Here is a 57671-nt window from a genome sequence, read left to right as displayed (position 1 = left end):
CTGGGCGTTGCGCGTGTATTCGACTTGTCGGCCACGCCGTTTTTCCTGCGCGGCTCCGGCTACGCCGAGGGCACGCTGTTTCCCTGGACCATGAGCGACTTCTCCCTGATGGACGCCATCGAATGCGGCATTGTCAAACTGCCGCGCGTGCCGGTAGCAGACAACATTCCGGGTGCGGAAATGCCGATGTTCCGCAACCTGTGGGAACACATCAGGGCCAAGATGCCCAAGAAAGGCCGTGGCAAGGCAGAAGGTTTGAGCCCGCTTGACCTGCCGACGCAATTACAGACTGCGCTTGAGGCGCTGTATGGCCACTACGAAAAAACCTTCGAGTTGTGGGCGCAGGAAAAGATTTCTGTTCCCCCGTGCTTTATCGTCGTCTGCAACAACACATCGGCATCCAAGCTGGTGTACGACTACATCTCGGGTTTTCAGCAGCCGCACAAGGACGGCACCAGCAAGCTGATCGAGGGACGGCTGCCGCTGTTTCGCAACCACGATGAGCATGGCAACCTCCATGGCCGCCCGCGCACATTGTTGATTGACAGCGAGCAGCTTGAATCTGGCGAAGCGCTGGACGACAATTTCCGCGCCGTGGCAGCTGACGAGATCGAACGCTTCCGCAGCGAAATATTCGAGCGGGGTGGCAAGCTTGCCGACGATCTGCGTGCAGGAAAAGTGCTTGACGATGCAAGTCTGCTGCGAGAGGTTATGAACACCGTGGGCAAGCCTGGGCGTCTGGGGGATTCCATCCGCTGCGTTGTTTCAGTTTCCATGCTGACCGAAGGCTGGGATACCAACACGGTCACCCATGTGCTGGGCGTGCGCGCTTTTGGCACCCAGTTGCTGTGCGAACAGGTCATTGGCCGCGCGTTGCGCCGACAGTCTTATGAGTTGAACGAACAAGGCCTTTTCGACGTTGAATACGCCGACGTGCTGGGCATTCCCTTTGACTTCAACGCCGAGCCGGTGATCGCGCTACCGCTGAAACCGCGCCAGACCATTCAGGTCAAAGCCATGCGACCCGAGCGCGATGCCTTGGAGATCAGATTCCCGCGCGTGCAAGGCTACCGCGCCGAATTACCGCAAGAGCGGCTGACAGCCGAATTCAACAAGGACTCGGTTCTGGTCCTGACGCCTGATCTGGTCGGTGCGACCGAGACGCGGCAATCCGGCATCATTGGTGAAACGGTGGACTTGAACCTGGTTCACACCCGAGATGTGCGTCCATCCCAGGTGGTGTATGAACTCACCTCGCACTTGGTGCTGAGCAAATGGCGCGACGCCGATGGCGAACCCCGGTTGCTCTTGTTTGGCCAGCTCAAACGCATTGCCCGGCAGTGGCTTGATGGTTACCTGGACTGCAAAGGCGGCACTTACCCCGCACAGCTTAAATACAAGATGCTGGCTGACATGGCTTGCGAACACATCAACGCTGGCATCCTTCGCACCTTGGTCGGCACCCGCCCCATCAACGCAGTGCTGGACCCTTACAACCCGACCGGCAGTACGGCCCACGTTAACTTCAACACCTCAAAAACCGAGCGCTGGGAAACCAGCGCCCAGCACTGCCAGCTCAACTGGGTCATTCTGGACAGCGACTGGGAGGCCGAGTTCTGCCGCGTGGCCGAAGCGCATCCGCTGGTGAAAGCCTACGTCAAGAACCACAACCTGGGTTTGGAAGTGCCCTACCGCTACGGCTCTGAAATGCGTCAGTACCGGCCCGACTTCATCGTTCGCGTTGACGATGGCCACGGCGACGATGACCTGTTGAATCTGATCGTTGAGATCAAGGGCTTTCGCGGCGAGGACGCCAAGATCAAAAAAGAAACCATGGACATTTACTGGGTTCCGGGTGTGAACAACCTGGGCACGCATGGCCGCTGGGCGTTTGCCGAGTTCACCGAGGTGTTCCAGATGCAAGACGATTTTGCGAAAAAGGTGGAGGCTGCATTTGAACAATTGATGGGCAAGTGGCTTCCTCAAAACGCTGCGCAAAATCTGGTCAGCACCACGCCAGAGGCCTGAGAAGGAAAATCATGCAGATTGAATCCATCGAGATCAAGAACTTCCGGCTGTTCCGGAATACAAAAATTACCCATATTCCCCGCCTGTGCGTGCTAGTGGGGGCCAACGGAACAGGCAAATCCACGCTCTTTGACGTGTTCTCCTTCCTCAAGGATGCACTGGCCATGAACGTCGGCAAGGCGGTTGCCAAGCGCGGCGGTTACCGTGAACTCGCTTCGCGAGGGTTTGCCGACGAACCGATTGAACTGACGCTGCAGTTCCGGCTGGAAATCACCGGCCATGAGCGGCTGGTCACCTATGTATTGAAAATCGCACCAGGCAAAGATGGCCGGCCATTTGTTGAACGGGAGGTTCTGCGTTACAAGCGCGGTCGCTACGGCGCACCTTTTCGCTATCTCGATTTCACGCATGGCAAGGGTTATGCCATTACCAACGAGGAAGAGTTCTCCAAGCAGGACGAGGAACTGACGCGCGAAGAGCAAGAGCTTGATGCACCCGACATTCTCGCCATCAAGGGACTTGGCCAGTTCGAGCGCTTCAAGGCAGCCAGCGCATTCCGCTTGATGATTGAAAACTGGCACGTTTCGGATTTTCATGTGTCCGAAGCGCGTCCCAGCCAGGAAGAAGGCTTTGCCGAGCATTTGTCAACGCGTGGAGACAACCTGCCGCTGGTGGCCAGTTTTCTGTTTGAACACCACCCCGACCGCTTCGACCGCGTGCTGGACGCCATGAAACGGCGTGTTCCCGGCGTTTCCTTGATTGAACCCCGGCAGACCGAAGATGGCCGCCTGGTGCTGCGCTTTCAGGATGGCAGCTTCAAAGACCCCTTCATTGCCCGCTACGTCTCGGACGGCACGATCAAGATGTTCGCCTACCTGGTGCTGCTCAACGACCCCAAGCCTTACCCGCTGCTGGCGGTGGAGGAGCCTGAAAACCAGCTTTATCCGGAACTGTTGCCCGAGTTGGCCGAGGAATTTCGTGACTATGCCGAGCGCGGCGGTCAGGTGTTCATTTCCACGCATTCGCCAGACTTTCTGAACGCCTTGACGCTTGATGAAATATATTGCCTGCGCAAGGACAAAGGCTTTACCACCATCACCCGTGCCAGCGATTCCGAAAACCTGCGTGCCCTGTATGAAGCCGGCGATCTGCCCGGCTACTTATGGAAGCAAGGGTTGTTCGAGGGGCTGAATAGGGAAATTGCCTGATGCAGGGTCGCATCATCTTTTTGCTGGAAGAGCCTTCGATGAAAGCCTTGCTGGATGGCCTGTTGCCACGGTTGTTTCCAGGCTGGGCGGACGGACAGCATTTCCAGTGCGTGCCCCATGAAGGCAAGAGTGATCTGGACCGCAGCGTCCCGCGCAAGCTCAGTGCGTGGCGTTTTCCGGGCGACCGTTTTGTGGTGGTCCGGGATAACGACAGTGCAAATTGCATTGACGTGAAAGCCCACCTGAATGCGCTGTGCGCCAAAGCCGGCCGTCCGGAAACCTTGGTCCGGATGGTCTGCCAAGAGCTGGAGAGTTGGTATATCGGCGACCTGCAAGCCCTGGGCGCTGCCTTCGATTCGGCCAAGGTCAATACACCCGCGCAGCGCAAGCGCTTTCTCCATCCGGATCAATGGCAAAAACCTTCCGTTGAAGTCAAACGGCTGGTTCCTGCCTTTCAAAAAATCAGCGGCGCCCGAGTCATGGCCCAACACCTGAGTCCGCCTGCAAATCTCTCGCACAGCTTCCAGGTGTTTGTAGAGGGTTTGCGCCGCATGGCCGCCGAAATGGGCTACGAAGAATTACCAAACTGAACATGGTCACCAAAAAAACAAAAGCCCCGCTGACCGTCGAAACGTTCAAGCACGACGACGCCACCCGCAAAAACATTCCCACGGCTGAATACCAGTCGGTCATGGCCAAGGACGAGCAACAGCCGGTTCGCGTGAACTATGCGCGCCGCAATCGAGACCTGGACCCGCAGCTGGTGTGGCGCGGCAAGGACGAGCAGGATTGGTCCGACCTGGTGGTGCATGCGCCTCCGCTCTACATTCAGGAAAAAGTCCATCCCAAAGTGCTCATTGACGACCTGAAGCGCCAGACTGAAAAAGCTGCAGCGCCTGAGCCGCAGGTGGACTTGTTCAGCGACTTTAACGGCTTGCCCAACAGTGAAGCCAAGACCGAGTTTTACCAGCACGATGGGCACTGGCAAAACCGCATGATTCTGGGCGACAGCCTGGCGGTGATGGCGTCACTGGCTGAGCGCGAAGGCCTGCGCGGGAAGGTGCAGTGCATTTACTTTGACCCGCCCTACGGCATCAAATTCAACAGCAATTTTCAGTGGAGCACCACCAGCCGGGACGTGAAGGACGGCAACGCCGACCACATCACGCGCGAGCCCGAGCAAGTGAAGGCGTTTCGGGATACGTGGCGCGATGGCATTCATTCCTACCTGACGTATCTGCGGGACAGGCTGACGGTGGCGCGGGATTTGTTGACCGAGTCGGGGTCGATTTTTGTGCAGATTGGGGATGAGAATGTCCACCGGGTGCGCGCGGTGATGGACGAGGTTTTTGGGGATGAAAACTGCGTCAACCAAATCACTTTCCAAAAAACTTCGAGCAGTACATCAGACTATCTTGGCGGTGTTGCTGACCACATTCTCTGGTTTGCAAAAAGAAAAGAGACGCTTAAATTTCGCACTGCTTACTACACAAAGGAGTTGGGCAAAGGTGCTTTTGAGGCATACAACAAGATTCGCTTCCCAGACGGAACAATCAAATCTATCTCCGAAGCGGTAAAAGATGATGCTGAGCAAGGTGAAATTATTCGCATTGACAACATTACTTCTCAAAGCATGGGACGTGATAAGGGTGAAGGCGCAGCTTCATGGTTCCCGGTGAAGATTGAAGGTCGTGAAATTCTCCCAAGCATCAAGGTTCGCTGGAAAACAAATGAGCAGGGTATGCGACGCTTACAAAGCGCGGGTCGCTTGTATGCCTCCCGGAATAGTCTTGGATACATAAGAAGATTCAATGACTTTAGGGCTGTTGCTTTTCACCATATTTGGACTGATACCGTCATATCAGGGGCATCTCTGGAGAAAAGCTATGTTGTTGAAACTTTACCGCTGGTAATTCAACGTTGCATCCTCATGGCAACCGACCCCGGCGACCTTATCCTCGACCCCACTTGCGGATCAGGAACAACCGCCTACGTCGCCGAGCAATGGGGCCGCCGCTGGATCACCATCGACACCTCGCGCGTTGCGCTTGCTTTGGCTCGTGCCCGCATCATGGGCGCTCGCTACCCGTACTACCTGTTGGGCGACAGCCGCGAAGGCCAGGCCAAAGAAGCCGAAGTCACCCGCACCGCACCGTCCAGCCAGCCGACGCGCGGCAACATCCGGCAGGGTTTTGTCTATGAGCGCGTGCCGCACGTCACGCTCAAGTCCATCGCCAACAATGCCGAGATCGACGTCATCTGGGACAAGTTCCAGCTGGTGCTGGAGCCGTTGCGCGAACAGCTCAACACGCTGCTGGGAACCGCCTGGCCCGAGTGGGAAATTCCCCGCGAACTATCTGAAACCGGTGACGTTGTCTCACTCAAACGAATCAAAGTTGATAGCAGCTTGTGCACGGAGGACGTTCGCAAACAGGCTAAAACACTGCTAAAAATATGGTGGGAAGCCCGCATCAGCCGCCAGCGAGAGATAGACGCCTCGATTGCCGCCAAGGCAGATTCCGAATTTCTTTACGACCGTCCATATGAAGACAAGAAAAAGGTGCGCGTGGCCGGACCGTTCACGGTCGAAAGCCTGTCGCCGCACCGCGTGCTGGGCGTTGATGAGAACGATGAACTGATCGACCCCAACGACCCGAAAGTGGCGCAGCGGCAGGCCCAGTACGATGTTGAACGCAGCGCCGAGCGCAACTTCGTCCAGATCATTCTGGACAACCTCAAGACCGCAGGCGTGCAGCAGGCGCACAAGGAAGACAAGATTGATTTCACCTCGCTGGTGCCCTGGCCCGGTGATCTGGTGTGCGCGGAAGGGCGCTATGCCGATGGCACAGGCGACACCGCCAACGAAAAGCGCGCCGCCATCTTCATCGGCCCCGAGTTCGGCACCGTTTCGCGCCCCGACCTGGTGTCTGCCGCCCGCGAGGCCGGTGACGCGGGCTTCGATGTGCTGATTGCCTGCGCCTTCAACTACGACGCCCACTCGTCAGAGTTTGGCAAGCTGGGCCGAATCCCGGTGCTCAAGGCGCGCATGAACGCCGACCTACACATGGCCGAAGACCTGAAAAACACCGGCAAGGGCAACCTGTTCGTGATCTTCGGCGAGCCCGACATCGACATCCTGGATGCCGAAGACGGCCAGGTGCGCGTGAAGGTCAACGGCGTGGACGTGTTCCACCCCAACACCGGCGAAGTGCGGAGCGACGGCGCCGACGGCATCGCCTGTTGGTTCATCGACACCGATTACAACGAAGAAAGCTTCTTCGTCCGTCATGCTTACTTCCTGGGCGCCAACGACCCGTACAAGTCGCTGAAGACAACGTTGAAGGCAGAAATCAACGAGGAAGCCTGGGCCACGCTGAACAGCGACACATCCCGCCCATTTGACAAGCCGACTTCGGGGCGGATTGCGGTGAAGGTTATCAATCACCTTGGGGATGAGGTGATGAAGGTTTTTAAGGTTACATGATGCGTCTCGCCAAACTAAAAATTGAAAACTTCAAGAGGGTTTCCTCGGTCGAAATACCTTTGGCTGACGTAAATATTCTCGTTGGTGCGAATGGCTGTGGAAAGTCATCCATCATTCAGGCGGTTCATTTGGCTTGCTGCGTTATGCGTCAGGCAGATCGAGTGGATGCTGGCAGGACATCTACTGTTGGAGTTGATGAGTTGGACTATCTACCCACCGACGACTATAAGACCCTCGGGCATGGTGCGAATTGGGGTAACAAGGAGGGAACACCGTCATCAAAAGTGACTTTGTCTTTTCAAAAGCAAGATGGGGAGCTGATTGAGGCGACGTGCAAACTTCGATCGGCACGCAATGCAGGAATTTCCATCTCGGGGTCTGTGCCTGCCGACCTGACGTCTCTGTTAAGAACCAAGAAGTCGTTTTTTTCCGCATACATCCCAGGTATCTCGGGTATCCCGAATAAGGAAGATCGAAAGTCCAAAAAGGTTCTCCTCAAGGCTTGCTCGTTTGGAGATTCGAATGTAATTCTTCGAAATGCCCTTCTATTGCTAAAGGAGAGCAGTCCTGAAAATATTCTTTTTATTGAATCGTGGATCACCAAAATTATTGGACCGATATCAATCAAGGTTCTTCATGACAATGACAACGATCTGTATGTTAACTGTGAAATCACAATTGATGGTGCGACAAAGCCAATTGAATTGGCGGGTACGGGGTACTTGCAGCTTATTCAGATTTTTTGTTACGTCCTGCTGTTCGCGCCGGGCGTCCTTTTAATAGATGAACCTGACATACATTTGCACCCGCATGTCCAAGAACGACTTGTTAGAGTACTCTCAGAAGTTGCAAAAGAGCGGGGAATCAGGATTCTCCTTACAACACACTCACCGTTCATCGTGAGAGGCGCGCCGCCAGGAACAAATGTGTGCTGGCTCAAAGACGGTGGTATTGAGTCACAAAATCGGCAGCTTGTTGAGGTAGCACTTGGATGGGGAGCTTTCGGGAAAAGACTTATCCTCGTCTCAGAGGACTCCAATACAGCGCTTTTACGTAAGCTTGTGGCACAGTGGCCTGAAGTTGACAGAGCTGTCGCGTTCTATCCTGGCAATGGATACAAGAGCATCCCTACTGCGCATCAGGCTCAGGAGCTCGCCTCTACTTTAGGCGGAAAATTCAAGATTCTTGTGCATCGTGATCGCGACTCCTTGACCGACGATGAGGTGCAGATATTGAGGAAGCGATACGAAATTGCGGGTTCCAGTCTGTGGTTGCCAGTTGAGTCTGATGTCGAGTCCTACTTCTGTGCAAGTGGGTTTTTAGAAATATTCCTTTCCTGCTCACAAGAGCAGGCAGCATCTTACGTGACAGCCGTCCTCGAACAGCATGCTGACCCCATTGGTAATCAGTTCAATAGTCAACGTGCTGCGCACAACGAGGAGCTACACGCTGCCGGGGGGAGTCCAGCCAACAAAGACGTTTGGGATGCCTGTCAGCATAGACCGCTAAAGGGCGCAAAGGGAAAATTTGTGTTCAAGCAGCTAAAAAACAAAGTGCCCGGTAACGTCTTCAGTGAAGTAAATATTCTGAATTCCACTCTTGGCGGACAAGTTGCACTGGATTTGAAACACAGGATCGAACAAATGTTGATCGTGTGACACTGTGGATTTCGGAATTTTTGACGCTTTCAACAACAGCCCAGCCAAGCTCACTGGTAAGGGCGGATATCCCCGGAATTGACGAGAGCACATGCAAAGCAGGAGTTTGACAAGTTTCGCCGCCTGGATCACGCCCGCGGCGATTCCGATTTCGACCGCATGGTGAAAAGCCTGATATTCAATAAATCCGAAGAGGATGACCGATGGACTTCCGCATCTCCGACACCTTCACCGAAAGCCTAGCGCGCCTGACTGGCAATGAGCAAAAAGCCGCCAAGACAACCGCCTTCGACTTGCAACTGAATCCGTCACAGCCGGGCCTAAGTTTGCACAAACTCGACCAAAGCAAAGACAAGAATTTCTGGTCCGTGCGTGTCAGCAGCGGCATTCGGCTGATCGTGCATAAAACGGCGGCCAGCTTGTTGCTTTGCTACGTCGATCATCACGACAAGGCCTATCAATGGGCTGAGCGGCGCAAGTTGGAGACCCATCCGACAACCGGCGCAGCGCAGTTTGTCGAAATACGCGAGCGTGTTCAAGAGGTCTTTGTGTCCCGAGCCCTGCACGTCGCAGAGCCTTCGCCGCCATGGGCGGTAATTACCAAGCCCTTGCTGTTTGCACATCTGACGGACGCAGAATTACTCGGTTATGGCGTGCCAGCGGAATGGCTGGCCGATGCGCGCGCTGTCAATGAAGATTCGCTGCTGATGCTGGCAGATCATCTGCCTTCGGAAGCTGGCGAGGCCTTGCTGGAATTGGCAACTGGCGGCACACCGCAGGTTCGCAAGCCGGCTGCGGGCGCCAGCCCGTTCGAACACCCGGACGCGCAACGCCGTTTCAGGGTGGTGAACGATATTGAAGAGCTGGAACTTGCGCTCTCATCCCCTTGGGAAAAATGGACGACCTTTCTGCACCCGGCCCAGCGCGAGTGGGTGGAGCGTGATTACAGCGGCCCGGCGCGTGTGTCCGGCTCGGCCGGAACGGGAAAAACCATTGTCGCACTGCATCGCGCTGTGTTTCTGGCGCGCAAGTACCCCGACAGTCGCGTGCTGCTGGCCACATTTTCAGAGCCGCTGGCGAGCGCGCTGCACCAAAAACTTCGGTTGTTGATCTGTGGTACACCCAGGCTTGCCGAGCGCCTGGAAGTGCAGTCGCTGATCGGGATCGGCGAGCGGCTTTATGTCGCCAAGGTGGGGCGCCTGAAAGTGGCATCGCAACAGGTGGTTGCGCACCTGCTGGCGCAGGCTATTGCAGAGGCTGGCGCGTCTTTAACGCCTGCGTTGACTACGGCTTTTGTGCAATCAGAGTGGGATGAGTTGATTGACGAATGGCAGGTGGAAAACTGGGATGCTTACCGCGATCTCAATCGCCTTGGCCGCAAGACCCGATTACCCGAAGTGCGTCGAGCCGCCGTGTGGGCGGTGGTCGATAAGGCGCGGGCGCATTTGCGTGAGCAAGGCTTGGTTACCCATGCCCAAATGTTCACACAGTTGGCAAAACATTTTGAAGAAATGAAAAAACCGCCATTTGACTTCATCGTGGTGGACGAAGCCCAGGATATGTCGGTAGCGCAATTGAAGTTCCTTGGTGCGCTTGGCGCTCAAGCTGGAGTGCCGAAGCCGAACGGAATTTTCTTCGCAGGCGACCTTGGGCAACGCATCTTTCAACTGCCGTTTTCCTGGAAGTCACTGGGCGTGGATGTACGTGGCCGTTCCCGCACGCTGACGATCAACTATCGAACATCGCACCAGATTCGCGTTCAGGCCGACCGATTGCTGGGGCCTGATGTGTCGGATATTGATGGCAATGTGGAAATCCGAAAAGGCACGGTTTCTGTGTTCAACGGTCAGCCACCATCGGTTCAAGTATTTGCCAGCGAAGCTGCCGAGATTGCAGGTGTGGGTGCATGGCTGAAGGAATGTTGCAGCGAAAATGTGCAGCCTTCCGAGATTGCCGTCTTCGTGCGGTCTGCGGCACAGCTTGATCGTGCTCGTCAAGCAGTGAAGGCTTCAGGCATGAACTTCTGCGTGCTGGACAACAAAGTGCGGCCTGAGGAGTCAAGGGTTTCAATCTGCACCATGCACTTGGCCAAGGGACTGGAGTTCCGCGCGGTGGTCGTGATGGCCTGTGATGATGAAGTTGTGCCATTGCAGAGCCGGATTCAAAACATCGCTGATAACGCCGACCTGCAAGAGGTCTATAACACCGAGCGACACCTGCTCTATGTCGCCTGCACACGCGCTAGAGACCGTCTGCTGGTCACCGCTGCCGAGCCGGCATCCGAGTTCCTTGACGATCTTTTGGGAGCTTTCTGAAATGGACTGTTGGCGCCAATCGGAAATTGATCAGATCAATTTAGCGGTGGCGCAAACAGTTGCACTATTTGATGGTCATTTTGATAGTCGAAACATGTAGACGAAAAAAAGCCCATGATTTACATGGGCTTTTTTAAATTTATGGCGGAAGCGGTGAGATTCGAACTCACGGAGGACTCGCATCCTCGGCAGTTTTCAAGACTGCTGCATTCAACCGCTCTGCCACGCTTCCAAGCCCACTAGTTTAACCTCAGGCCCGGCAGGACTCGGGCTGTGACCCGAAAAATAACGTTCAGATAGCTCTAAGCATGCCTTTGCTTTCAATAAATGCCACCACTTCGGCCAGGCCGGTGTTGGTTTTCAGGTTGGTCATGACAAAAGGCTTCAAGCCCTTGGCCGTGGTGCGCATGCGGATGGTATCGGCTTCCATCACGCCCAGATCTGCGCCCACATAAGGCGCCAAGTCGGTCTTGTTGATGACGAACAGGTCGCTTTTGGTGATCCCCGGGCCGCCCTTGCGCGGAATTTTTTCGCCAGCGGCCACGTCGATCACGTAGATGGTGAGGTCGCTCAGTTCGGGGCTGAAGGTGGCGGCCAGGTTGTCGCCACCCGATTCGATGAACACCACGTCGGCATCGGGGAACTCCTCCAGCATGCGGTCGATGGCTTCCAGGTTGATCGACGCGTCTTCACGGATGGCGGTGTGAGGACAGCCGCCGGTTTCCACACCCATGATGCGTTCGGCGTCCAGCGCGCCGCTAACGGTCAGCAGGCGCTGGTCTTCCTTGGTATAGATGTCATTGGTGATGGCCACCAGGTCGTATTTGTGCTTCATGGCCTTGCACAGCATCTCCAGCAGGGTGGTCTTGCCCGAGCCGACGGGTCCGCCGATGCCCACGCGAAGCGGCGGAAGTTGCTTGGTGCGGTTGGCGATGTGGTGCAGGCGCATGGAAATACCTTGGAGGGTTGAAAAGGAACGCTTCGTCAAACGTAAATCAGGAGCGAAAGAGCCGCGAATACTGGGTTTCATGCTGGGCCGAAAGAATTGCCAGCATGGGTGAAAACGCCTGGCGTTCACTGTCTTGCAAGTGCAGGGCAGCTTCAACGGCGGCGGGAATGTCCCGGGCCAGGCGCGCCAGGATGCGCTGGCCGGCGCTCTGGCCCAGCGGCACGGACTTGAGCGCGGCCTGCATCATGTTCTCGGCCCAACCAAAGGCATACGCCAGCATGCAGTCGCGTACGCTGGCCGCCGTTTGCGACGCCGCAAGCGAAAAGGCCACCGGATAGGTTGGCTGCATGCGTGCACAGGCGTCGATGTGCGCCAAGTTGGCACCGTCATGGTTGCGCAGCCAGTCGAGCAGGGAGCGGCCCATTTGCTCGGCCTGCAGCCGCAACTCGCTGGTTTCGCGGGTTTGCAGTACCCAGTCGTTGAGCTGTTGAACGCGCGTCAGGTCTGATTTGCGCCAAGCCGTGATTGCCTCGGCCACCACGGCCAGGTCGCCGCGCGCCAGCGTCAGGTGCAGTTGGTCGTTCAGCCAGTCAGATGCTATGCTTTCCGTAGCTACTCCCGCCCTGTCAACGGCCGCTTCAAGCACTTCCGAGTAAGAAAATCCGCCCACAGGCAAGGCCGGGGAGGCCAGCCACATCAGCTGAAGCAGGCTGGCTGCTGACAGGGCCGGTGCCGTTTTCGTCGTCAACTGCGCACCTGTGTCAATGGCTGTGGGGCTTGCGCGGATGAATCTGGATGGCGACGGGCTTGATGGCCTCATGCGCATGGCCGTGATCGTGATGGCAGTCCGGTCCATGGACATGGACATGGGCTGCGGCGGGCGCGGCAATTACAGCCGGTGCGTCAGGCGAATGGCTGTGTGCGTGACTGTGGCCGCCCGTGCTGTAAGCGCCGCCTTCGGGTTCAAACGCTTCGGCTACTTCCTGCACCGTCAGGTGCATCGCCCGCAGCATGTCGGCCAGTACATGGTCGGGCTCGATTTTCAGGTGATCGGGCTGCAACTCAATCGGTACATGGCGGTTGCCCAGGTGGTAGGCGGCGCGCGTCAGGTCGAAGGGAGAGCCGTGCGCCGTACATGCCGTGATGCGCAGCACCGCCTGCGGCGCGGCAATCACCCGCACCATCGAGCCGTCTTCAACCAGCAGCACGTCGCCACCGCGCACCAGGGTGCCGCGTGGCAGGAACACGCCCAGCGTGCGGCCCAGTGAATCCAGCGCGTCAAAGCGGCTTTTCTGGCGTACATCCCAGTCAAGTTCAAGTGTGGACGCGCGCTTGAGCAGCACTGGCGCCAAGCCTGCGCCTAGCGGCAGCAGTTTGCTGGCTTTCAGCATGCGCTGGTCGGGCTTGGCAGGCTGTTCAGAAAAGGGGTTGGGTTCGGCGTGCGGGTCCATCACAGTTTGCGCAGTCTTTTGACATCGATTTCCACAGCATTCCATTTCTTTTCGACTTCTCCGAAGATTTCAACCTGGTCTTGAGGTGATACGGTCTGACCAACCCAACGGTCGCTGTCAATTTCCATGTCCACCGTGCCACTGGCATCACGAAAAACGTATTTTTCACCGCCTGTGTGCCGTTCAATTGTGCCCCGCAGGGTGACTTCAGTATCGTCTTTCAGGGTCTTGGCATGCTCTACCGTCACCACGGTCGCGGGGCCCGTGAAGCCGCCACGCGCTGGGGCGGCGTTACCCGTAAAGCCTCCGGCTGAAGATTGTGCGATGGCTGCACTTGCCAGCGCAACGCTTGCAGCAAGAATAGTTATTGGTTTCATCATCATCTGTGAGCCTTTAAAAGTTACATTCTCAGGCCTATTTCTTTCACCCATCGAAATGCTGCGTATTTTCTGCAGCTATTCCCCTTTATCGTCTTGCATTCATTGAGTTACGCAAGTTAAAACAAAAAGTAGCGCTGCGTCATCGGCAAGCTGGTCGCTGGCTCACAGGTCAGCAGTTGACCGTCGGCGCGCACCAGATAGGTCTGCGGGTCGATTTCCATTCTCGGCAGGTAGTCGTTATGCATCATGTGCTGCTTGCGAACGCCGCGAATATTTTTCACCGCGCTGAGCGTCTTGGCCAGGCCAAAGCGTTCCTTGATGCCGGCGGCCAGCCCGGCCTGCGACACAAAGGTCAGCGAGCCCTTGGCGAGGGCGCCGCCAAACGCGCCGAACATGGGTCGGTAATGCACCGGTTGCGGCGTCGGGATCGAGGCGTTCGGGTCGCCCATGGCGGCCATGGCAATGAAGCCGCCCTTGAGGATGATCGACGGCTTGATGCCGAAAAATGCCGGTTTCCAGACCACCAGGTCGGCGAACTTGCCGACATCAATCGAGCCGACCTCGTGCGAAATGCCGTGGGCGATCGCCGGGTTGATGGTGTATTTGGCGATGTAGCGCTTGACGCGGAAGTTGTCGTTGCGCTCGGTGTCCCCTGGCAGCTTGCCGCGCTGCTGCTTCATCTTGTGGGCGTTTTGCCAGGTGCGTATGATGACCTCGCCGACCCGGCCCATGGCCTGGCTGTCACTGGACATCATGCTGATGGCGCCCAGATCGTGCAGGATGTCTTCAGCGGCAATGGTTTCCTTGCGGATGCGGCTTTCGGCAAACGCCAGGTCTTCGGCAATCGAAGGGTTGAGGTGGTGGCAGACCATCAGCATGTCCACATGCTCGTCGAGCGTGTTGATGGTGTAGGGCATGGTCGGGTTGGTTGAAGACGGCAGGAAGTTCGCCTCGCCGACCACGCGCAAGATGTCCGGTGCATGGCCGCCGCCCGCGCCTTCGGTATGAAAGGCGCACAGCCCCCGGCCCTTGGTCGCGGCAATCGTGTTCTCTACAAAGCCCGATTCGTTCAGCGTGTCGCTGTGGATGGCGACCTGCACATCAAGCGCCTCGGCCACGTCCAGGCAGTTGCTGATGGCCGCTGGCGTCGTGCCCCAGTCTTCATGCAGCTTCAGACCAATCACGCCCGCGTTGACCTGTTCGTGCAGCGCAGCCGGCAGGCTGGCATTGCCCTTGCCCAGAAAGCCGATGTTCATCGGGAAGGCGTCGGCGGCCTGCAGCATGCGCTCGATGTTCCACGGGCCGGGCGTGCAGGTGGTGGCAAAGGTGCCGGTGGCCGGACCCGTGCCGCCGCCCAGCATGGTGGTGACGCCCGAGGTCAGCGCTTCCTCGATTTGCTGCGGGCAGATGAAGTGGATGTGCGAGTCAATGCCGCCAGCCGTCACCAGCATGCCTTCGCAGCTGATGATCTCGGTGCCGGGGCCGATGATGATGTCGATGCCGGGCTGAACGTCGGGATTTCCGGCCTTGCCGATGGCGGCAATGCGACCGCCTTTCAGGCCAATGTCGGCCTTGACGATGCCCCAATGGTCGAGGATGAGCGCGTTCGTCATCACTGTGTCCATCGCGCCTTCGGCATTGGTTCTTTGCGACTGCGCCATGCCGTCGCGAATGGTCTTGCCGCCGCCAAACTTGACTTCCTCGCCGTAGCTGCCGGCGCGCAAGGTGTAATCGGCTTCGACCTCGACCATCAGATCGGTGTCGGCCAGCCGCAGCCGGTCGCCCACCGTGGGACCAAATATTTCCGCGTAAGCGCGGCGTCCAATGCTTGCCATTAAAGCGCTCCCTGAATGAGGCCGCGAAAGCCGTAGATTTTTCGCTCGCCCGCAAAGTCCACCAGCTCGACGGTGCGCTGCTGGCCCGGCTCGAAGCGAACGGCCGTGCCGGAGGCGATATTGAGCCGCATGCCGCGCGCCGCATCGCGGTCAAAACCCAGCGCGCCGTTGGTTTCGGCAAAGTGGTAGTGCGAGCCGACCTGGATCGGCCGGTCGGCGGTGTTTTGCACGACCAAAGTGAGGGTGCGCCGGCCCTCGTTGAGCAGGTGGTCGGGGCCGTCGGTGAACAGTTCGCCTGGAATCATGGGGTGCTTTCTTCAGGCCAGTCGGACCAGCAGTGTCAGGCCCAGCGCCGCGACGCCGGTGCCCGCGAGGCGTGAGCCCCAGGTGCTGGGACGAAAGCTCAAGCCCAGGCCCAGACCGATGGCATGCAGCGCCAGCGTAGCCAGCAGCATGCCCGACAGCGGTGCCAAGATATTCGCAGCACCTGCCAGTTCAGTGCCATGCGCAACGCCATGAAAAATCGCAAACAGGCCGACCAGTGAAGCGGCCAGCGCAGCAGGCAGGCGTGTGCGCAGCGCCACCAGCAAACCCAGCACCAGCAGCGAAGCAGCAATCATCGGCTCGACCGCCGGAAGTGCCATGCCGGCCAGGCCCATCACTGCGCCTGCCAGCAGCATCGCCGCGAAAGCGAGCGGTCCGGACCACAACCGGCGGGCGCTCAAGGCGCTCCAGAAGCCCACGGCCAGCATCGCGGCCAAGTGGTCCAGGCCGGTGAACGGGTGCTGCAGTCCATCGGCGAAGCCAATTTCTGCGTGGGCAGCAGGATCGGTGCCCATATGGGCTGATGCGCCGGTCACCATTGCGCCAGCAGCTATTAATAAAATAGCGTGAGTCAGTTTGCGTGACATAAGGATAATTCCTGAAAAAAGTATCAAAACAGGCTATAGCGCAAGCGGGCAGGGCGCAAGCAGCTATTAAAAAAAGAGTGACTGTGCAAAGAAGCAGGCTGGGTGCGCAATCCTTTCAGACAATCGGCTGGTGCACAGTGACCAGCTTGGTACCGTCGGGAAAGGTGGCTTCGACCTGGATGTCGGGAATCAATTCGGCAATGCCGTCCATCACGTCGGCGCGGCTCAGGATGGTGCGCCCTTCGCTCATGAGTTGCGCCACGGTCTTGCCGTCGCGTGCACCTTCCATCACCGCGGCGCTGATCAGCGCCACGGCTTCGGGGTAGTTGAGCTTCAGGCCGCGCGCGCGGCGCCGCTCGGCCAGCAGGGAGGCGGTAAAAATCAGCAGTTTGTCTTTTTCGCGGGGCGTCAATTCCATGGGGCTCTTTCGGGTTCGGCTCTTCCAAAATTGCAAGATTGGTGCCACCGGCGTTCAGGACCTGCTGCCGGGGGGGGGGGGGCTGCGGCTGCGTGGCACAAAAGCTGCTGTAAGCATGGGATCTAAAATTTTTCTGCCTGTCACCCACGCCTTCATGGACACCACCACGCCCTTACCGTTGATTCAGCCGGGCACGCCCCTGGGTTTGCCGGATGAAGACCAGGGTGTCGGCCCCAAGGTGGCGGTGCAGAGCATCATCAAGGTCAGGCGCGACTACAACAGCTGGGTCGCCAGCGAAACCATGGAAGACTATGCACTGCGCTTTACACCGCAGCGCTTTCGCAAATGGTCGGAATGGCGGGTGGCCAACACCGCGTTTGGCGCCGCGTCATTTCTGATTCTGGAGGCCGTGGGAGCCACCTTGCTGGTGAAATACGGATTCACCAATGCCTTCTGGGCCATCGTGGCGACGGGGCTGATCATTTTCCTGGCGGGCCTGCCAATCAGTATTTATGCGGCGCGCTATGGCGTGGACATGGACTTGTTGACGCGTGGCGCAGGTTTCGGCTATATCGGCTCGACGCTGACATCGCTGATCTATGCCTCGTTCACCTTCATTTTCTTTGCGCTGGAAGCCGCTGTCATGGCCTATGCGCTGGAACTGGCTTTCGGGATTCCGCCCAAGTGGGGCTATCTGGTTTGTGCACTGGTGGTGATTCCGCTGGTCACGCATGGGGTTTCGACCATCAGCCGGCTGCAGGTCTGGACGCAGGGGCTGTGGCTTGTCATGCTGGTGGTGCCGTTTGCCTATGTTTTTGTGCACGCTCCCGGTGCGTTTTCTGGTGTTGTCAACTATGCAGGCGAAAAAAGTGCATCGGGCACTTTCAATCTGCATCTTTTTGGTGCGGCCTTGACCGTCGGCATTGCATTGATCACCCAGATGGGCGAGCAGGCTGACTACCTGCGCTTCATGCCGGTGCAGACGCCCGCCAACCGCTGGCGCTGGTGGGCCGGTGTGCTGATCGGCGGACCGGGCTGGGTGCTCCTGGGAGTAGTCAAGATGCTCGGCGGCGCGCTGCTGGCCTACCTGGCGATTTCCAACATGGTGCCGCTGGACCGGGCGGTGGACCCGAACCAGATGTACCTGGCGGCTTATGAATATGTGTTTCCCCACTACGGCTGGGCGGTCGGTGCGACGGCGCTGTTTGTCGTGGTGTCGCAGCTCAAGATCAATGTGACCAATGCCTACGCCGGCTCGCTGGCCTGGTCGAATTTTTTTTCGCGGCTGACGCACAGCCATCCCGGCCGGGTGGTCTGGCTGGTGTTCAACACCGCCATTGCCTTCATGCTGATGGAAATGAATGTGTTCCAGGCCCTTGGCGACGTGCTGGGGCTGTATTCAAACATTGCGATTGCCTGGGTGATGGCGGTGGTGGCCGACCTGGTCATCAACAAGCCGCTCGGCCTGTCCCCGCCAGGCATCGAGTTCAAGCGCGCCCACCTGTACGACATCAACCCGGTCGGCGTGGGCGCGATGGCGCTGGCGTCGCTGCTGTCCATCACCGCGCACCTGGGCTTGTATGGCGAACTGGCGCGCGCTTTTTCAGCCGTCATTGCCATGACCACGGCGTTTGTCGCGGCGCCGCTGATTGCCTGGGCAACGAGCGGGCGTTATTACATTGCGCGCCGTTCTGCGCCACTGGCTGCCGACGGGCCTTGCCAACGCCACGCCACCCAGCGCTGCGTGATTTGCGAGCGCAGCTACGAAGGCCCCGACATGGCGCATTGCCCGGCCTACCAGGGGCCGATCTGCTCGCTGTGCTGCACGCTGGACGCGCGTTGCGGCGACTTGTGCAAGCCCCATGCGCGCCTGTCGGTGCAGTGGTCTGCAGCCCTGCGCTGGTTGCTGCCGCGCCGCATCTGGCCGTACCTGGACACCGGCTTGAGCCACTTTTTGCTGCTGATGACGGTCATCGTGCCACTGCTCGCTGCTGTGTTTGGCTTGCTGTACCGCCAGGAAATCAGTTCGGTGGCCGAACTGGCGGCGTCCGATTCGGCCTTGCGATCAGGTTTTTTGAAGGCCTACATGGCGCTGCTGGTGATGGCCGGACTGGTTGCCTGGTGGCTGGTGCTGGCGCACAAGAGCCGGCAGGTGGCGCAGGAAGAGTCGAACCGCCAGACGCACCTCTTGATGCAGGAAATCGAGTCCCACCGGCAGACCGACGAAGCGCTGCAGCAGGCCAAGCGCGTGGCCGACCAGGCGAACCAGGCCAAGAGCCGCTACATCAGCGCCATCAGCCACGAGTTGCGCACGCCGCTGAACAGTATTCTGGGCTATGCGCAACTGATGGGCGAAGACGCCGGCATTCCGCCGCACCGCAAGCAGGCGGTCAACGTCATCAAGCGCGGCGGCGAGCATCTGCTGTCGCTGATCGAGGGCACGCTGGACATCGCCCGCATCGAGGCTGGCAAACTGACGCTCAATGTCAGGCCGATGCCATTCGCTGACTGTGTACACGAAATAGAGGGAATGTTCGAGTTGCAGGCGGCGGCCAAGGGCCTGCGCTTTGTGTTCGAAGCCGTCGGCAACCTGCCTGAACTGGTGCGCGCCGATGAGCAGCGGGTGCGGCAGGTGCTGATCAACCTGCTGGGCAATGCCATCAAGTTCACCGCCCAAGGCCAGGTCACTTTCCGGGTGCGCCATGCGCGCGAAATGGCCTACATCGACATCCAGGACACCGGCCCTGGCATGAGCGCGGCTGAACTTGACAATATTTTTGAGCCCTTTGCGCGCGGCAGCACCGCCGGCCAGAGTGTGGGCGGCGCATCGGGCGCGGGCCTGGGCCTGACGATCGCCAAAATGCTGACCGATTTGATGGGCGGCGAGATGACCGTGGTCAGCGCGCCGGGCAAGGGCTCGGTGTTTGGCATCCGGCTGTTTTTGCCGGAAGTGCACATGGCAGCGGGCAGTTTTCCGGCGACCAAAATCCGCAACGCCCGGCGTCGGCCTCAGGGCTATGAAGGCGTGCGGCGCAAGCTGCTGGTGGTCGACAACGAGGAGCCCGACCGCGAACTGCTGGTGCATCTGCTGGAGCCCATGGGCTTCGAGATGCGCACCGCTGCCAGCGGCCACGACTGCCTGGACCTGCTGGCGGCGGGCTACCGGCCCGACGTGATTTTCATGGATTTGGCCATGGCCGGCATTGATGGCTGGGAAACGCTGCGCCGCGTGCGCAAATCCGGGCATGCCGGCATTCACCTGGCAATCGTGTCGGCCAATGCTTTTGACAAGGGGCTGGACAACGATGTGGGCATACGCACGGAGGATTTCATCCTCAAGCCGGTGCGCCACACCGAACTGATCGACTGGCTGGAGAGAACCCTCGGCCTGGTCTGGTGCCATGCCGACCCGACACCAAACCCCGCCTCGATGCTTGTCATGCCCGCGCTGCGCATATTGCCGGATGCGCGCCAGCTTGCCAGCCTGCTTGAAGTGGTGCAGTTGGGCTTTTACAGGGGTATTCACAACAAGCTGGCGGACATTGAAACCCAGCAACCTGCCACCGCAGCCTTCGTCGAGGAGATGCGCGTGCTGGCGCGCCAGTTCAGGTTCGAAGCCATGGCCAGCCTGCTCACGCAAATAACAGACACACAAGGAGAAAGGCCATGAACAACATGCCTGACGCGCCGACAAGGGGAAGCTGCCTGAACGATACCCTGGACCGTGTCAACAGCGATGTGGTGCTGATCGTTGACGATGTGCCCGACAACCTGTCGGTGTTGCACGATGCGCTCGACGAGTCGGGCTACACCGTGCTGGTTGCTACCAGCGGCGAAGCCGCGCTGCAACGTGCCCGGCAGGCCCTGCCCGACATCGTGCTGCTCGACGCAATGATGCCGGGCATGGACGGGTTTGAAGTTGCCCGGCAACTCAAGGCCATGCCTGAAACGGCCCATATCCCGATCATCTTCATGACCGGCCTGACCGAAACCGAGCACCTGGTAGCGGCCCTGCAGGCCGGCGGCGTCGACTATGTCACCAAGCCAATCAAGCCCAAGGAAGTGATGGCGCGCATGGGTGTGCATCTGCAGGGCGCACGTCGGGCCCGGCAGGAAGTGCGGCAGGCCGGGCAGGCGCGCAACGCCCTGGATGCGTTCGGCTACGCCAGCATGACGGTACGGATGAATGCGAACGGGCAGGGTGACGGCAAGCTGATCTGGCAGACGCCGCTGGCGCGTGATCTGCTTATGCGCTACTACGGCACCACCGCGCCGCAAACGCCCGAGGCGGTCCTCGACTGGCTGCGCCGCCACCTGCCTGATGCCCAGCGCCAGATCGAGCCGCCGCGCCTGACGATCGAGCAGGGGCCGCGTCGCCTGACATTCCGGCTGCACCAGCAAACCGACGACAGTGACAGCGGCGGCGACTGGCTGATCGTGATGCGTGAAATTTCGGACGATGCGGTGTTGCAAGTCCTTGGCCTGAGCTTCAAGCTGACCGCCAGAGAAGCCGAGGTGCTGTATTGGGTGGTGAAAGGAAAGGTCAACCGTGACATCGGCGACATTCTGGGGTCCAGCCCTGCAACAGTGAAAAAACACCTGGAACGGGTGTACGCCAAGCTCGGCGTGGAAACCCGCACCGCCGCTGCCGGCCGCGCCATGAACCGCATCCGTCAACTGCATCCGCAATTTGAATGTTGAACGAACAAGAGCCGCTGACGGGTTGCCCGGTTATAATGGTGGGTTCGGTAACGCATCAGCGTTTTTCATCGAAGTCTTTATTACACCCGGCTTCTTTCTCAAATGCGGCGCTTCCCAGAGCCCGAATTCCCAGCGATCTGGCACTGCTTTCAAGGTTTTTCAGCTTTGATGCCCACAGCACTGTTTCATTTCCTGGCGAGCACTTCCACCAACAGTGCCCACTTATGGCTCAACCCCGCCCGGCTTCTCAATGAACTGGCGGCTAGATACCGAATACACGTTGGCTTGCTCGCAAGCTGGTTACCCTTTCCCAAAGAAGCCGGAAAAAATATCCGGCGAAGATTTTTATGAATATGAACGACACCCGAATAGAGGTAGGTAAATACCTTGTCTCGCCAGTTGCAAAAAAGCAGGGCGAAGGCCGCTTTGCGGCTTCAGTTTCCATCCGCTCCGGTCGCGGCAGCGGTACCCATGACAGGGTGCTGCGTTTCACCGGAATTTTTGACAGCGCTGCTGCTGCCGTACATTACGCTACCGAACACGCACTGGGCTGGATTCACGAAAGCTCGTCCCCTGTTTGCGCATAAAACACAGCCAGCCCGTGTGGGCTGGCGATACAAAATAATTTTTTGAAATATCAGGAGTTTTAGATGGCAAAAGAAGAATTAATCGAAATGCATGGTCTGGTTGACGAGGTGCTGCCCGACTCGCGTTTTCGCGTGACGCTGGACAACGGCCACAAGCTTGTGGCCTATACCTCGGGCAAGATGCGCAAAAACCACATTCGCATTCTGGCCGGCGACCAGGTGTCACTGGAACTGTCGCCTTACGACCTTAGCAAAGGCCGCATCACTTTCCGTCACATCGCAGGCCGTGGGCCCGGTCCTGCACCACGCCAGAATCGCTAAAGCGCAATAAAGTTTCCGCAAACTGGGGCAGCATCAATGCTGCCCCAGTTTGCCGTTGACAGACAGTGAATGTGCCCGGTCGGGCGCATTCACTGAAAATATCAAGACCCAACGGCCATGTGTTCCGTTTTTTTGTCCAGCACCATTTCAGGTTCCTGGGCTTCTTGCCATGTCTCGTTGTTCAACCCGGCTTGAAGCCGCACAACGTCAAGCTCATTGGTCCACTTCGCCACGACCAGCGTCGCCACGCCATTGCCGATCAGATTGGTGAGCGCACGCGCTTCCGACATGAAGCGGTCGATTCCCAGAATCAAGGCCAGGCCAGCCACCGGTACGGTGCCAACTGCCGACAGTGTCGCCGCCAGGACGATAAAGCCGCTTCCCGTCACACCCGCCGCGCCTTTTGAGGTCAGCAACAAGACGCCAAGCAACGTGATTTCCTGCATCAATGTCATGGGCGTGTTGGTGGCCTGCGCAATGAAAACAGCCGCCATCGTCAAATAAATCGAGGTGCCGTCCAGGTTGAACGAATAGCCGGTGGGAATCACCAAGCCCACGGTCGTCTTTTTCGCGCCCAGGTTTTCCATCTTTTCCATCATGCGCGGCAGCACTGTCTCAGACGATGAGGTGCCCAACACGATCAACAACTCTTCTTTGATGTATTTGATGAATTTCCAGATGCTGAAGCCATGCAGGCGGGCGATGGTGCCGAGAACGACAAAGATGAAAATCAGGCAGGTCAGGTAGAACGCGCCCATCAGTTTGCCCAGCGAAAACAGCGAACCGACGCCATACTTGCCAATCGTGAAGGCCATGGCACCGAAGGCACCGACAGGCGCGACCTTCATAATGAATCCCACGATGGCGAACAACACATGGGATGTTTTCTCGATCAAGTCAAACACCATCGTTCCCCGGCCGCCAAAGCGGTGCAAGGCAAAGCCAAAAAGCACAGCCAGCAGCAGCACTTGCAGGATTTCACCCTTGGCAAACGCATCGACAAATGCGGTTGGAATGACATTCATGATGAAGTCGGTCGTGCCCACCATCTTTCCGGGCGCGGTGTAAGCCGCAATGGACTTGGTATCCAGCGTCGTTGCGTCAATGTTCATGCCGACGCCCGGTTTCAAAACATTGACCAGCACCAACCCGATGATCAGCGCAAAGGTGCTGACAACCTCAAAGTACAGCAGTGCCAGTCCGCCGGTCTTGCCCACCTTCTTCATGTCTTCCATGCCGGCAATGCCCACCACCACGGTGCAAAAAATAATGGGCGCGATCATCATCTTGATCAACTTGATGAAGCCATCACCGAGCGGCTTCATGCTTTCGCCCACCGAGGGATAGAAAAAGCCCAAGGCAACGCCGGCAATGACGGCACAAATCACCTGGACGTAAAGGGAACGGTAGAGCGGCGGTTTCGAGGGGGGTGTTGAGATGGTCATACGGATAGTGCATCGGCTGATGCGGTGTTGAGAGAAAGTTCAATATAGCCAGGGTATCCTGATTGAATATTCGTGAAAACCACATACGGTGTTTTTTGACATTGAAATATGAGGCCAACGTATTTTTTCGATTTTATGACCGCCTATTTTTTGTGGATATCCGATCAAGGCTGAAAAATAAAAATACGTTGCCGTCCTACAGCGATGCGTCACCGCAAATGATTAGATGACTCACCTGTCAGTTGAGTCATCAGCGCTCACCGTGCTGTGACTCCCATACAACGAGTTTTTTCATGCCTTTAAACACGACCCCTCCTTTTCCCGGCAGCTACCTTCCCAATAAGGCGGTGACCACAGACTTGAAGACCGAATACGCCCATTTGCGCGATGAACTGGAACGTCTGCTAACCGAACCAGACAAGGACTTCCAGAGGATTGATGCTTTGGTTGACCAGCTTGAACTGGTTCAACTCGCTTTCAAGGAGCAGCACGGCATCAAGGGCAACAATCCCAATGAATGAAGTGCGACAAGAGGGAAGAATGTATGCAGATTGCGTTTAAAAAAACGCTGGATCAGGTTTTTCGGTTACGTAAAACGCTCTGCTTTTGCAAGCCTGAAAAGCTTGACGTTTGTGGGGGGAAAACCTTTTTCCATCTTTTCGGACTGGATGCATGAAGTGCCTGGTTTCAGAGGGGCTTGCAAAACTACAGAGTCTTCGGATATTTCTTACGGGTGTGTGTCTTGCATGCTGGCAAAAGTCGCAAGCGATTTCTTTTAACTTAGGGCTCTCAACCGCAAAAACCCATTTCCAAGGAGATCAACATGCCCATCATTGCCTGGTTACTCGGTGTTCCCATCACTGTCATCTTGTTGTTGATGCTCTTCGGGGTATTCTGAAAAGCTTGCTGAACATTTGTGCAGACGAAAACCCCGCTTCGGCGGGTTTTTTCATGGTGACGCGCTATCAACCGACACTTCCCTTGGCCAGATTTCGTCGATGGGATTCGCAGGGCGGATCCGCATTTGCCGAACCTCCCACCACGCAGGCAGCAGGCGTTTGACTTCCGGTCGCGCAAACCTGTCATCCATAAGAAAAATCACGCCTTGGTCTTGTGTGGTGCGTATCACCCGGCCCGCAGCTTGCACGACTTTTTGAATGCCCGGATAAAGATAGGTGTAGTCATACGCCTGACGAACGCCAAAATTTTCAGCCATCCGCAGCTTGATCTGCTCATTGACCGGATTGACCTGTGGCAGCCCCAGGGTGGCGATGAAGGCACCAATCAGCCGCTGGCCGGGCAGGTCGATGCCCTCGGCAAACGCGCCGCCCAGCACCGCAAAACCAATGCCTTTTCCCTCAGGCACAAAGCGCGCCAGGAACTCGTCGCGCGCCACTTCATCCATGCGCCGGGTCTGCATCCAGATCGGTATTTGCGAATGCAACTGCTGGAAGCGCCCCGCCAGTTTTTCCAGGTAGTCGTAACTGCTCACGAACACCAGGTAATTGCCCGGTTGTTGCTGGTATTGCCGCGCCATCAGCTGCGCGATGGGCGCCAGTGACAACTCGCGGTGCTGGTACCGGGTGGATATGTCGCCGACGACCTGCACCGCCAGTTGCTCGGCCAGGAATGGCGACGGTACATCCACCCATACCGTGTTGGCCGGCAGGCCGAGTGTGTCGGCATGGTAGTTTTGCGGGCTCAGCGTCGCAGAAAACAGTGCGGCCGACCGGGCAGCGGCAAAGCGCGGCGCCAGGAAAGGCGCGGGCACGACGTTGCGAATGGACAGCCGGCTGAATCTGGCCGCCGGGCGGTTGGCTGAAAAGGCATGCCGACCTTGTGCCGTATCCTGCGTGATGTCAAACAGGGAATGCGCACCAAAGCTTTCAGCCATGCGCGAGAAATGCAGCGCATCAAAGTAAAAGCGCTGCAGTGCGGTATCCACTCGCGTCGGATTTTCCTCCAGATCATCGCTGATGGAACTGGTGGCGTTTTGCAATGCCAAGAGGAACTTGTCCGGCAGACTGGCGCGAACCTGGTAAGCCTGATCGATCGGATGTTGCGGATCCCTGGCCAGGTCGCGCCAGACGCGGTGCAGGCGGTCAAGCGGCTTTTTCAGCGCGGGTCCGGCCGACTGCCGCACGCCGGCCAGATCGGTCTGGTCCAGCTCGGCTGAATACATCTTTCGTGCCCGATCCACCAAGTTGTGCGCCTCGTCAACCAGCACGCTGACGCACCAGCCGTTGGCCACCGTCAGGCCATGGAGCAGCGCGCTCACGTCGAAGAAATAGTTGTAGTCGCCGACCACCACATCAGACCAGCGCACCAGGTCCTGGCTCAGATAGTAGGGGCACACGCCATGCGCCAGCGCTACCGTGCGCAACGTTTCCTTGTCCAGCAGGCCGTCCGCACCGGGTTCGGCCAGCGCCGCGCTGCGTGCCGCCGGCAGGCGGTCGTAAAAACCCCGTGCCAGCGGGCATGACTCCCCATGGCAGGCCTTGTCCAAATGCTCGCAGGCCTTGTCACGCGCCACCAGCTCGATCACGCGCAAGGGCAGGGACGGTGCGCCGTGCTTGACCAGCGCCAGCGCATCGAGCGCCAGGCGGCGGCCCGGCGTCTTGGCCGCCAGAAAAAATATCTTGTCAATTTGTTGCTTGGGCGCGGCCTTGAGCAGCGGAAAAACGGTGCCGATGGTCTTGCCAATGCCTGTGGGCGCCTGCGCCATCAGGCAGCGGCTGCTGGTGGCAGAGCGGTACACCGCTTCGGCCAGTTCGCGCTGGCCGGTGCGAAATTCTGCATACGGAAAAGCCAGCGACGCCAGCGCGTCATCGCGCGCTGCTCGGTGCACCATTTCCCGCTGCGCCCAGTGCAGGAATTTTTCGCACTGCGCTTCAAAGTAAGCTTTCAGCGTCTCGGCGGTGAAGTGCTGGGTTAAAACGGTTTCCTGCTGGCTGTTGATGTCCAGATAAACCAGCGCCAGCCGCACCTCGGCCAGTTCGAGCTTCTGGCACAGCAGCCAGCCGTAAACCTTGACCTGCGCCCAATGCAGTTTGCGGTGGTTTTCAGGCATCGCGGCCAGGTCGCCGCGGAAGGTCTTGACCTCTTCCAGCTGATTTTTTTGCGCATCGTAGCCATCGGCGCGGCCCCGCACATGCAGTTCCCTGTAATCGCCCGAAAGACTCAACTCAGCCTGATAGCCTGCATGGCGGCGCGAAGCCACCAGCGCATGGCCGGCAATGCCTTCCTGGGCAGACGGTGAAGGCGTGAAACGCAAGTCCAGGTCGCCCTGCTTGGCAGTGAATTCGCACAGCGCCCGGACGGCTACGACGTAACTCAATTCACAGGCTCACTGGCAGCTTTTGCCGCCTCTTTCGGCTGCAAGCCGGTGCATGCAGGACGATCACTTGGGTTTGACGTAATTCATGGCCGCGTCAAATTCCTCGCGCGACAGGAAGCCGTCCTGGTTGGTGTCGGCCCGGTCGAAGTTTTTTGCCACGCCGCGAAAGCCCGAGGCTTCTTCCCGGCTGACCTTGCCGTCGCGGTTGCCGTCCATGAAACCGAAAGCCCTTTCCAGGTCGCTCGCCGAGTAGCGTGGTGCCGACATTTCCGCAGCCACCGCTTCGGCAGTCGCTGCAGCCGGAGCGTCGGCGTTTTGGGCCTGGACGTTCAAGGCCAGCAGTAAAGCCGCCATGCTCACGGCGAGCCTTGTGGCGCAGGCTTGCAAGGACGACCCGCTGGCACATACGGTGGGAACTGAGGAAATAGCCGGGTTTCGGTGAAACGGCAGGAGAAAAAGTACGGTGGAAAAATTCATGAGGGGTTTCGCTGACGCGAAGGAATCAAACATTGATGCCATTGGACGCCAGTTCGCCCGGCGAATCCAGCAAACTTGCAGCGTGTTTCGCAGCTTTACGCGGCGTGCATGCCAGCGCATACTACTTTGACCGGCTGGAAAGCCTGGCTGGTTTCAGACCGTCGCCATGCATGCGCCCGCGGCTGACAGCAGTGGCGTGGACTGTCCCACAGTGCGCGCTGGCCCGTCTTTCGACAATCAAGGCATCCCGACGGATTTCAAAAGCACAAGGAAACACCATGGCAACCAGCAGCATTCTGGGCGGCTCCGCCCCTGAGGAAATCATCGGAAAAGACGTTCATGCCCTTGGCCCCAGCGACAACTCCGACAGTGGAAGCGATGCGGTAGGCGCTTACGGTGACGACGAGTTGTCCAGCGACAGCGACGCTGCAGGCACTGGCGAACGCACTTCGGCAGGCAATGGTCTGGGCCTGGACCCGACTGATACGGATATCTTGCCCGACCATATCGAAGTGGCTCCTGGCGCTGCGATTGACGCTGACGGCGATGCGAATGAAGACCTCGACGACTTGAGTGAAGTCGACGAGTTGGCCGATGACAGCGCCGACCTGGACAGCGACATGGAATTTGACAAAAAAGACGCTGATGAAGATGCCAGCGACTCGCGGTGATGCGGTTGCACCCTGAAACCCCGCCTTTTCTCCGGGCAATGGTTTCAGCTTTGCGCCAAGGCCCTCTGAAGTGCACTGCTATTACGACCATATTTCCAATTGATGACCGGGCCGCACAAGCCTTTCGCTACCTGTTCTCGAGCAAGACTGTCGATGCAATCTTTTGAGCAGTCGCCTGTTTAATGCGATTTCGGCAACAGCACGGGCAATGGGTGCCGTTACCATGGGCGTTCCCGTTTTTACAACCCTTTGCGCAACCCTATGAAACTTTCAAAAATGGCCAATTCTTCCCGCCTGGAAGACCGGTCTTTCCTGCTGCTGCTGGCCGTGGTTTCGCTGGGCTTTTTCTGGGTGCTCTGGCCTTATTATGGCGCGGTGTTCTGGGGCGCAGTGCTGGCCATTTTGTTCAACACGCTGTTCATCAGCCTGCTCAGAAAGATGCCAAAAAAACGCACGCTGGCGGCCTTGCTGACGCTTTCCATCATTCTGGTTTTGGTCATACTGCCTGTCGGGTTGGTCAGCGCCATGCTGACGCAGGAAGCTGCCAGCATGTACCAGCGGGTTCAGTCCGGCGAGCTCAGTTTCAGCCGCTATTTTCAGCAAATCTACAGCGCGCTGCCTTCATGGGTGACCAGCATTCTCAACCGCTCAGGCCTTGACAATCTTGTGCTGATTCAGCAACGCGTGACCAGCAGCCTGACGCAGGGAAGCCAGTTCATCGCTACCCAGGCCGTGAGCATCGGTCAAAATGCCTTTGATTTTTTCGTCAGCTTTTTCATCATGCTGTACCTCCTGTTTTTCTTTCTGCGCGATGGCGGAGCCCTGTCGCGACGCATCAAGGAAGCGATACCGCTTGAGGCAGAGATCAAGCTGCAGTTGTTCAGTAAATTCACCACCGTCATCCGCGCTACCGTCAAGGGCAACATCGTGGTAGCCGTGGTGCAGGGCATATTGGGCGGGTTGATTCTTTGGTTCCTTGACATCCATGCACCGATTTTGTGGGGCACGCTGATGGCCTTCCTGTCGCTGCTGCCGGCAATTGGCGCGGCCATCGTCTGGATTCCGGTCGCCATCTACTTTTTGGCCACCGGTGCCATCTGGCAAGGTGTGCTCTTGATTGCATATGGTGTACTGGTAATCGGCTTGGTCGACAACATTTTGCGCCCGGTGTTGGTCGGCAAGGACACCAAGATGCCCGACTATGTGGTGCTGGTTTCAACCATTGGCGGCATGTCGTTGTTCGGACTCAACGGTTTTGTCATTGGCCCGGTGATCGGCGCCATGTTCATGGCGGCATGGGACATTTTTGTGAAGTCCCGGCATGAAAAACCTGTCGAATTGCCACCTGCCTGACCGGCTTGAAGCATTGGTTTTTTAAGCAAAAAGCCTGTTTCCGCAAGTGATGCGGAAACAGGCAGCTATCGATCAGATAGCAGGCTGAACGGGTGTCGCTTGCTGACCTGCGGACAGCGTTGCCATGTCCACTACAAAGCGGTACTTCACATCACCCTTGAGCATGCGCTCGTAGGCTGTCTCGATCTCGTCCATGCGGATCGCCTCGATGTCCGAAACCAGCCCGTGCTGCGCGCAAAAATCCAGCATTTCCTGCGTTTCCCGGATGCCGCCAATCAGCGAGCCTGCCAGGCGGCGGCGCTTCATGATCAGGTTGAACACGCCGGGCGATGGATGCGGACTGGCAGGCGCGCCGACCAGTGTCATGGTGCCGTCGAGCTTGAGCAGCACCAAAAAAGCGTCCAGGTCATGCGGCGCGGCCACCGTGTTCAAAATAAAGTCAAAACTGCCGGTATGCGCGGCCATTTCATCGGGGTTTTTCGATACCACCACCTCCTTGGCACCCAGGCGCAAGGCGTCCTCGCGCTTGTTCTCCGAGGTGGTGAACAGCACCACATGCGCGCCCATGGCAGCGGCAATCTTCACGCCCATGTGGCCCAACCCGCCCAGGCCGACAATGCCGACCTTGTGGCCCGGTCCAACCTTCCACTGACGCAGCGGTGAATAGGTGGTGATGCCGGCGCACAGCAGCGGCGCGACGGCGGCCAGGTCGGCTTCAGCGTGTGAAATGTGCAGCACGAAGGACTCGCGCACCACGATGTGGCTTGAATAGCCGCCGTAGGTGTTGGCGCCAGTGCCTTGCGCAGGGCCGTTGTAAGTGCCGGTGAAGCCGTTGTCGCAGTACTGCTCCAGGCCGTCTGCACAAGGCGTGCAATGCTGGCAGCTGTCTACCATGCATCCCACACCGACGATGTCGCCGACCTTGAACTTGCTCACCAGATCGCCAACGGCCGTGACGCGCCCGACAATTTCATGTCCGGGCACCGAGGGATAGACGGTGTTTTTCCATTCATTGCGCGCCGTGTGCAAATCGGAGTGACAGACGCCGCAGTGCAGGATGTCGAGCGCCACATCAAGCTGGCCGGGTGAGCGGCGGTCGAAGGAGAAAGGCGCAAGTGGGGTTTCGGCCGAAGTGGCAGAGTATGCGAGTGTTTGGGGCATGACGAAATCCATATCTTCAATGTTGGCAAGCCATTCATCCTAGCCTTTTAGGTGGTCTGACGCATGAGTTTTTCGCCTAAACCTGCGTAGGACCGGACTTTATTAAAACACGTCTTTTTAAGAAGCTTTTACATGTTTTTCGCTCATCAGACATGGCTTATTAGCTATTTATTTTATAGCAACTAGTCGGCAGATTTTTACAATTCTGGCCGGATTTGCCGCTGCAGTCTTTTTGAAATTCATCCTTGTTTGGGGGATATCCACCGACAGATAGTTTGGTCACGATACCTCGAGGGTGCGTAAAAGTGCAGTGAAAGAAAATTTACAAGGGGAGAAAAAAATGCTTATCTTCAGCGGTCATGAGATTGAAGGCAGAAGCGCCATGCCAGCTGACAAACAACTGTTTACAGCTGGTTCGGATCCGCTGGCACAGGCCCTCCGGAAGCTTGCGCCACAGACACAGCAAGCCGACTGGAAAGTGATGCAAATGGACTGCGACGTGGACAACACCGAAGCCATGAATGAATTGTTACAGCTGTTTCAGCAAGCGCGACCTTTACTGCTCTACCTGCATGGCTACAACAGCACGCCGGCTGCCTGTTTTGAACGTTGTGACCACCTGGAATCGCTCTACGGCCTGGAAGTGGTGCGATTTTCCTGGTCAGCTAAAAAGCACCTGCCAAACGATGGAATGCACCCTGGTTTCGATGCCCAAGCCGGGCTTGACCTGGAGCAGCAACTTGGCCGCTTGTTTGGCGCAGAAAAAAGTTTTTCATCCAGAAAACATCTCGCACTGCCTGATCCCGTCGCCTGGGATATGGACAACGTGAATTGCTCATGGTGGCTGCTGATGGCCTTGCCAGGCATGCGCCATTGAGCCTGCGCGGCGCTCCGAAACGAGCTGGGGATGTACCTGTTGCTGCGCTTGCCCAGATCAGATCAGGCGCGTTTCGCCCATCATCAGGTCTACGCCTGCACCGGCAAAATTGGCCAGATCAGCCGCTGTGGCCTGTCCTTGCGGTGACGCCATGGCGGCCTGAATGGCCGCCATGGAATCGAACTCCAGGCTGGCAACCAGATACGCGCCATGCTTGCCAGACGCGCCCATCACGTCGCCCTGCGTGACTTCATAGCTGCGCAGGCCCGGCAACAGCTTGGCCAGCACTACATGCTTGTTGAAGTAGTGTTCATCGAATGCGGCGGTGTCAATGGGTTGCTGGTAAACCGCGAAAAGCTTGGCCATGGGTTATTCCTGATTTTTTAAAAGTTGATCCGAGACCGCTTTGCGCTGCTCAGCCGTGTAATTTAGCAGCTGCGCGGGTGGGGTGGCGTGTCTATTTCAGACTGGCAGGGCTGCGGAGCGGCGCGCATGATGCGAAACTGCAGAGAAGATTTTCCAGAAAATTGTTGAAGTTTTTTTGGATCGCTCACTCTTTATCCTGTTCCCCAGGTAGCTATCTATTTTATAGCAAATGGTTGTTGCTTGATGCAGGGCATTCAAGCAGCTAACGCCTGTTGCACAATTCATTCAACATTTTTAAAAAAGTCCCGCTATGGGCCTTGACTTCACTGCCTTGCGCAGCGCCATCGGGCAGCTTGAAAAAAGCCTGGCCTATGCCTGTTCACCCGCCGCACTGGCCGATGCCGGTTTGCGTGAACAACTGCGCAACTCGGTGATCCAGTGCTTTGAATTCACCTACGAACTCAGCTGGAAAATGCTCAAGCGCTATCTGGAGTCCACTGAAGCCAGCCCGGCTGAACTGGATACTGCCAGCTTTCAAAATCTGATCCGGCTGGGAAACGAGCGCGGCTTGCTGCGTTCAGACTGGCGGCACTGGAAAACCTACCGGCAGGCGCGCACTGACAGCAGCCACACCTGCGATGCCGCCAAGGCCGAGGCCGTATTTGCAATGGCGCCCGATTTTCTGGCAGAAGCCCAGGCGCTGCTTCAAGAATTGACCCGCCGCAGCGCCCAGACGTGAAGCGTGTCATGACGACCGAAGTGCCTATCGACATTTCCCCCCGTGATTGGGTTGACGTATTGAACATCTTGCGTGAGCAAGTTCCCGGCCTGGAGGTATGGGCCTTTGGTTCTCGTGCCCGGCGCGCTGCCAAGCCGTATTCCGATCTTGACCTGGCATTGATGACCCCCCAGCCGCTGACGCTGGCGCAACTGGCCGCCATCACCGATGCCTTCGAAACCTCCAACCTGTCGATTCGCGTGGATGTGGTGGACTGGGCGGCCACCAGCGAGGCTTTTCGCCGCATCATTGAGCGAGACCGGGTGGTGGTGCAGACGGCTGCGTGAAACCGTACTGAAAGTTGCGTGGGTACATTTATAAAGCTTCATGTTTGCAGCGCTTGCAGGGCGTGCATCAACAGTCATCCCCGCCACGCCTCATACGCCACCCGGCGTATTTCCCAATGCCCCGCTTTTCCCTAAAGTCCATTCATCGCGACACAAAAGGCCCTGTTTCCCAGGCCCCGTCCCGCGAAATGCCAACTTGTCAAACCCACCGGAGAAGCACACATGCAACGTCGATTCACCCTCAAGGCGCTCACTGCCGCCGTCGCCCTGGCTACGCTGCCTGCGCTATCGGCTCATGCGGCGGAGGACACCATCAAGGTCGGCATCCTGCACAGCCTGTCGGGCACCATGGCGATTTCCGAGACCGTGCTGAAAGACACCGTCCTGATGGCGATTGACGAGATCAATGCCAAGGGCGGCGTGCTCGGCAAGAAGCTGGAACCCGTCGTTGTCGATCCGGCCTCCAACTGGCCGCTGTTTGCTGAAAAAACCAAGCAGCTGCTCGGCCAGGACAAGGTTGCCGTCATCTTCGGCTGCTGGACCAGCGTCAGCCGCAAGTCGGTGCTGCCGGTGGTCGAGGAAATGAACGGCCTGCTGTTCTACCCGGTGCAGTACGAAGGTGAAGAGTTGAGCAAGAACGTGTTCTACACGGGTGCAGCGCCTAACCAGCAGGCCATTCCTGCCGTTGACTATTTGATGAGCAAGGCCGGCGGCGGCGCCAAGCGCTGGGTGCTGCTGGGCACCGACTATGTGTACCCGCGCACCACCAACAAGATTTTGCGCGCCTACCTCAAGAGCAAGGGCGTGGCCGACAAGGACATCGACGAGAAATACACGCCCTTCGGCCATTCGGACTACCAGACCATCGTGGCTGACGTGAAGAAGTTCTCGCAGGGTGGCAAGACGGCGGTGGTCTCGACCATCAACGGCGACTCCAACGTGCCTTTCTACAAGGAACTGGGCAATGCCGGCCTGAAGGCCAAGGACGTGCCGGTCGTCGCTTTCTCGGTCGGTGAAGAGGAACTGCGCGGCGTGGACACCAAGCCGCTGGTCGGCCACCTGGCGGCCTGGAACTACTTCATGTCGATCAAGAGCCCGGCCAACACCGAGTTCATCAACAAATGGTCTGCCTACGCCAAGGCCAAGAAGCTACCCGGCGCCGACAAGCCTTTGACCAACGACCCGATGGAAGCCACCTACATCGGCATCAACATGTGGAAGCAGGCGGTTGAAAAAGCCAAGTCCACCGACACCGACAAGGTGATTGCCGCCATGGCCGGCCAGACCTTCAACGCACCATCGGGCATTGTGTCCAAGATGGACGAGAAGAACCACCACCTGCACAAGTCGGTGTTCATCGGCGAGATCAAGGCCGACGGCCAGTTCAACGTGGTCTGGAAAACGCCTGGTCCGGTCAAGGCCAAGCCATGGAGCCCGTACATCGAAGGCAACGACAAGAAGCCTGACGAGCCGGTCAAGGGCACAAGCGTCGCCAAGAAGTAAATCCGGATTCGGGAACGGCCCCCACCCCGTCCCATCCCCGGTGGGGGAGGGAGGGAGGGATGCAGAAGTTTCCGATGTACCCATGTCATGCCGGGCTGAGCCTGCCCCTGACCTGATCCGGGGACCCGGCATCCATGAATTCGGGGCCATGGATTGCGGGTGCTGAAACCCCGGACCTGATCCGGGGCCGCAATGACAGCCATTTGAAATCGGCGTGACCGCTTTTCAATGAAGTTGCAGTCTGGGCGTGCCGCCACGGGCCGTGCCCGCCCAACCTACAGGTTTTTTCATGCGACTTCGACACCTATTCCTCATTGCTACCCTTTTCATAGCTGGTGCCGCCCATGCCTTAAGCGCAGACGAGGTAAAAGGCATCGCATTTGGCGATGTTGAAGCGCGCGTGACGGCGCTGAACAAGGCCGCAGCCGACGCAGATGAGAAAACTGTCGCTTTCATCCAGGCGCTGTCTGATGATGCCGTCAAGACGCGCGGCGACAAGGTGTTCGTCATCCAGGGCGGCAAAGCGCTGGACCCGCTCAGCGGCGCCGAAGTACCTTTGCCGCCAGATGCCGAAGACGTGATCAACCCCAATTATTTGCGCAGCGAGATGGACAACGCGCTGGCCGCGCTCAAGCTGCTGTCCAAAGACGAGGCGACGCGCGCCGCCGCCATCAAGACATTGACCGGCGAGACCGACGAGGCACGCCTGCCGCTGATCGACAAAGCCTATGCCGCAGAGACTGTTCCACAGCTCAAGGACAAGCTGGAGATGATGCGCGCCGCCATCCTGCTGGGCAGCAGTGACAAGGCCCGGCGCCTGGACGCCGCGGCCCAGCTTGCAGGCAGCAAGAACCCCATCACCAAGACCGTGCTGATCGAGCGCTTGCCGCTGGAAACCGATGCCGATGTGAAAGTCGCGCTCAAGGCGGCGCTGGCCAGGGTCGAGGCGTCGCTGGCCTGGGGCGACAGGCTGGGCGCGATGTTCAGCGGCATCAGCCTGGGCAGCATTTTGCTGCTGGTGGCGCTGGGGCTGGCGATCACCTACGGCCTGATGGGCGTCATCAACATGGCGCATGGCGAGCTGATGATGATTGGCGCCTACGCCACCTACGTGGTGCAGGGCCTGTTCCAGAAATACCTGCCCGGCGCCTTCGACTGGTATTTGCTGGCCGCCGTGCCGGTGGCGTTCCTCGCCTCGGCGCTGATGGGTGCGCTGCTGGAACGCAGCGTGATCCGCTTCCTCTATGGCCGGCCGCTGGAGACGCTGCTGGCGACCTGGGGCATCAGCCTGATGCTGCAGCAACTGGTGCGCTCGATCTTTGGCGCGCAAAACGTCGGTGTTGAAAACCCGGTCTGGATGAGCGGCGGCGTGCAGGTGCTGGGCAATTTGTCGCTGCCTTACAACCGGCTGGTGATCATTGCTTTTGCGGTAGCCGTGCTGCTCGGCGTGGCCTGGCTGATCAGCAAGACGCGGCTTGGCCTGTTCGTGCGCGGCGTGACGCAAAACCGCCCGATAGCCGCCTGCATGGGCGTGAACACCGCGCGCATCGACACCTACGCCTTTGCGCTGGGTTCCGGCATTGCCGGTCTGGCCGGTTGCGCGCTGAGCCAGGTCGGCAACGTCGGCCCGGATTTGGGGCAGGGTTATATCGTCGATGCCTTCATGGTCGTCGTGCTGGGCGGCGTCGGTCAACTCGCCGGAACGGTGTATGCCGCCATGGGCCTGGGCATTCTGAACAAATTCCTCGAAGGCTGGACCGGTGCCGTGCTGGCCAAGATCGCCGTGCTGGTGTTCATCATCATCTTCATCCAGAAGCGGCCCCAGGGCATCTTCGCCATGAAAGGCCGTTCGGCAGAGGCATAAATCATGAGCACACCATTCCCCACCATCAACGAATCCTTGCTTGCGGAGCAGGGCACCGATCTGACGCCTGAAGCGCCAGTTCAGGCCCTCCCGCCAGCGCCATCCAGCCCCGGGCGCGCCCTGCTTCCTGGCAAAGGGCCGCTGCTCACCCGTACCGGCTGGAGCGCCTTCATGGCGGCGCTGATCGCGGTCTGCGCCGTGGCGCCGGTGCTCAACCTCTGGGTACCCGAAGGCCATGCGCTGCACCTGAGCACCTATGCGGTGGCGCTGCTCGGCAAAATCATGTGCTATGCCATCGCAGCCCTCGCCATGGACCTGATCTGGGGCTACACCGGCATCCTGTCGCTCGGCCACGGTGTGTTTTTTGCGCTCGGCGGCTATGTGATGGGCATGTACCTGATGCGCCAGATTGGCGCCGACGGCAACTACAAAAGCGACCTGCCGGACTTCATGGTGTTCCTCGACTGGAAGGAATTGCCCTGGCACTGGACCTTCAGCGACAGCTTTGCCGCCACGCTGATTTTGATCGTCGCGGTGCCGGGCGTCGTCGCCTTTGTGTTTGGCTACTTCGCGTTTCGTTCGCGCATCAAGGGCGTTTACTTTTCCATCATCACGCAGGCCATGACCTTTGCCGCGATGCTTCTGTTCTTTCGCAATGAAACCGGCTTTGGCGGCAACAACGGCTTCACCGACTTCAAGCGCATCCTGGACATCCCGATTGCGACGCCGACCATGCGCATGACGCTCTTCGTCATGACCGGCCTCACGCTGCTGGGTTTCTTTTTGTTTGCCAAGTGGCTGGTCGGCAGCAAGTTCGGCCGGGTGCTGCAAGCCATTCGCGATGCGGAAACGCGGGTCATGTTCTCGGGCTACAGCCCGCTGGGCTACAAGCTGACGATCTGGGTGATTTCGGCCATTATGTGCGGCGTGGCGGGGGCGTTGTACGTGCCGCAGGTCGGCATCATCAACCCCGGCGAAATGAGCCCAGCCAATTCAATTGAAATTGCGATTTGGGCAGCGGTCGGCGGCCGCGCCAGCCTGATCGGGCCGATCGTGGGAGCGTTCATCGTCAACGGCGCCAAGAGCTGGCTGACGGTGGCGTATCCCGAGTTCTGGCTGTATTTTCTGGGCGCCCTGTTCATTGGCGTGACGCTGTTCCTGCCCAATGGGGTTGTCGGGCTGGTGAAGAAACTTCGCAATAAAGGTGAGCAATGACCCCCGATCTTCTAGAAGCGGGCGCGCGCCGGTTGCAAGCCCATGGCGCATCGCCAGCGGGGCTGAACAACACCGAGTCCGGCGGGCGCAGCGCCAGCACCGGCCGCATTGCCACGCCGGGCGAAGTCGATGTGACCCATGGCCGCATCCTGTACCTGGAAAATGTCAGCGTCAGCTTCGACGGTTTCAAGGCCATCAACCAGCTGAGCCTGGACATTGCGCCGGGCGAATTGCGCTGCATCATCGGCCCGAATGGCGCGGGCAAGACGACGATGATGGACATCATCACCGGCAAAACCCGGCCCGATGAAGGCACGGTTTTTTTTGGCAGCACGATTGATTTGCTGCGTCACAAGGAAGCCGAAATTGCCCAGCTGGGCATTGGCCGCAAGTTTCAGAAGCCCACGGTGTTCGAGCAGCTCACGGTGTTTGAAAACCTGGAGCTGGCGCTCAAGACCCACAAGGGCCGAGACCGGGAGGTGTGGTCGTCGATGTTCTTCAAGCTCGATTCGCAGCAAAGCGACCGGCTGGCTGAAATGCTGGTGACGATTCACCTGGCGGGCAGCGTGAACCGCCTGGCCGGCAATCTGAGCCACGGACAAAAGCAGTGGCTGGAAATCGGCATGCTCTTGATGCAGGACCCGAAGCTGCTGCTGCTTGATGAACCTGTCGCTGGCATGACGGACGAGGAAACGGCGCGCACGGCCGAGCTGTTTTTGACGCTCAAAGGCAAGCATTCGCTGATGGTGGTCGAGCACGACATGGGCTTTATCCGCACGATTTCGGAGATCGTCACGGTGCTGTGCGACGGGTCTGTGTTGGCGCAGGGGACGCTGGACCAGGTGCAGGCGGATGAGCGGGTGATTGAGGTTTATCTTGGGCGGTGATCTGGGCTTTGGCGGCTTTGGTGTTTGCTCGTGGCTGGGTTACCGCTGCTTGCACTTGCTGGCCGGGGGTAGCCCGGCGGCTACTCACTTTCTTTTGCTTCGCCAAAAGAAAGTAAGCAAAGAAAAGGCGACCCGACTTTCCGGGTCCCTGCGCTGCGCTGCGGGCAACCTGCGCTGCCCCGGAAAAACGGGGGTCGGCGCAAACTCGCTTCACTGCGTTGCGCTCAAACAGCGCGCCGCCCTGATCCCGTTTTTCCGGGGCATCGCAGGCCCGGACAGACGGGACAGGCGGGGAAAAAAGCCAACAGCCACCGCGCCCAGGTGCGAATTATGAATGCTACTAATTCAATAGCTGCTTGTGCAGGCGTATCAAGCGGAAACAGCACTTTCGATGAAAAAGTGACCGCATGTGACCCCGAATCCGAATCCGCTCCCGCAAGCCCCGTTCTGGCTGAGCCTGTGATGATGGGCAAAAGCGGGATCAGGGCCGCGCGCTGTTTGAGCCGCAGGCGAGTTTGCGCGGACCCCCGCTTTTGCCCCTCATCACAGGTTGCCCGAAGCGCAGCGAAGGGACCCAGGCAGCCGGGTCGCCTTTTCTTTGCTTACTTTCTTTTGGCGAAGCAAAAGAAAGTGAGTAGCCGCCGGGCTACCCCCGGCCAGCAGGTGCAAGCAAAGCCACAGCCACACCAAAATCGCCAAAAGGACAAAGTCATGCTGAAAGTCAAAAATATCAACCAATACTACGGCGGCGGCTCCCACATCCTGCGCGATGTGAGCCTCGAAGCGCACCTCGGCAAGGTCACCGTCCTGCTCGGCCGCAACGGCGTCGGCAAGACCACGCTGCTCAAATCCCTCATGGGCCTGGTGCCCATCAAGACCGGCAGCATCGAATTCAACGGCAAAGCCATCCATAAAGACACGCCTTACGAGCGCGCCAGGGCCGGCATAGGCTTCGTCCCCCAGGGGCGCGAAATCTTTGCCAGGCTCACAGTCGAGGAAAACCTGCGCATGGGCCTGGCGTACAAAAGCGCCAGCACGCCGATTCCTGCCGAACTGTTCGGGTTGTTCCCGGTGCTCAAGCAGATGCTGCACCGCCGGGGCGGCGACCTGTCGGGCGGGCAGCAGCAGCAACTCGCCATTGCTAGAGCCCTGGCCGCCAAGCCCAGGCTGCTGATTCTGGACGAGCCGACCGAAGGCATCCAGCCCAGCATCATCAAGGACATCGGCCGCGTCATCCGCATGCTGGCCGACCGGGGTGACATGGCGATTTTGCTGGTCGAGCAGTACTACGACTTTGCCGAGGAACTGGCTGACGATTACATGGTCATGGAACGCGGCGAGTTCATTGCGCGCGGGCTGGGCAAGAACATGCCCGCCGACGGCGTGCGGCAACTGGTGGCTATCTGACCGCTGTCCAGGCGACACGGCAATTGCCTGTTCCTGATGGGCGCGCTGCGCTTTGCCTGAGCTGACAGCCACAAGCCGCACGGTTTTGCCTGTCTTGCGACAGGAAAAAACTCTGGACAGCTGGGGGATACTATCGGGCTATTTCCACAGGGCGCGTCAACCACGCGCTCGATTCGATGAACGTTTTTCACTCTTACCTGTCCACTGACGAAAACAGCTCCGACGCCAATACACGTATGACGCGTCTGACCACGGCACTGGTGCTGGTCGTCGGCTTGGGCATCACTGCGGCGGTCTTGGCTTGGCAGCATCAAGACCTTCAAACACGGGCCAGGAACCTCTTTAAGCAGCAGGTTGAACGCACCGAAGTGGACGTCAAACACCACCTCAACCTGCCTTTTACCGGACTGAAAGGGGCTGCGGGCGTTTATGCCGCCAGCGTTTCGGTGGAACGGGCCGAGTTTCGTGCCTTTGTCGAGTCGAGCAATGTCAGCCTGGAATACCCTGGAATTCGCGGCTTTGGCTTTATCGAACGGGTCAACTCCAGCGCTGTGGATGCTTTTGTGGCAGCGCAAAGGCGCGATGGCAGCCCCGCGTTTACGGTGAAAAACCGGGGCACTGCGTCAGAGCTGTACGTCATCAAGTTTATGGAGCCTGCCGTGCCCAACCAGGCCGCGCTGGGACTCAATCTTGCTGACGACCCGGTCCGGATGCAGGCGATCGAGCGCGCCATCACGACCGGCGAGGCAACGCTCAGCGGGCGCATGCAGCTGGCCCAGGATGAGCGTCAGCGACCTGCCTTTGTATTTCACCTGCCGATCTACCGGGCGGGATTGCAGCTCGCCACGGTGGAGCAGCGACGAGCCGAATTGCTGGGCATTCTGGTTGCGCCTGTGGTGGTGGACGAAATAATGGCCGAGGTCGCTGCCGGAATGGGGGGGCAGACCCGCCTGGCGATCTATGACAGCATGGATGATTTGGGCGCAACGCCAGACAAGCTGTTGTTTGAACTCGGCGGAATTCCCCGCCTAGCAAAGGACGCCAGGCCAATGTTCGAGACCTCGCGCGTCGTGCTGGTCGGAGGGCGGCCGCTGACGCTGCGCATGGGCACCACGACAGCTTTTGAAGCCCGGCAGGGCAGGCTGGCGCCTTGGCTGGTAGGCATGTCAGGCAGCTTGCTGAGCGGCCTTCTGGCCTTGATCATCTGGTTGCTGGGCAGCGGCCGCGCGCGCGCCTTGGCGCTGGCGCAGCGGATGACGGCCGATCTGGCGCTTGAACGCCAGCGCCTTCACAACATTGTGGAAGGAACCAATGTGGGAACATGGGTGTGGCATGTGCAGACCGGCAAGCTTCAGATTGATGAGCGCTGGGCAGCGATGATGGGGTATGACCTGGCGCAGCTGGGCCCTCAGTACATCAGAGACTGGATCAAGCGCGTCCATCCTGACGAGGTGAAAGCGTTGATAGCGGCGCTGAAACGGCATTTTCGGGGAGAGAGCCAGTATTTTGAATGTGAACACCGGATACGCCATCGCGACGGCCGCTGGATATGGGTGCTGGCCCGGGGAAAGGTGTCAACCCGGACCTTGGCAGGCAAGCCGGAGCAGATGTCCGGAATGCATATGGATATTTCAGACCGGCAAGCCGCCCAGCTGGCGCTTCGCACCAGCGAAGAAAACTTTCGCCAGTTGTTTGAAAGCAGCCTTCACGGCATTTTGCAGGCCATGCCGAACGGCTCGATCCAGTATGCCAATCCTGCGGCGTGCAAGCTTTTCCGGCTGACGCAGGATGAGATCCGGCAGCGCGGCCGGGCGGGCTTGGTGGACCGCCATGACTCGCGTTTTCATATCCTGGTTGCGCAGGCGATGCTGTCGGGTTATGCCAGGGGCGAGGTCAACATGCACCGGGGCGATGGCTCACAGTTTGAATGTGAACTGTCGTTGAGCAATTACCTGTCGCCCGGCGGCCAGCCTTGCAGCAACCTGTTTTTGCGTGACGTGACCAAGCGCAAACGGGCCGAGGCCGAGATCAACAACCTCAATACAAAACTTGAAGACAAGGTCAGGCAGCGCACTGCCGAACTGGAAGCTGCCAACAAGGAACTGGAGGCTTTCTCATACTCCGTGGCGCACGATTTGCGGGCACCGTTGCGCTCGATCGACGGCTTTAGCCATCTGCTTGAAAAGTCCATTGCCCTCGGGACAGCCGAACGAGCCAAGCATTACCTGCACCGCATTCGCGCCGGTGTGAGGCAAATGGACGAACTGACCGATGGCCTGTTGTCGCTGGCCCACGTGTCGCGAACCAGCCTGAAAAGCGAAACCGTCAACCTGGGCGCGATGGCGGCAGCGGTGCTGCAAGCCTGCAGTGAGCGGGACAATGGCCGTGTGGTGAAAGTCAATGTGCAGTCTGGTCTGATGGCGGTGGGCGACCGTGCGTTGCTGCGTCAGGTGATGGAAAACCTGATCGGAAATGCCTGGAAATTCACGGTCAACACGGCCGGGGCGGAAATCTGGATGGGCTATTTGCCCGAAGACGGTGCAGGCATGAAAACGTTCTATGTCCGTGACAACGGGGCCGGTTTTGACATGGCCTATGCCGAAAAGCTTTTCGGTACTTTCCAGCGCCTGCATTCGCCCGGAGAATTTTCAGGCACCGGTATAGGGCTGGCAACGACACACAGGATCGTTACCCGCCACGGTGGCCGCATCTGGGCACAGGGCGCGGTGGGCGAGGGCGCTGCGTTTTTCTTCAGTCTTCCGGTTGCCGTGGTTGCCGTGGCTACCATGGTTAAAGGCGTTTCCTAGCTTACTTCGGCACGGCAGGCACCACGGTCTCGCTCCGGCGCATCACGCCGCCGCTGGCCACACTGCCATCGACTTGCGCCTGCGCTTCGACACGCGCACGGCAGTCGGCCAAGTCCCGGCTTTCCTTGAAGACATCGCAGCGCTTCATGGCGTTGGCGCTGTAGTCGCCGCCATTGTGCAGCGTGCCCGCGCGTTTTTCTGCGCTTGCATTACGCACTTCCCGGAGGCAGGCGTCCCGGTCTTGCTGGGTCGTGCCACTGTTGCAAGTGGCCAGTTCACTTTTGGCCTTGCCCGAGGCATCCAGGCCGGTGGCGTCCAGCGGCGTCACCTGTGCGTTGGCTGCAGACATGACGATCAGGGTGGTGAGTCCGAAATAGCGAGCACCCCGGCCCATGCGTTTGACGTTCGAATTCGCCATAGTAGGTAACTTGAGGGATGTGAACATGATCGGAGCTCCTGACAAAAATGAATGTCACCAGTGTGAAACCACCTGGCGTTGCACTCTGACAGGAAATGCGGCGGGCCGGATGCGTGCTATGCCGGAATCAGTTGTAGGACCTGTCTTTCAAAAAAATACACCGGCTTCTCCTTGAGCTTTGTGCCCGGTACGTATTGTCTACATGGACCAGATGCGTGGGGTGGACGCCGGCTGCTGCCAGAAGTGGCCGCGCCAGGCCTGCCAGACCTGCTTGAGCAATCCCATCGCCGGCTCAACCAGCGGCGCCAGCACCCTGACGACGACGACTTGCCCATCGGGGCTTGTGGCGCCTGCCGTGGCGCACAAGGCATGCGCTTCGATGACTTCCCGCGCCACGTCCAGCGCGGCCTGCCGGCGGTTTCGCTCCAGCTTGCTGCCGGCCACGAAGAAAATCGACGCCAGGCAGCGGTGGCCCGCCAGGCCCAGCGGACTGTTCAGCAGCAGCGTGTCGCTGGCGTTGATACGCGCGCGTTCCAGCCACACACCGGGCATTTCGATGTGCTGGCAAAAATGACCTTGCGCAAACGGCAGGTTGGCTGCGGGCAGGCCGAATGCCGTCACGTCCCAGCCGATCAGTTCGGCGCCGGGTGCGAGTTCCATCGTCAGGCGGTTTTCTGCCAGGCAGCCGCTGTAGCAGATCGCCTCCAGCGGCAGCCATTCCATGCGTGCGCCGGCCTGCAGCGACAACCGGGTGTGCTGCAGCGCGGCTTCGCCGGTGGAGCGGTAAAAACGCGTGGCGCCGGGCGTGGTGACCAGGCCGTGCGCGCCCGGACCGGCGCTGAAGGCCAGGTCCAGCGTGTCGCCGCCGACCAGTCCGCCGGGCGGGTGGACGATGACGTTGTGACAGATGCCGTCGCCCTCGGGGTACAGGCTTTGCAGGATGCGCAGCGGGCCGCTGTGGCGAAAATGGGCGACGGTTTTTTCAGCCTGTCGGCTGTAGTCGAGTGCCAGCGTTGCGTTCCATGTCATCGCCGAAGTTTAACGCGGCAGTTGACTGAAAGATTTGTAGTTTGCTATTTAATAAATAGCTGCTAACGCCCGTGCATTGTGCGCAAACGACCTATTTGACTAAAAATTGGACCGGCGGCTTGTGGCGGCGCTGGCCGTGATTCGAGGGCCGGCTTGCACCTGCTGCTGCCGGCCCGGGCTTCAGGAACGCGCCAGCAATTTGTCTTTTGCCTCGCTGATGCGCAGCGCCAAGTGGTCCAGTGCTTCCTGCACCTGGTCGACCAGGATCAGGCACAGGTCGCCCGGCTGCAGGCGGGACAGCGCCTCGTCGATGGCTGCAAACTCGCCGCGCACTTCGTCAATGCGTGACGTGCGGCTGGCGCCCTGCAAGCCGCCCCGCAGCAGCGCCATCACCTCGCCGTCGGCCCGGCCGCGCTGGGCGGCGTCTTGGTAGAGGATCACGTCGTCGAATGCGGCGCCCAGAATGACCGTCTGATCGGTGATGTCGCTGTCGCGCCGGTCGCCTGCGCCGCTGATGACCACGCTGCGACGCTGCGCCGGCATGGCATTCACAGCGGCCACCAATGCATGCATGGCGTCGGGGTTGTGGCCATAGTCGGCGATCACGGTAGCACCGGCGTAGTCCATCACGTTGAAGCGGCCCGGCGCATTGTGCGTGTCGGTGACGAAGCTGGCCAGGCCGCTTTTGATCGTGTCCCAGCTCAGGTTGACCGCCCAGGCCGCCGCCACGGCCGCCATGGCGTTCTCGACCTGAAAGCCGATGGTGCCTCCGCGCGTCACAGGAATGCCTTGCAGCGCAATGCGCTCGACGCGCGAGCCTTCGGCGGCCACCAGCATCGGGCCGTCGACAAACACCGTGCGCTTGCCCTGCGCCCGGTGCGTCGCCATCAGCGGATGGTGGCGGTCGGTGGCAAAAAAGATCACCTTGCCGGGGCAGGCCCTGGCCATCCCGGTGACGATGGCGTCGGCCGCGTTGAGCACCGCGTAACCGGTGGGCGCGACGTTCTGCACGATCACGCGCTTGAGCACCGCCAGGTCTTCCACCGTGGTGATGTAGTTCAGCCCGAGGTGGTCGCCGCTGCCGATGTTGGTGACCACGGCGACTTCGCAGCGGTCAAAGCCCAGGCCTTCGCGCAGCACGCCGCCGCGCGCGACTTCAAACACGGCAGCGTCCACGTCCGGGTGCATCAAGACGTTGCGTGCGCTTTTCGGGCCGCTGCAGTCGCCGCTGTCGGTTTGCCGGCCGTTGATGTACACGCCGTCGGTGTTGGTCATGCCGGTGCGCAGGCCATGCGCGGCCAGCAGGTGGGCAATCAGGCGCGTGGTGGTGGTCTTGCCGTTGGTGCCGGTCACCGCAATCACCGGAATGCGGCCGTTGTCGCCGGCCGGAAACAGCTCGTCGATCATGGCGGCTCCCACCGCGCGGCCCTTGCCGTAAGACGGCGAGATGTGCATGCGCAGGCCGGGTGCGGCATTGACCTCGACCACACCGCCGTTTTGCGCTTCCAGCGGCAGCAGCATGCTCTCGCACACCACATCGACGCCGCAGATGTGCAGGCCGATCATCTGCGCGGCCGCCACGGCGCGGGCGGCAACCTCGGGGTGCACTTCGTCGGTCACATCGGTGGCGGTGCCGCCGGTGCTCAGGTTGGCGTTGTTGCGCAGGATCACACGCTGGCCCTTGGCTGGGATCGATTCAGGGCTCAGGCCCTGAACATCAAGCCGGGCCACAGCGATCTCGTCAAAGCGGATCTTGGTCAGCGAGGTGGCATGGCCTTCGCCGCGGCGGGGGTCCTGGTTGACGGTATCGACCAGCGCGCGCACGGTGTTCAGGCCGTCACCGACCACCTGTGGCGGTTCGCGCCGGGCGGCGGCGACCAGCCTGTCGCCAACGACCAGCAGGCGAAAGTCGCAGCCCGGCAAAAAGCGCTCGACCATGACCTCGCCATGCTCGGCGGCGGCGCGGTAGGCGATGCCCAGGTGCTCGCGGGTTGTGACGTTGACCGTTACACCCTTGCCCTGGTTGCCATCCTGCGGCTTGAGCACCACTGGCAGGCCGATTTCCAGGGCTGCTGCCCAGGCGTCGTCCGCGTCGCGGGCCGGCCGGCCCAACGGCACGGGAACGCCAGCGGCACGCAGCAGTTTTTTGGTCAGGTCCTTGTCCTGCGCAATCGACTCAGCCACGGCGCTGGTGCTGTCGAGTTCGGCGGCCTGGATGCGGCGCTGGCGCGAACCCCAGCCAAATTGCACCATGCTGCCCTTGGTCAGGCGGCGAAAGGGAATGTCGCGAGCCAGGGCCGCATCGACAATCGCGCCGGTGCTCGGGCCCATGCGCTCGTCTTCATCCAGATCGCGCAAGCGGTCGATGGCGGCCTGCACGTCAAAAGAGCCGTCGTGCAGGGCGGCATGTACCAGTGCCTGAGCCAGCTCGAAGGCCAGGCGGCCCACCGCTTCTTCGCTGTACTCAACCACGACCTGGTAAATACCGGCTTCCAGCGTGGCAGACGTGCGGCTGAAGGTGACCGGGCAGCGGGCATAGGCTTGCAACTCGAACGCCACCGCTTCCAGCACATGAGCCAGCGAAACCGGACCGGCCGGGCCGCTGTCGCGCAGAATGCCGATGTCCGGAAACAGTGCCCGAATGCGGGACTCGAAACCCGTCAGGTTGTCGATGGAACTCTCGTCGGGGCTGCAAGTGACGATGGCCTCGAGGGCGGTGCGCCGGCTCCAGAGGTTGGGGCCGCGCAGGGCCCGGATGCGGGAAACTTCCATCAGGCGGTCTTTCCGGCAGGTAGTGGGTTGGATTCAAAAGCCTCGATGCCCGCGCCAATCAGGTTGAGCGGAATATCGAGTGCCCAGGCAGTGGCGACAGCGGCAAGCAGCGACGGCTCGGCGATGCCGCTTTTTGCATGGCGCGCGCACCAGGCACTGAGTTTGTGCAAGCCGGGCAAAAAGGACTCGGCCCCGCCGGTGGCCAGCACCACCTGGTTTTGCCGTATGTACACCGCCCGGCCATTGCTGGCGCGGTGCGCAGCGAGGGCTGCTGCCTGCGGGTCGGTGCTGTAGAAAATCACTTCGCCATCGCACAGTGACTGCATCTCCACCACGCCGGCATCGGCGGCATTGAGCACCGCTGCGCCGTCCGGGAGCACCACATCGACCTGTGAGCGAATGACCTTGACCATCTGGGCGTCGTCAAAAATATCGAATTCTGCCAGTTCGGCAGTGCCGCCCAGGTCGGTGACCACGCCAACCTGGCAGCGGTCATAGGCCAGCCCGGTGCGCAAAATGGTGTCGGCGCCGTTTTCAAACACCGCCGCTTGAACCGCCCGGTTGATCAGCAGGCGTTGGCCCGCTTCCCAGTTCGTGCTGTCAGCGCTTTCCACGCGGCGCTGGTCCAGGAACAGGCCGTCCCGGCAGGCCAGGCCGGTGTAGCGGCCCGACAGGTGCAACAGCCACGCCACCAGCCGCGCAATGTGCTGCGTGCCTTGCTGCCCGGCAATGCCGACGATGGGAATGCGGCCGTTGCTTTCCTGGATGCGGTAGCCCGGCGTTTCAACATGGCGCGCAAACAGGTGGTCGCAGATGTCGCGGCCCACGGGTCGGGGCGCGCCCTGCGCAGGCTTGAGGTGCATCAGCAGGCCGGGGCCGGCATTGACCTCGACAATCGCGCCACCCTGGCTGTGCAGCGGACGCGAGATGTCCTGCGCCACCACGTCGATGCCGGCAATGTCCAGACCCACCACGCGGGCGGCCAGGGAGACGATGTAGTCCACGTCAGGGTGAACGTCGTCGGTGCAGTCGATGGACACATTGCCGTTGCGCTGGATCAGCACCTCGCGGCCGGCTGCGGGAACGGCTTTGGGCGTCAAGCCCTGGCGTTGCAGTTCGAGCACGATGGCGCCATCGATGTCGGTGTCAATGCGACTGAGCGGAAAATCTTCACCCAGGCCGCGCCGGGGGTCGGTGTTGATCTGTTCGTCGATCAGTTGCCTGACCGTCTGTTTGCCGTCGCCGGTGATCATCGCGACTTCTCCCCGCGCGGCGGCCACCACGCGCCCGCCCACGACCAGCAGGCGGTGTTCGTGGCCGCGTACATAGCGCTCGACCATCACATCGCTGCCTTCGGGTTCGGCGATGGCAAAGGCCGCCTCGACCTGTTCGCGGGTGTTCAGGTCCAGCGACACGCCCCGGCCGTGGTTGGCGTCCGACGGCTTGACGACCACCGGCAGGCCAATGTCCTGCGCCGCATCCCAGGCTTCTTCGGCGCTGTTGACGACGGCGCCTTCTGGCACCGGCACGCCGCAGCTGGCCAGCAGGCTTTTGGTCAGGTCCTTGTCATGGGCAATGCTTTCGCCAATGGCGCTGGTCAGATCGGTCTCGGCCGTCCAGATGCGCCGCTGGCTGGCGCCATAGCCCAGTTGCACCAGGTTGCCGTCGTTCAGGCGGATGTGCGGAATGCCCCGGTCAGTCGCCGCCGCCACGATGGCTGCGGTGCTGGGGCCGAGGTAGCTGTTTTCAATCTGGTCGCGAATGGCCTGCACGGCTTGCCCGACACCGGCTGCGCCATAAGGCTCGTCATTGATGGCGGCCATCAGCAGACGGTGGCCCTCTGCCAGTGCGGTGCGGGCAACCTGTTCATTGCGTGCCCGGAACACCATGCGGTACACGCCGTGCTTCGACGTGCTGCGCGTCTGGCCAAAGCCGGTCGGCATGTCGGCCAGATTGAGCAGCTCGATCACCACATGCTCCAGCACATGGCCGGTCCAAGTGCCTTCGTTCAGGCGCTGCAGAAAGCCGCCGCGCTCGCCAACGCCGCAGTGGTGCTCCATCAGCGCTGGCAGCAGGCCCAGCAAGCGGTCATTGAAGCCGGGCAGCAGGTTGCTCGGAAAATCTTCCAGAACGCCCAGGTCCAGCCACACTTCCAGCACTGGCCGATAGGTCCAGATGTTGGGTCCGCGCAGGTAGTGGATGCGCAGCAGTTTGATATCGTCCAGTTTGCTCATGGTTGACAAATTTATTAGGGTCAACCGGCTTGGCCGGTGCGACGTTTTGATTCCGGTCCGGCGACATGCCGGCCAGGGTTGGAAGAAAAAATTGTGATGAATGGGTCAAGCCCATTGTGCCGCTTTACGAATTGGGCACTGCAGGGTCGGGGGCTGCCACCGATTTCTGGAGGTTAACCTCACAGGCCAGCCAGCCGCTTGGGCGAAAATCCAGGTTTTGGCTACCCTTGGCACTCCGCCCGTACAACTGACGGGGTGTTGGAACCGCCGCCGGCAACACGGTCATGACCGGTAAATGAATTCGAGACAACATGCAAAATCAGCACCCTGTGGAAGATTCCAGCTCCGACGCCCCGGCACTTGCAGGGCTGGCATCACAGCTGGCAACCCAAGAGAACGTTTTGTGTACCCTGCTGGTTGACCTGGACCCGTCGCTGCATTTTGCTGCCGGCGCGCTGGTCCTGACAGATCGCCGCCTGCTGTCGCGCAATGCAGCCGGCAAATGGTCCAGCCTGTTTATGCAGAACCATGACGACGAGCCCATTCAAAAGCTCGATTTGCGACACTTCGACCATGCCGGTGTTGCAACGCTGGAACTGCACAACGTCCAGGGCGAGCCTTCGCGGCGCCTGGCCATCTGGCGCTTCACCCTGGGCGCGAATCCACAAGCGCTGCGCATGGTGCGTCTGTTTGGACAGCAGCAGGCCCAGCGACAGGCCAGCGCAGCCCGGCTCAAGGCGATTGAGGCGGACCGTCCTGCGCAGGAGATTCCTCTGTGCCCCGAATGCGATACGCCGTTGCCGCCTGACACCGACGAGTGCCCGGCGTGCGCCCGCGAAGTCCACACGCCGCCCTCGACCTGGGTGTTGCTGCGGCTGTGGCGTTTTGCCCGGCCCTACCGCTGGCAGCTGCTGTCGGGTTTTTTGCTGACGCTGGCGTCGACCGCCGCCACGCTGGTGCCGCCGTATCTCACGATTCCGCTGATGGACGACATCCTGATCCCGTACCAGAACGGCCAGCAGATCGAACCCGGCAAGGTCGGGTTGATCCTGGGGGCGCTGCTGGCCGCCGCACTGCTGGGCTGGGCGCTGAACTGGGCGCGCACCTACCTGCTGGCGCTGGTGTCCGAGCGCATCGGCGCCGACCTCCGAACCGCTACGTTCGACCACTTGCTGGAGCTGTCGCTGGACTATTTTGGCGCCAAGCGCACCGGCGACCTGATGTCGCGCATCGGCTCTGAAACCGACCGCATCTGCGTGTTTTTGTCGCTGCACGCGCTGGACTTTGCCACCGACGTGCTGATGATCGGCATGACCGCCGCCATCCTTTTTTCCATCAACCCTTGGCTGGCGCTGGCGACCTTGCTGCCGCTGCCCTTTATCGGCTGGATGATCCATGTGGTGCGCGACAAGCTGCGCACCGGTTTTGAAAAGATCGACCGCGTCTGGTCGGATGTGACCAATGTACTGTCCGACACCATTCCCGGCATCCGGGTGGTCAAGGCGTTTGCCCAGGAAAAGCGCGAGGCCGAGCGCTTTCGGGTCGTCAACCAGCAGAACCTGGCGGTCAATGACCGGCTGAACAAGGTCTGGTCGCTGTTCACCCCCACGGTGTCGTTGTTGACCGAAATCGGCCTGCTGGTGGTTTGGGCCTTTGGCATCTGGCTGATGTCGAAGCAGCAGATCACCGTCGGCGTGCTGACCGCCTTCATCGCCTACATTGGCCGTTTCTATGGCCGGCTCGACTCGATGAGCCGCATCGTCTCGGTGACGCAAAAGGCGGCGGCCGGCGCCAAGCGCATCTTCGACATCCTGGACCATGTGTCCAACGTGCCGGAGCCCGCGCAGCCAGTGAAGATTGACAAACTGCAGGGCCGCATCGACATGAAGGGACTGGGCTTTCGCTACGGTAACCGGTCGGTGATTCGCGGGCTCGACCTGGAAATAAAGCCCGGCGAGATGATCGGCCTGGTCGGCCACAGCGGCTCGGGCAAAAGCACGCTGGTCAACCTGCTGTGCCGCTTTTATGACGTGACCGACGGCGGCATTCAGGTCGATGGCATTGACATCCGGCGCTTTGCCGTGGCCGACTACCGGCGCCACATCGGGCTGGTGCTGCAGGAACCTTTTCTGTTCTTCGGCACGATTGCCGAGAACATCGCCTACGGCAAGCCTGGCGCCAGCCGTGTCGAAATCGTCGCTGCCGCGCGCGCCGCGCATGCGCATGAATTCATCCTGCGGCTGCCGCAGGCCTACGACTCGCTGGTCGGCGAGCGCGGCCAGGGCTTGTCGGGCGGCGAACGCCAGCGCATCTCGATTGCGCGTGCGCTGCTGATCGACCCGCGCATCCTGATCCTCGACGAGGCCACCTCGTCGGTCGATACCGAGACCGAAAAGGAAATCCAGAAGGCGCTCGACAACCTGGTGCAGGGCCGCACGACGATTGCGATTGCGCACCGCCTTTCGACGCTGCGCAAAGCCGATCGGCTGGTGGTGATGGACCGGGGGCAGGTGGTTGAAGTTGGCCCGCACGACGAACTGATGGCCAGGCAAGGCCACTACTGGCGGCTGTACGAAGCGCAGTCGCGCCAGGTGGATGACAAGGGCGATGACAGCAGCGCGGCTGAAAGCCGCCGTGCCAGCAGTGTAGCCATTGCAATTTCCCAGCTGGAGCATACCGCCCAGCGTGCCGGCAACACCCCTTCATGAGCCAGGGACCGACCATGACCAATTTCACGTTCACCCCGCAATTCCAGCTCCACCGCGAAGCGTCAGGGCGGCTGTATTTTGTCGATGCCCAGGGCCAGACGCACACCGGCGTGGTGCCGGTGCGTGCCTTTCCGCTGGCTGCGCCTGAGGAAGGCATTTCACTGGTCAGCACGGAAGGCCATGAACTGGTCTGGATCGAGCAGCTGTCAGAGCTGCCAATCGCCGTGCGGCAGTTGCTGCACGAAGAACTCACGCTGCGCGATTTCGTGCCCGAGATCAAGCGGCTGGTGAGCGTGTCGTCGTTCGGCACCCCCAGCACCTGGACGGTGGAAACCGACCGGGGCAACACGGCCTTTGTGCTCAAGGGAGAAGAAGACATCCGCCGGCTGAAAAGTGGCGAACTGCTGATCGCCGCCAGCGAAGGCGTGCAGTACCGCATTGCCGACATGTCGGTGCTCGACAAGGCATCGCGCCGATTGCTGGAGCGGTTTTTATGATGGAATATGGCTTTTGCGCACACTGCATATATGCAATCAGCTATTGAATACGTAGCAAACCCGATGGTTTCGATGGGCTGCCTGCCAGGCCTTTACTGACGCGCGTTGTCCGGCGTGCGGATTCGGCTTTTAGGATCCCGGGCCAACTGTTCGCCAGTGACTGAAGAACTTTTTGGCCGGATTTTTTTCTTTTTTGCCGGTGACTTGCGAACCAACCGTTGTTTCGTGGACGGTTTTACCGCCATGGATGTTTCAGAAGGCGCCGCATTGGGCGAGGGCCTGACCGCGACAGACAGGCGATCCGGGTCGCTGCGCTGCGTCGTAACTTCTGGCTCGACATTGGTGTTGGGAAGGTAGGTCAGGTTGATTTGAGACCTGGCAGCCCGTCGCTCGACGTCGGTGAGCATGACTTCAAAAACCGCTATCTTTTGCTTGCGTTCGGTGATCTTGCTGCGAATTTCGCGAGACTGCGCCACCAGTGCGGCTTTGCCGGCCAAGGGGGCTGGCGTGGCAGTCTCTGCAGTTCTGGGTGACAAAGTCGGCGCGGCGCATCCGGACAAAAACAGGGCCCCCAGGATCACTGTCGTCTTCAGCATCTTCATGTCTTCCTTTGGTTGCCTTCTGCAGGCAACTATCGCTTGCCAGGCAGCAGATGGCAAGTAGTCTGCCGCTAGAGTCAACAGTAGGACGAGCTACAACAATGGATGAGATAACTTCCCGAACCGTGAAGCTTGGCCTGGGCGGTGCCTGCAAGCCGGGACGAACCGTCACCAATGTGGCGACGGCACAAAAAAAGCCCCGAACTTCGGGGCTTTTTAATTGTCTCAGGCGACTGTCAGTGGCTGACGGCACCGTCGGCGCCAAAGCCGGTCTGGGCGCGAACCCACTGGTCCGCATAGGCCAGACGCTCCTTGGCGGCGCGCGGGCTCTTGTCGGTGATGGAGAACATGTAACCCAGCAGGAAAGCCAAAGGCATGGCGAACAGGGCCGGCTGGTCGTACGGAAAAATGGCTGTTTCGTAGCCAAGCACAGTCACCCAGACGGACTTGGACAGCACCACCAGCACCACCGCAGCAATCAAGCCACCGTACCCGGCTGCCAGTGCGCCGCGCGTCGTCAGGTCTTTCCAGTACATCGACAAGAACAGCACCGGGAAATTGCCTGCCGCTGCAATGCCAAAGGCCAGCGCCGCCATGAAGGCTACGTTCTGCTTTTCAAAGGCAATGCCCAGCACCACGGCAATCAGGCCGATGCCGAAAGACGCCATTTTGGAAACCTTGATTTCCTGCGCTTCGGACACATTGCCTTTCTTGATCACGCGGGCATACAGGTCGTGCGAGATGGCCGACGCGCCGGCCAGTGCCAGGCCCGACACCACGGCCAGAATCGTCGCAAAAGCCACGGCCGCCAGGAAGCCGAGCAGCAAGTCGCCGCCCACGGCCTTGGCCAGGTGCATGGCCACCATGTTGCCGCCGCCGATGATCTTGCCGCCCACCGTGCCGCCTTCAAAGAAGTCAGGGTTGGTGCCGACGATGACGATGGAGCACAGGCCCATCAGCAAGATGACGTTGAAGAAGAAGCCGACGAATCCGGCGGCGTACAGCACCGACTTGCGCGCTTCCTTGGCGTTGTTCACGGTGAAAAAGCGCATCAGGATGTGCGGCAGTCCCGCCAGGCCGAACATCAGGCCGAGCGCCAGGGAAATGGCGTTGACCGGGTCCTGCAGCAGCTTGCCGGGGGCAAACAGCATGTCTTTCAGCTTGTGGACTTCAATGGTTTTCGCGGCCAGGGTGTTGAAGCTGAAGCCGAACTGCGAAAACGCCAGCACCGTGATGACCGTGCCGCCGAACAGCAGCAGGCAAGCCTTGATGATCTGCACCCAGGTGGTGGCGACCATGCCGCCGAAGGTCACGTACACGACCATCAGCGCGCCGACGACGATCACGGCGATGTGGTAGTCCAGGCCAAACAGCAGCTTGATCAGCTGGCCGGCGCCGACCATCTGCACGATCAGGTAAAAGCACACCACGGTGAGCGAGCCGATGGCCGCCATCGTGCGGACCTTGCCCTGGTCCAGCCGGTAGGACGTGATGTCGGCAAAGGTGAACTTGCCCAGGTTGCGCAGGCGTTCGGCCATCAGGAACAAGATGACGGGCCAGCCGACAAAAAACGCAATCATGAACAGGTAGCCGTCGTAGCCGTTGGTGAACACCAGGGCGGTCAGGCCCAGCAAGGTGGCTGCCGACATGTAGTCGCCGGCCATGGCCAGGCCATTTTGAAAGCCGGTGATGCCGCCGCCAGCGGTGTAGAAGTCCGATGCGGTCTTGGTGCGGCTGGCCGCCCAGTAGGTGATGCCCAGCGTCATGCCGACAAAGACGGCGAACATGATGATCGCCGGGACGTTGAGCGGCTGCTTTTGCGTGATTTCCACGGCACCGGCGGCTATTCCCGCACCACTGGCGCCCAGGGCCAGCAGGCCGGCGGCCAGTTTCAGAAAGATTTTTTGCATCATTTTTTTGCTTTCATGGATTCTTGCAACAGCGCTTCGGTCAGCGCGTCAAATTCCGAATTGGCACGGATCACGTAGTACGCCGTCAATGCCCAAAACAGGACGAATTCGAAAAGGCCAATCAATAGCCCGGTGGTCACAAAGCTGTCGCCCAGCCGGATCGCCAGCACCGACGGGTTGAAGGCCACCGTCAGGAACAACCCGAAAAACAGCACCAGGACGATGCCGGTGAGTGTCCAGGCCAGGCGCTCGCGCTTGCTGACCAGTTCCTTGAATTTCGGATTCGTTCGAATCCGGGCATACATTTCAGAGCTCATGCTTCATCCTCCATTTAAAAAAACAAACTTGTTAGGCTGCAGTCGCCTGCCGGGCATTCAGAACATGTCAACCGGCATGCGGTTTGTGGTCGGGCCGGACAGGCAGATGCTTTGGGCCAGGCCGGGCGCCTGTGTCAGCACCGATTCGGCGTAAAAGCGGGCGGTGACCAGCTTGGCGGTGAAAAACGCCGGGTCGCTGTCCATCTTGTCCTGGGCCACCATCAGTGCGCGCGCCATCTGCCAGCCGCACAGCACCACGCCGGCCAGTTTGAGGTAGTTCACCGCGCCGGCATACACCGTTTTCGGCTCGCTCCTGCCGTTGGCGACCATGAAGTCGATGGTCTTTTCAAGTGCCAGCCGGCCCTGGCGCAAGGCGTCAAGCATGGCGTTGCAGTCGTCGTTGTCGTGCGCGGCAAGGTCTTGTTCGGTGCTGGCGATCTGGTCGCACAGGGCCTTGGCCACGGCGCCCTTGTCGCGCAGCGTCTTGCGGCCGACGAGGTCGTTGGCCTGGATGGCGGTGGTGCCTTCGTAGATCGTCAGGATGCGGGCGTCGCGCAGGTATTGGGCGGCACCCGTTTCCTCGATGTAGCCCATGCCGCCATGCACCTGCACGCCCAGGCTGGCCATGTCGATGGACATTTCGGTGCAAAAGCCCTTGATGACCGGAACCAGGTACTCGTAAATCGCCTGGTTATGTGCACGGGTGGCGGGTTCTGCGGCATGGTGCGAAGCGTCGCTGGCGGCGGCTGCCACATAGGCCAGGGCCCGCCCGCCTTCGACATGCGCGCGCATGGTCAGCAGCATGCGCTTGACATCGGGGTGGTGGATGATGGCGACCGGGCCGCTTGACCCCGCCAGGTCGCGGCTCTGTGCGCGGTCATGCGCAAAGCGCACGGCTTTTTGATACGCCCGGTCGGCCATCGCGATGCCCTGCATGCCCACGGCAAAGCGGGCGGCGTTCATCATGATGAACATGTATTCGAGGCCGCGGTTTTCCTCGCCCACCAGGTAGCCGGCAGCGCCGCCATGGTCGCCGAACTGCAGCACGGCGGTCGGGCTGGCCTTGATGCCGAGCTTGTGCTCGATGCTCACGCAATGCACGTCGTTGCGCGCGCCCAGGCTGCCGTCGTCGCCGACCATGAACTTGGGCACGACGAACAGGCTGATGCCCTTGACGCCCTCGGGCGCGCCAGGAACGCGGGCCAGCACCAGGTGGACGATGTTCCCGGTCATGTCGTGCTCGCCGTAGGTGATGTAGATCTTGGTGCCGAACACCTTGTACGTGCCGTCTTCTTGCGGCTCGGCGCGCGAACGCACGGCGGCCAGGTCGGAGCCGGCTTGGGGCTCGGTCAGGTTCATGGTGCCGGTCCATTCGCCGCTGATGAGCCGGGCGGCAAACTTGCGCTTGAGCGCATCGCTGCCGGCCACCAGCAGCGCCTCGATGGCGCCGTCGGTCAGCATCGGGCACAGCGCGAACGACATGTTGGCCGCATGCAGCATCTCGGCGCAAGGCGTGGCGATCAGCTTCGGGAAGCCCTGGCCGCCGAATTCGGCCGGGTGGATCACGCCTTGCCAGCCGCCTTCGGCAAACTGCCTGAAGGCGTCCTTGAAGCCGGGTGTGGTGGTGACGACGCCGTCTTTCCAGCTGCTCGGCGTCTTGTCGCCTTCCCAGTTCAGCGGTGCGATGACGCTTTCGCAGAATTTGGCGGACTCTTCCAGCACTGCCTGGGCGGTGTCCAGGTCATAGTCTTCAAAGCCGGGCAGGGCGCTGACTTTGGGCAGGCCGGCGAGTTCCTGCATGGCGAACAGCATGTCTTTCAGGGGGGCTTGGTAGCTCATGGGGTACTTTCTGGTGGAAGGGTTGAACGTGTGGGGGTCAGGCGGTGGCATGAATGGCCGGGGCGGCCAGCAGGGCGGTGGCCTTGGCGGCACGCCGGACCGACGAATCAACTTTCACCAGCGCTTCGCCATCAATCACCACGACGCCCTTGACGCTGCAGGTGGTGTGCAACACCACGCGGCCCCGCTCGGCGATGACTTCGCGCACCTTGACGGTGGCATGCACGGTGTCGCCGGGCCGCACCGGCGCCAGGAACTTCAGGTGCTGGTCCATGTAGATGGCGCCCGGGCCGGGCAGGCGGTTGGCGACCGCCGCCGAGATCACGCTGGCCGACAGGAAACCGTGGGCGATGCGGCTTTTGAAGGGCGTCGTCGCCGCGTACTCTTCGTTGATGTGGATGGCGTTGCAGTCGCCCGACACGCCGGCAAACAGCACAATGTCGGCTTCGGTGATGGTCTTGGAAAAGACAGCCATCATGCCCACGCTCAGGTCTTCGATGTCGTAGCCGTTCAGGTCGTTCATGTCGGTGTCTCGTTTTGGTGATGGAAGGGTTGAAGGTTTCGAAAAGGCGTTACATGCCGCTGTAGTTCGGCCCGCCGCCGCCCTCGGGAGTGACCCAGACGATGTTTTGCGTCGGGTCCTTGATGTCGCATGTCTTGCAGTGCA

Annotated in this window: 47 protein-coding genes and 1 tRNA gene (1 of these 48 running past the window's edge); 24 read left to right on the top strand and 24 right to left on the bottom strand. The window is 59.8% G+C overall.

Annotation, left to right across the window (positions count from 1 at the left end):
• From IWX87_RS15670 to IWX87_RS15645, 6 genes are all read left to right on the top strand, one after another.
• A protein-coding gene (locus tag IWX87_RS15670) for a BPTD_3080 family restriction endonuclease (protein ID WP_196864460.1) crosses the window boundary here: on the top strand, window positions 1-2028 show its 3' portion. 1071 nt of this gene lie to the left of the window's left edge; only the last 2028 of its 3099 coding nucleotides appear in the window; its start codon lies off the left edge, out of view; it ends in the stop codon at window positions 2026-2028.
• Between the two features lie 11 nt (window positions 2029-2039).
• The gene (locus tag IWX87_RS15665; protein ID WP_196864459.1) at window positions 2040-3236 is read left to right on the top strand and encodes an AAA family ATPase; all 1197 of its coding nucleotides are present in this window, start codon (window positions 2040-2042) and stop codon (window positions 3234-3236) included.
• Window positions 3236-3826, top strand: coding sequence for a DUF4276 family protein (locus tag IWX87_RS15660; protein WP_196864458.1), 591 nt, complete (start codon window positions 3236-3238; stop codon window positions 3824-3826). Before IWX87_RS15665 ends, IWX87_RS15660 begins: the two co-directional genes overlap by 1 nt.
• A gap of 2 nt (window positions 3827-3828) precedes the next feature.
• Window positions 3829-6720, top strand: a complete 2892-nt coding sequence (locus tag IWX87_RS15655) for a site-specific DNA-methyltransferase (RefSeq protein WP_196864457.1) — start codon at window positions 3829-3831, stop codon at window positions 6718-6720.
• The gene (locus tag IWX87_RS15650) at window positions 6717-8378 is read left to right on the top strand and encodes an ATP-dependent endonuclease (RefSeq protein WP_196864456.1); all 1662 of its coding nucleotides are present in this window, start codon (window positions 6717-6719) and stop codon (window positions 8376-8378) included. Before IWX87_RS15655 ends, IWX87_RS15650 begins: the two co-directional genes overlap by 4 nt.
• Window positions 8379-8581: 203 nt before the next feature.
• Window positions 8582-10693, top strand: a complete 2112-nt coding sequence (locus tag IWX87_RS15645; RefSeq protein ID WP_196864455.1) for a 3'-5' exonuclease — start codon at window positions 8582-8584, stop codon at window positions 10691-10693.
• 142 nt (window positions 10694-10835) lie between these two features.
• Here IWX87_RS15645 and IWX87_RS15640 read toward each other — a convergent pair.
• The 9 genes from IWX87_RS15640 to IWX87_RS15600 all read right to left on the bottom strand — a co-directional run bounded on the left by IWX87_RS15640 (window position 10836) and on the right by IWX87_RS15600 (window position 16637).
• Window positions 10836-10925, bottom strand: a tRNA-Ser gene (locus tag IWX87_RS15640).
• Between the two features lie 60 nt (window positions 10926-10985).
• On the bottom strand, window positions 10986-11642 hold the full coding sequence (gene ureG, locus IWX87_RS15635) for an urease accessory protein UreG (RefSeq protein ID WP_196864454.1): 657 nt from the start codon (window positions 11640-11642) through the stop codon (window positions 10986-10988).
• A 46-nt stretch (window positions 11643-11688) separates the two neighbouring features.
• Window positions 11689-12339, bottom strand: a complete 651-nt coding sequence (locus IWX87_RS15630; protein ID WP_196864485.1) for an urease accessory protein UreF — start codon at window positions 12337-12339, stop codon at window positions 11689-11691.
• Between the two features lie 64 nt (window positions 12340-12403).
• Entirely contained in the window at window positions 12404-13033 is a 630-nt protein-coding gene (ureE, locus tag IWX87_RS15625) for an urease accessory protein UreE (protein ID WP_196864484.1), read from the bottom strand.
• A 59-nt stretch (window positions 13034-13092) separates the two neighbouring features.
• Window positions 13093-13476 (bottom strand): YgiW/YdeI family stress tolerance OB fold protein, encoded by a 384-nt coding sequence (locus IWX87_RS15620; protein ID WP_231374842.1) that lies wholly within the window; start codon window positions 13474-13476, stop codon window positions 13093-13095.
• Window positions 13477-13589: 113 nt separating this feature from the next.
• The gene (gene ureC, locus IWX87_RS15615) at window positions 13590-15308 is read right to left on the bottom strand and encodes an urease subunit alpha (RefSeq protein WP_196864453.1); all 1719 of its coding nucleotides are present in this window, start codon (window positions 15306-15308) and stop codon (window positions 13590-13592) included.
• The gene (locus IWX87_RS15610; RefSeq protein WP_196864452.1) at window positions 15308-15613 is read right to left on the bottom strand and encodes an urease subunit beta; all 306 of its coding nucleotides are present in this window, start codon (window positions 15611-15613) and stop codon (window positions 15308-15310) included. Before IWX87_RS15610 ends, ureC begins: the two co-directional genes overlap by 1 nt.
• A 12-nt stretch (window positions 15614-15625) precedes the next feature.
• Window positions 15626-16219 carry a HupE/UreJ family protein gene (locus IWX87_RS15605; protein WP_196864451.1) on the bottom strand — a complete coding sequence of 198 codons (594 nt, stop codon included), beginning with the start codon at window positions 16217-16219 and terminating at the stop codon, window positions 15626-15628.
• Window positions 16220-16334: 115 nt separating this feature from the next.
• Complete coding sequence (locus IWX87_RS15600; protein ID WP_029523770.1) at window positions 16335-16637, bottom strand: urease subunit gamma; 303 nt, start codon at window positions 16635-16637, stop codon at window positions 16335-16337.
• A gap of 154 nt (window positions 16638-16791) precedes the next feature.
• Between IWX87_RS15600 and IWX87_RS15595 the strand changes: the two genes are divergently transcribed.
• The 4 genes from IWX87_RS15595 (at window position 16792) to infA (ending at window position 22246) form a co-directional block, all read left to right on the top strand.
• On the top strand, window positions 16792-20307 hold the full coding sequence (locus IWX87_RS15595; RefSeq protein ID WP_370583929.1) for an ATP-binding protein: 3516 nt from the start codon (window positions 16792-16794) through the stop codon (window positions 20305-20307).
• Window positions 20304-21338, top strand: a complete 1035-nt coding sequence (locus tag IWX87_RS15590) for a response regulator (RefSeq protein WP_370583928.1) — start codon at window positions 20304-20306, stop codon at window positions 21336-21338. Before IWX87_RS15595 ends, IWX87_RS15590 begins: the two co-directional genes overlap by 4 nt.
• 347 nt (window positions 21339-21685) lie before the next feature.
• Entirely contained in the window at window positions 21686-21925 is a 240-nt protein-coding gene (locus IWX87_RS15585) for a hypothetical protein (protein ID WP_196864450.1), read from the top strand.
• A gap of 63 nt (window positions 21926-21988) precedes the next feature.
• Complete coding sequence (gene infA / locus IWX87_RS15580; RefSeq protein ID WP_026780839.1) at window positions 21989-22246, top strand: translation initiation factor IF-1; 258 nt, start codon at window positions 21989-21991, stop codon at window positions 22244-22246.
• 101 nt (window positions 22247-22347) lie between these two features.
• Here infA and IWX87_RS15575 read toward each other — a convergent pair whose 3' ends face one another.
• The gene (locus IWX87_RS15575) at window positions 22348-23691 is read right to left on the bottom strand and encodes a dicarboxylate/amino acid:cation symporter (RefSeq protein ID WP_196864449.1); all 1344 of its coding nucleotides are present in this window, start codon (window positions 23689-23691) and stop codon (window positions 22348-22350) included.
• Window positions 23692-23984: 293 nt separating this feature from the next.
• On the opposite strand from IWX87_RS15575, the gene IWX87_RS15570 reads away from it, so the two are divergent.
• A complete protein-coding gene (locus tag IWX87_RS15570; RefSeq protein WP_196864448.1) occupies window positions 23985-24212 on the top strand; it encodes a hypothetical protein in 228 nt (75 codons plus the stop codon).
• Between the two features lie 428 nt (window positions 24213-24640).
• On the opposite strand, the gene IWX87_RS15565 is transcribed toward IWX87_RS15570, so the two are convergent.
• On the bottom strand, window positions 24641-27028 hold the full coding sequence (locus IWX87_RS15565; RefSeq protein ID WP_196864447.1) for an ATP-dependent DNA helicase: 2388 nt from the start codon (window positions 27026-27028) through the stop codon (window positions 24641-24643).
• 63 nt (window positions 27029-27091) lie between these two features.
• Entirely contained in the window at window positions 27092-27382 is a 291-nt protein-coding gene (locus IWX87_RS15560) for a hypothetical protein (protein WP_196864446.1), read from the bottom strand.
• A gap of 401 nt (window positions 27383-27783) precedes the next feature.
• Between IWX87_RS15560 and IWX87_RS15555 the strand changes: the two genes are divergently transcribed.
• Together IWX87_RS15555 and IWX87_RS15550 are read left to right on the top strand one after the other, a co-directional pair.
• Window positions 27784-28176, top strand: a complete 393-nt coding sequence (locus IWX87_RS15555) for a hypothetical protein (protein ID WP_196864445.1) — start codon at window positions 27784-27786, stop codon at window positions 28174-28176.
• 276 nt (window positions 28177-28452) lie between these two features.
• Entirely contained in the window at window positions 28453-29529 is a 1077-nt protein-coding gene (locus tag IWX87_RS15550; protein ID WP_196864480.1) for an AI-2E family transporter, read from the top strand.
• A 72-nt stretch (window positions 29530-29601) separates the two neighbouring features.
• Here IWX87_RS15550 and IWX87_RS15545 read toward each other — a convergent pair whose 3' ends face one another.
• Window positions 29602-30690 (bottom strand): NAD(P)-dependent alcohol dehydrogenase, encoded by a 1089-nt coding sequence (locus tag IWX87_RS15545; RefSeq protein ID WP_196864444.1) that lies wholly within the window; start codon window positions 30688-30690, stop codon window positions 29602-29604.
• Between the two features lie 340 nt (window positions 30691-31030).
• On the opposite strand from IWX87_RS15545, the gene IWX87_RS15540 reads away from it, so the two are divergent.
• Complete coding sequence (locus tag IWX87_RS15540; protein WP_196864443.1) at window positions 31031-31567, top strand: hypothetical protein; 537 nt, start codon at window positions 31031-31033, stop codon at window positions 31565-31567.
• Window positions 31568-31624: 57 nt separating this feature from the next.
• Here IWX87_RS15540 and IWX87_RS15535 read toward each other — a convergent pair whose 3' ends face one another.
• On the bottom strand, window positions 31625-31933 hold the full coding sequence (locus IWX87_RS15535) for an EthD family reductase (RefSeq protein ID WP_196864442.1): 309 nt from the start codon (window positions 31931-31933) through the stop codon (window positions 31625-31627).
• A gap of 310 nt (window positions 31934-32243) precedes the next feature.
• Here IWX87_RS15535 and IWX87_RS15530 point away from each other — a divergent pair, with 310 nt between their 5' ends.
• The 8 genes from IWX87_RS15530 (at window position 32244) to IWX87_RS15495 (ending at window position 42681) form a co-directional block, all read left to right on the top strand.
• Window positions 32244-32672 (top strand): HI0074 family nucleotidyltransferase substrate-binding subunit, encoded by a 429-nt coding sequence (locus IWX87_RS15530; protein WP_196864441.1) that lies wholly within the window; start codon window positions 32244-32246, stop codon window positions 32670-32672.
• 8 nt (window positions 32673-32680) lie between these two features.
• Window positions 32681-32998: a nucleotidyltransferase family protein gene (locus IWX87_RS15525; RefSeq protein WP_196864440.1), complete on the top strand. Its 318-nt coding sequence runs from the start codon at window positions 32681-32683 to the stop codon at window positions 32996-32998.
• Window positions 32999-33220: 222 nt separating this feature from the next.
• Window positions 33221-34501 carry an urea ABC transporter substrate-binding protein gene (urtA, locus tag IWX87_RS15520; protein WP_196864439.1) on the top strand — a complete coding sequence of 427 codons (1281 nt, stop codon included), beginning with the start codon at window positions 33221-33223 and terminating at the stop codon, window positions 34499-34501.
• A 289-nt stretch (window positions 34502-34790) separates the two neighbouring features.
• On the top strand, window positions 34791-36365 hold the full coding sequence (gene urtB, locus IWX87_RS15515) for an urea ABC transporter permease subunit UrtB (RefSeq protein WP_196864438.1): 1575 nt from the start codon (window positions 34791-34793) through the stop codon (window positions 36363-36365).
• A 3-nt stretch (window positions 36366-36368) separates the two neighbouring features.
• Window positions 36369-37580 carry an urea ABC transporter permease subunit UrtC gene (urtC, locus tag IWX87_RS15510; RefSeq protein ID WP_231374845.1) on the top strand — a complete coding sequence of 404 codons (1212 nt, stop codon included), beginning with the start codon at window positions 36369-36371 and terminating at the stop codon, window positions 37578-37580.
• Complete coding sequence (gene urtD / locus IWX87_RS15505) at window positions 37577-38467, top strand: urea ABC transporter ATP-binding protein UrtD (RefSeq protein WP_196864437.1); 891 nt, start codon at window positions 37577-37579, stop codon at window positions 38465-38467. The genes urtC and urtD overlap by 4 nt, the downstream gene beginning before the upstream one ends.
• 711 nt (window positions 38468-39178) lie before the next feature.
• Window positions 39179-39874: an urea ABC transporter ATP-binding subunit UrtE gene (gene urtE / locus IWX87_RS15500; protein WP_196864436.1), complete on the top strand. Its 696-nt coding sequence runs from the start codon at window positions 39179-39181 to the stop codon at window positions 39872-39874.
• 176 nt (window positions 39875-40050) lie between these two features.
• Window positions 40051-42681, top strand: coding sequence for a CHASE domain-containing protein (locus IWX87_RS15495; protein ID WP_231376558.1), 2631 nt, complete (start codon window positions 40051-40053; stop codon window positions 42679-42681).
• 1 nt (window position 42682) lies between these two features.
• On the opposite strand, the gene IWX87_RS15490 is transcribed toward IWX87_RS15495, so the two are convergent.
• The 4 genes from IWX87_RS15490 to cphA (IWX87_RS15475) all read right to left on the bottom strand — a co-directional run bounded on the left by IWX87_RS15490 (window position 42683) and on the right by cphA (IWX87_RS15475) (window position 49134).
• On the bottom strand, window positions 42683-43126 hold the full coding sequence (locus IWX87_RS15490; RefSeq protein WP_196864434.1) for a hypothetical protein: 444 nt from the start codon (window positions 43124-43126) through the stop codon (window positions 42683-42685).
• A gap of 171 nt (window positions 43127-43297) precedes the next feature.
• Window positions 43298-44128 (bottom strand): urease accessory protein UreD, encoded by an 831-nt coding sequence (locus IWX87_RS15485; RefSeq protein WP_196864433.1) that lies wholly within the window; start codon window positions 44126-44128, stop codon window positions 43298-43300.
• 180 nt (window positions 44129-44308) lie between these two features.
• Window positions 44309-46900, bottom strand: coding sequence for a cyanophycin synthetase (gene cphA, locus IWX87_RS15480; protein ID WP_196864432.1), 2592 nt, complete (start codon window positions 46898-46900; stop codon window positions 44309-44311).
• Window positions 46900-49134 (bottom strand): cyanophycin synthetase, encoded by a 2235-nt coding sequence (gene cphA / locus IWX87_RS15475; RefSeq protein ID WP_196864431.1) that lies wholly within the window; start codon window positions 49132-49134, stop codon window positions 46900-46902. The genes cphA (IWX87_RS15480) and cphA (IWX87_RS15475) overlap by 1 nt, the downstream gene beginning before the upstream one ends.
• A gap of 311 nt (window positions 49135-49445) precedes the next feature.
• Between cphA (IWX87_RS15475) and IWX87_RS15470 the strand changes: the two genes are divergently transcribed.
• Complete coding sequence (locus IWX87_RS15470) at window positions 49446-51842, top strand: ABC transporter ATP-binding protein (protein WP_196864430.1); 2397 nt, start codon at window positions 49446-49448, stop codon at window positions 51840-51842.
• On the top strand, window positions 51839-52339 hold the full coding sequence (locus IWX87_RS15465; protein WP_231374846.1) for a DUF1854 domain-containing protein: 501 nt from the start codon (window positions 51839-51841) through the stop codon (window positions 52337-52339). Before IWX87_RS15470 ends, IWX87_RS15465 begins: the two co-directional genes overlap by 4 nt.
• Window positions 52340-52431: 92 nt before the next feature.
• Here the strand turns inward: IWX87_RS15465 and IWX87_RS15460 are convergent, their stop codons facing one another.
• The 6 genes from IWX87_RS15460 to IWX87_RS15435 all read right to left on the bottom strand — a co-directional run.
• Window positions 52432-52935, bottom strand: coding sequence for a hypothetical protein (locus IWX87_RS15460; RefSeq protein ID WP_196864428.1), 504 nt, complete (start codon window positions 52933-52935; stop codon window positions 52432-52434).
• A gap of 239 nt (window positions 52936-53174) precedes the next feature.
• Window positions 53175-54851, bottom strand: coding sequence for a cation acetate symporter (locus IWX87_RS15455; protein WP_196864427.1), 1677 nt, complete (start codon window positions 54849-54851; stop codon window positions 53175-53177).
• The gene (locus IWX87_RS15450; protein ID WP_196864426.1) at window positions 54848-55165 is read right to left on the bottom strand and encodes a DUF485 domain-containing protein; all 318 of its coding nucleotides are present in this window, start codon (window positions 55163-55165) and stop codon (window positions 54848-54850) included. The genes IWX87_RS15455 and IWX87_RS15450 overlap by 4 nt, the downstream gene beginning before the upstream one ends.
• A 57-nt stretch (window positions 55166-55222) precedes the next feature.
• On the bottom strand, window positions 55223-57004 hold the full coding sequence (locus tag IWX87_RS15445) for an acyl-CoA dehydrogenase (protein ID WP_196864425.1): 1782 nt from the start codon (window positions 57002-57004) through the stop codon (window positions 55223-55225).
• Between the two features lie 37 nt (window positions 57005-57041).
• Window positions 57042-57527: a MaoC family dehydratase gene (locus tag IWX87_RS15440; protein WP_196864424.1), complete on the bottom strand. Its 486-nt coding sequence runs from the start codon at window positions 57525-57527 to the stop codon at window positions 57042-57044.
• 49 nt (window positions 57528-57576) lie between these two features.
• Window positions 57577-57671, bottom strand: a 95-nt coding sequence (locus IWX87_RS15435) for a 4Fe-4S dicluster domain-containing protein (protein ID WP_139347019.1), incomplete at its 5' end; no start/stop codon positions are given.

The organism is Polaromonas sp. CG_9.7, assembly GCF_015752205.1.
In the GTDB taxonomy this organism is placed as follows: Bacteria; Pseudomonadota; Gammaproteobacteria; order Burkholderiales; family Burkholderiaceae_C; genus Polaromonas.
The sequence above is the reverse complement of the archived record's forward strand: the minus strand, read 5'-3'. Positions and strand labels throughout refer to the sequence as shown.

Bases quoted from the DNA above. Each gene is read 5' to 3' on its own strand.
- cphA (WP_196864431.1), bottom strand. From the start codon at position 49,134: ATGAGCAAACTGGACGATATCAAACTGCTGCGCATCCACTACCTGCGC.
- IWX87_RS15655 (WP_196864457.1), top strand. From the start codon at position 3,829: ATGGTCACCAAAAAAACAAAAGCCCCGCTGACCGTCGAAACGTTCAAG.
- IWX87_RS15440 (WP_196864424.1), bottom strand. From the start codon at position 57,527: ATGAACGACCTGAACGGCTACGACATCGAAGACCTGAGCGTGGGCATG.
- IWX87_RS15570 (WP_196864448.1), top strand. From the start codon at position 23,985: ATGCCTTTAAACACGACCCCTCCTTTTCCCGGCAGCTACCTTCCCAAT.
- ureG (WP_196864454.1), bottom strand. From the start codon at position 11,642: ATGCGCCTGCACCACATCGCCAACCGCACCAAGCAACTTCCGCCGCTT.
- IWX87_RS15610 (WP_196864452.1), bottom strand. From the start codon at position 15,613: ATGATTCCAGGCGAACTGTTCACCGACGGCCCCGACCACCTGCTCAAC.
- IWX87_RS15575 (WP_196864449.1), bottom strand. From the start codon at position 23,691: ATGACCATCTCAACACCCCCCTCGAAACCGCCGCTCTACCGTTCCCTT.
- IWX87_RS15490 (WP_196864434.1), bottom strand. From the start codon at position 43,126: ATGTTCACATCCCTCAAGTTACCTACTATGGCGAATTCGAACGTCAAA.
- IWX87_RS15660 (WP_196864458.1), top strand. From the start codon at position 3,236: ATGCAGGGTCGCATCATCTTTTTGCTGGAAGAGCCTTCGATGAAAGCC.
- IWX87_RS15545 (WP_196864444.1), bottom strand. From the start codon at position 30,690: ATGCCCCAAACACTCGCATACTCTGCCACTTCGGCCGAAACCCCACTT.
- IWX87_RS15590 (WP_370583928.1), top strand. From the start codon at position 20,304: ATGAACAACATGCCTGACGCGCCGACAAGGGGAAGCTGCCTGAACGAT.
- IWX87_RS15445 (WP_196864425.1), bottom strand. From the start codon at position 57,004: ATGAGCTACCAAGCCCCCCTGAAAGACATGCTGTTCGCCATGCAGGAA.
- ureC (WP_196864453.1), bottom strand. From the start codon at position 15,308: ATGGCAAGCATTGGACGCCGCGCTTACGCGGAAATATTTGGTCCCACG.
- IWX87_RS15495 (WP_231376558.1), top strand. From the start codon at position 40,051: ATGAACGTTTTTCACTCTTACCTGTCCACTGACGAAAACAGCTCCGAC.
- urtC (WP_231374845.1), top strand. From the start codon at position 36,369: ATGAGCACACCATTCCCCACCATCAACGAATCCTTGCTTGCGGAGCAG.
- urtE (WP_196864436.1), top strand. From the start codon at position 39,179: ATGCTGAAAGTCAAAAATATCAACCAATACTACGGCGGCGGCTCCCAC.
- IWX87_RS15585 (WP_196864450.1), top strand. From the start codon at position 21,686: ATGAATATGAACGACACCCGAATAGAGGTAGGTAAATACCTTGTCTCG.
- IWX87_RS15465 (WP_231374846.1), top strand. From the start codon at position 51,839: ATGAGCCAGGGACCGACCATGACCAATTTCACGTTCACCCCGCAATTC.
- IWX87_RS15620 (WP_231374842.1), bottom strand. From the start codon at position 13,476: ATGATGATGAAACCAATAACTATTCTTGCTGCAAGCGTTGCGCTGGCA.
- IWX87_RS15600 (WP_029523770.1), bottom strand. From the start codon at position 16,637: ATGGAATTGACGCCCCGCGAAAAAGACAAACTGCTGATTTTTACCGCC.
- IWX87_RS15550 (WP_196864480.1), top strand. From the start codon at position 28,453: ATGGCCAATTCTTCCCGCCTGGAAGACCGGTCTTTCCTGCTGCTGCTG.
- urtD (WP_196864437.1), top strand. From the start codon at position 37,577: ATGACCCCCGATCTTCTAGAAGCGGGCGCGCGCCGGTTGCAAGCCCAT.
- IWX87_RS15485 (WP_196864433.1), bottom strand. From the start codon at position 44,128: ATGACATGGAACGCAACGCTGGCACTCGACTACAGCCGACAGGCTGAA.
- infA (WP_026780839.1), top strand. From the start codon at position 21,989: ATGGCAAAAGAAGAATTAATCGAAATGCATGGTCTGGTTGACGAGGTG.
- IWX87_RS15555 (WP_196864445.1), top strand. From the start codon at position 27,784: ATGGCAACCAGCAGCATTCTGGGCGGCTCCGCCCCTGAGGAAATCATC.
- IWX87_RS15535 (WP_196864442.1), bottom strand. From the start codon at position 31,933: ATGGCCAAGCTTTTCGCGGTTTACCAGCAACCCATTGACACCGCCGCA.
- IWX87_RS15530 (WP_196864441.1), top strand. From the start codon at position 32,244: ATGGGCCTTGACTTCACTGCCTTGCGCAGCGCCATCGGGCAGCTTGAA.
- IWX87_RS15455 (WP_196864427.1), bottom strand. From the start codon at position 54,851: ATGATGCAAAAAATCTTTCTGAAACTGGCCGCCGGCCTGCTGGCCCTG.
- IWX87_RS15605 (WP_196864451.1), bottom strand. From the start codon at position 16,219: ATGTCACGCAAACTGACTCACGCTATTTTATTAATAGCTGCTGGCGCA.
- ureE (WP_196864484.1), bottom strand. From the start codon at position 13,033: ATGCTGAAAGCCAGCAAACTGCTGCCGCTAGGCGCAGGCTTGGCGCCA.
- urtB (WP_196864438.1), top strand. From the start codon at position 34,791: ATGCGACTTCGACACCTATTCCTCATTGCTACCCTTTTCATAGCTGGT.
- IWX87_RS15630 (WP_196864485.1), bottom strand. From the start codon at position 12,339: ATGTGGCTGGCCTCCCCGGCCTTGCCTGTGGGCGGATTTTCTTACTCG.
- IWX87_RS15470 (WP_196864430.1), top strand. From the start codon at position 49,446: ATGCAAAATCAGCACCCTGTGGAAGATTCCAGCTCCGACGCCCCGGCA.
- IWX87_RS15665 (WP_196864459.1), top strand. From the start codon at position 2,040: ATGCAGATTGAATCCATCGAGATCAAGAACTTCCGGCTGTTCCGGAAT.
- IWX87_RS15540 (WP_196864443.1), top strand. From the start codon at position 31,031: ATGCTTATCTTCAGCGGTCATGAGATTGAAGGCAGAAGCGCCATGCCA.
- IWX87_RS15460 (WP_196864428.1), bottom strand. From the start codon at position 52,935: ATGCTGAAGACGACAGTGATCCTGGGGGCCCTGTTTTTGTCCGGATGC.
- cphA (WP_196864432.1), bottom strand. From the start codon at position 46,900: ATGGAAGTTTCCCGCATCCGGGCCCTGCGCGGCCCCAACCTCTGGAGC.
- IWX87_RS15650 (WP_196864456.1), top strand. From the start codon at position 6,717: ATGATGCGTCTCGCCAAACTAAAAATTGAAAACTTCAAGAGGGTTTCC.
- urtA (WP_196864439.1), top strand. From the start codon at position 33,221: ATGCAACGTCGATTCACCCTCAAGGCGCTCACTGCCGCCGTCGCCCTG.
- IWX87_RS15450 (WP_196864426.1), bottom strand. From the start codon at position 55,165: ATGAGCTCTGAAATGTATGCCCGGATTCGAACGAATCCGAAATTCAAG.
- IWX87_RS15560 (WP_196864446.1), bottom strand. From the start codon at position 27,382: ATGGCGGCTTTACTGCTGGCCTTGAACGTCCAGGCCCAAAACGCCGAC.
- IWX87_RS15645 (WP_196864455.1), top strand. From the start codon at position 8,582: ATGGACTTCCGCATCTCCGACACCTTCACCGAAAGCCTAGCGCGCCTG.
- IWX87_RS15595 (WP_370583929.1), top strand. From the start codon at position 16,792: ATGGACACCACCACGCCCTTACCGTTGATTCAGCCGGGCACGCCCCTG.
- IWX87_RS15525 (WP_196864440.1), top strand. From the start codon at position 32,681: ATGACGACCGAAGTGCCTATCGACATTTCCCCCCGTGATTGGGTTGAC.